This window comes from Microbacterium longlingense (assembly GCF_058349825.2).
Genome location: NZ_JBYRJA020000002.1, coordinates 338,081 through 393,982 on the forward strand (window position 1 = coordinate 338,081; position 55,902 = coordinate 393,982).

General features: G+C 69.7%; 54 protein-coding genes, 1 tRNA gene and 3 pseudogenes (2 of these 58 only partly in view). 39 read left to right on the forward strand and 19 right to left on the reverse strand.

All coding sequences use genetic code 11. The annotated features are described in order from the left end of the window. The 4 genes from smc to AC3RXY_RS04565 all read left to right on the forward strand — a co-directional run. A protein-coding gene (gene smc / locus AC3RXY_RS04550; protein WP_491509711.1) for a chromosome segregation protein SMC crosses the window boundary here: on the forward strand, positions 1–2,105 show its 3' portion. 1,456 nt of this gene lie to the left of the window's left edge; only the last 2,105 of its 3,561 coding nucleotides appear in the window; its start codon lies beyond the left edge, outside the window; its stop codon occupies positions 2,103–2,105. Between the two features lie 222 nt (positions 2,106–2,327). After that, the gene (locus AC3RXY_RS04555; RefSeq protein ID WP_491509712.1) at positions 2,328–2,921 is read left to right on the forward strand and encodes a GNAT family N-acetyltransferase; all 594 of its coding nucleotides are present in this window, start codon (positions 2,328–2,330) and stop codon (positions 2,919–2,921) included. Beyond that, complete coding sequence (locus tag AC3RXY_RS04560; protein WP_491509713.1) at positions 2,918–3,604, forward strand: response regulator transcription factor; 687 nt, start codon at positions 2,918–2,920, stop codon at positions 3,602–3,604. Before AC3RXY_RS04555 ends, AC3RXY_RS04560 begins: the two co-directional genes overlap by 4 nt. Beyond that, complete coding sequence (locus AC3RXY_RS04565; RefSeq protein ID WP_491509714.1) at positions 3,601–4,986, forward strand: HAMP domain-containing sensor histidine kinase; 1,386 nt, start codon at positions 3,601–3,603, stop codon at positions 4,984–4,986. The genes AC3RXY_RS04560 and AC3RXY_RS04565 overlap by 4 nt, the downstream gene beginning before the upstream one ends. 2 nt (positions 4,987–4,988) lie before the next feature. Here AC3RXY_RS04565 and AC3RXY_RS04570 read toward each other — a convergent pair whose 3' ends face one another. Both AC3RXY_RS04570 and AC3RXY_RS04575 read right to left on the reverse strand, forming a co-directional pair. Further along, positions 4,989–5,501, reverse strand: coding sequence for a hypothetical protein (locus AC3RXY_RS04570; RefSeq protein ID WP_491509715.1), 513 nt, complete (start codon positions 5,499–5,501; stop codon positions 4,989–4,991). Positions 5,502–5,505: 4 nt separating this feature from the next. Then, positions 5,506–5,826 (reverse strand): helix-turn-helix domain-containing protein, encoded by a 321-nt coding sequence (locus AC3RXY_RS04575; protein ID WP_491509716.1) that lies wholly within the window; start codon positions 5,824–5,826, stop codon positions 5,506–5,508. A 69-nt stretch (positions 5,827–5,895) separates the two neighbouring features. On the opposite strand from AC3RXY_RS04575, the gene ftsY reads away from it, so the two are divergent. Both ftsY and AC3RXY_RS04585 read left to right on the forward strand, forming a co-directional pair. Next, on the forward strand, positions 5,896–6,768 hold the full coding sequence (gene ftsY / locus AC3RXY_RS04580) for a signal recognition particle-docking protein FtsY (protein WP_491509717.1): 873 nt from the start codon (positions 5,896–5,898) through the stop codon (positions 6,766–6,768). 72 nt (positions 6,769–6,840) lie between these two features. Next, the gene (locus AC3RXY_RS04585; protein ID WP_491509718.1) at positions 6,841–7,341 is read left to right on the forward strand and encodes a DUF2004 domain-containing protein; all 501 of its coding nucleotides are present in this window, start codon (positions 6,841–6,843) and stop codon (positions 7,339–7,341) included. A 39-nt stretch (positions 7,342–7,380) separates the two neighbouring features. On the opposite strand, the gene lipA is transcribed toward AC3RXY_RS04585, so the two are convergent. Together lipA and lipB are read right to left on the reverse strand one after the other, a co-directional pair. Then, a complete protein-coding gene (lipA, locus tag AC3RXY_RS04590; RefSeq protein ID WP_491509719.1) occupies positions 7,381–8,373 on the reverse strand; it encodes a lipoyl synthase in 993 nt (330 codons plus the stop codon). After that, positions 8,370–9,014, reverse strand: a complete 645-nt coding sequence (gene lipB, locus AC3RXY_RS04595) for a lipoyl(octanoyl) transferase LipB (protein WP_491509720.1) — start codon at positions 9,012–9,014, stop codon at positions 8,370–8,372. Before lipB ends, lipA begins: the two co-directional genes overlap by 4 nt. 89 nt (positions 9,015–9,103) lie before the next feature. Between lipB and AC3RXY_RS04600 the strand changes: the two genes are divergently transcribed. The 5 genes from AC3RXY_RS04600 to AC3RXY_RS04620 all read left to right on the forward strand — a co-directional run bounded on the left by AC3RXY_RS04600 (position 9,104) and on the right by AC3RXY_RS04620 (position 13,903). Continuing rightward, complete coding sequence (locus AC3RXY_RS04600) at positions 9,104–9,688, forward strand: TetR/AcrR family transcriptional regulator (protein ID WP_491509721.1); 585 nt, start codon at positions 9,104–9,106, stop codon at positions 9,686–9,688. 159 nt (positions 9,689–9,847) lie between these two features. Further along, the gene (locus AC3RXY_RS04605) at positions 9,848–10,462 is read left to right on the forward strand and encodes a hypothetical protein (RefSeq protein WP_491509722.1); all 615 of its coding nucleotides are present in this window, start codon (positions 9,848–9,850) and stop codon (positions 10,460–10,462) included. A 17-nt stretch (positions 10,463–10,479) separates the two neighbouring features. Next, the gene (locus tag AC3RXY_RS04610; RefSeq protein WP_491509723.1) at positions 10,480–10,953 is read left to right on the forward strand and encodes an RNA polymerase sigma factor; all 474 of its coding nucleotides are present in this window, start codon (positions 10,480–10,482) and stop codon (positions 10,951–10,953) included. Between the two features lie 125 nt (positions 10,954–11,078). Continuing rightward, positions 11,079–12,629 (forward strand): signal recognition particle protein, encoded by a 1,551-nt coding sequence (ffh, locus tag AC3RXY_RS04615; protein WP_491509724.1) that lies wholly within the window; start codon positions 11,079–11,081, stop codon positions 12,627–12,629. 284 nt (positions 12,630–12,913) lie between these two features. Beyond that, positions 12,914–13,903, forward strand: coding sequence for a sugar-binding transcriptional regulator (locus AC3RXY_RS04620; RefSeq protein WP_491509725.1), 990 nt, complete (start codon positions 12,914–12,916; stop codon positions 13,901–13,903). Positions 13,904–13,908: 5 nt separating this feature from the next. Here AC3RXY_RS04620 and AC3RXY_RS04625 read toward each other — a convergent pair whose 3' ends face one another. Further along, positions 13,909–15,057, reverse strand: a complete 1,149-nt coding sequence (locus tag AC3RXY_RS04625; protein ID WP_491509726.1) for a glutamate--cysteine ligase — start codon at positions 15,055–15,057, stop codon at positions 13,909–13,911. Between the two features lie 246 nt (positions 15,058–15,303). Here AC3RXY_RS04625 and rpsP point away from each other — a divergent pair, with 246 nt between their 5' ends. From rpsP to era, 17 genes and pseudogenes are all read left to right on the forward strand, one after another. Then, the gene (gene rpsP, locus AC3RXY_RS04630; RefSeq protein WP_491509727.1) at positions 15,304–15,744 is read left to right on the forward strand and encodes a 30S ribosomal protein S16; all 441 of its coding nucleotides are present in this window, start codon (positions 15,304–15,306) and stop codon (positions 15,742–15,744) included. Positions 15,745–15,746: 2 nt separating this feature from the next. Beyond that, positions 15,747–15,977, forward strand: coding sequence for an RNA-binding protein (locus tag AC3RXY_RS04635; RefSeq protein ID WP_491509728.1), 231 nt, complete (start codon positions 15,747–15,749; stop codon positions 15,975–15,977). Between the two features lies 1 nt (position 15,978). Then, positions 15,979–16,590 (forward strand): ribosome maturation factor RimM, encoded by a 612-nt coding sequence (rimM, locus tag AC3RXY_RS04640; RefSeq protein WP_491509729.1) that lies wholly within the window; start codon positions 15,979–15,981, stop codon positions 16,588–16,590. A gap of 15 nt (positions 16,591–16,605) precedes the next feature. Then, on the forward strand, positions 16,606–17,298 hold the full coding sequence (trmD, locus tag AC3RXY_RS04645) for a tRNA (guanosine(37)-N1)-methyltransferase TrmD (RefSeq protein ID WP_491509730.1): 693 nt from the start codon (positions 16,606–16,608) through the stop codon (positions 17,296–17,298). Positions 17,299–17,428: 130 nt separating this feature from the next. Beyond that, positions 17,429–19,273 carry a translation elongation factor 4 gene (gene lepA, locus AC3RXY_RS04650; protein ID WP_491509731.1) on the forward strand — a complete coding sequence of 615 codons (1,845 nt, stop codon included), beginning with the start codon at positions 17,429–17,431 and terminating at the stop codon, positions 19,271–19,273. A 96-nt stretch (positions 19,274–19,369) separates the two neighbouring features. Continuing rightward, the gene (locus tag AC3RXY_RS04655) at positions 19,370–20,023 is read left to right on the forward strand and encodes a DUF1990 domain-containing protein (RefSeq protein WP_491509732.1); all 654 of its coding nucleotides are present in this window, start codon (positions 19,370–19,372) and stop codon (positions 20,021–20,023) included. Continuing rightward, a complete protein-coding gene (gene hemW, locus AC3RXY_RS04660; protein WP_491509733.1) occupies positions 20,023–21,231 on the forward strand; it encodes a radical SAM family heme chaperone HemW in 1,209 nt (402 codons plus the stop codon). The genes AC3RXY_RS04655 and hemW overlap by 1 nt, the downstream gene beginning before the upstream one ends. 126 nt (positions 21,232–21,357) lie before the next feature. After that, a complete protein-coding gene (hrcA, locus tag AC3RXY_RS04665) occupies positions 21,358–22,392 on the forward strand; it encodes a heat-inducible transcriptional repressor HrcA (protein ID WP_491509734.1) in 1,035 nt (344 codons plus the stop codon). Between the two features lie 52 nt (positions 22,393–22,444). Continuing rightward, positions 22,445–23,548, forward strand: a complete 1,104-nt coding sequence (gene dnaJ, locus AC3RXY_RS04670) for a molecular chaperone DnaJ (RefSeq protein WP_491509850.1) — start codon at positions 22,445–22,447, stop codon at positions 23,546–23,548. A gap of 4 nt (positions 23,549–23,552) precedes the next feature. Continuing rightward, entirely contained in the window at positions 23,553–24,275 is a 723-nt protein-coding gene (locus AC3RXY_RS04675) for a 16S rRNA (uracil(1498)-N(3))-methyltransferase (RefSeq protein WP_491509735.1), read from the forward strand. Positions 24,276–24,351: 76 nt separating this feature from the next. Beyond that, a complete protein-coding gene (locus AC3RXY_RS04680) occupies positions 24,352–24,702 on the forward strand; it encodes an HIT domain-containing protein (protein ID WP_491509736.1) in 351 nt (116 codons plus the stop codon). Between the two features lie 94 nt (positions 24,703–24,796). Then, a pseudogene (locus AC3RXY_RS04685) lies at positions 24,797–25,426 on the forward strand (PhoH family protein); the annotation flags it as partial. A 564-nt stretch (positions 25,427–25,990) separates the two neighbouring features. Continuing rightward, positions 25,991–26,182, forward strand: a pseudogene (locus AC3RXY_RS04690) (LAGLIDADG family homing endonuclease); the annotation flags it as partial. A gap of 108 nt (positions 26,183–26,290) precedes the next feature. Then, positions 26,291–26,881, forward strand: a pseudogene (locus AC3RXY_RS04695) (PhoH family protein); the annotation flags it as partial. Further along, a complete protein-coding gene (gene ybeY / locus AC3RXY_RS04700; RefSeq protein ID WP_491509737.1) occupies positions 26,878–27,342 on the forward strand; it encodes an rRNA maturation RNase YbeY in 465 nt (154 codons plus the stop codon). The pseudogene AC3RXY_RS04695 and the gene ybeY, both read left to right, overlap by 4 nt. After that, entirely contained in the window at positions 27,339–28,664 is a 1,326-nt protein-coding gene (locus AC3RXY_RS04705) for a hemolysin family protein (RefSeq protein WP_491509738.1), read from the forward strand. The genes ybeY and AC3RXY_RS04705 overlap by 4 nt, the downstream gene beginning before the upstream one ends. A gap of 1 nt (position 28,665) precedes the next feature. Continuing rightward, positions 28,666–29,562, forward strand: a complete 897-nt coding sequence (gene era / locus AC3RXY_RS04710) for a GTPase Era (protein ID WP_491509739.1) — start codon at positions 28,666–28,668, stop codon at positions 29,560–29,562. Between the two features lie 115 nt (positions 29,563–29,677). Here the strand turns inward: era and AC3RXY_RS04715 are convergent, their stop codons facing one another. Both AC3RXY_RS04715 and AC3RXY_RS04720 read right to left on the reverse strand, forming a co-directional pair. After that, positions 29,678–30,202 (reverse strand): hypothetical protein, encoded by a 525-nt coding sequence (locus AC3RXY_RS04715; protein ID WP_491509740.1) that lies wholly within the window; start codon positions 30,200–30,202, stop codon positions 29,678–29,680. Beyond that, a complete protein-coding gene (locus tag AC3RXY_RS04720) occupies positions 30,199–30,783 on the reverse strand; it encodes a suppressor of fused domain protein (RefSeq protein ID WP_491509741.1) in 585 nt (194 codons plus the stop codon). Before AC3RXY_RS04720 ends, AC3RXY_RS04715 begins: the two co-directional genes overlap by 4 nt. Before the next feature lie 221 nt (positions 30,784–31,004). Between AC3RXY_RS04720 and leuA the strand changes: the two genes are divergently transcribed. After that, the gene (gene leuA / locus AC3RXY_RS04725; RefSeq protein WP_491509742.1) at positions 31,005–32,759 is read left to right on the forward strand and encodes a 2-isopropylmalate synthase; all 1,755 of its coding nucleotides are present in this window, start codon (positions 31,005–31,007) and stop codon (positions 32,757–32,759) included. A 98-nt stretch (positions 32,760–32,857) separates the two neighbouring features. Here leuA and AC3RXY_RS04730 read toward each other — a convergent pair whose 3' ends face one another. Next, positions 32,858–33,550: a trimeric intracellular cation channel family protein gene (locus AC3RXY_RS04730; RefSeq protein ID WP_491509743.1), complete on the reverse strand. Its 693-nt coding sequence runs from the start codon at positions 33,548–33,550 to the stop codon at positions 32,858–32,860. Positions 33,551–33,585: 35 nt separating this feature from the next. Here AC3RXY_RS04730 and recO point away from each other — a divergent pair, with 35 nt between their 5' ends. The 3 genes from recO (at position 33,586) to AC3RXY_RS04745 (ending at position 35,984) form a co-directional block, all read left to right on the forward strand. Then, positions 33,586–34,314 (forward strand): DNA repair protein RecO, encoded by a 729-nt coding sequence (recO, locus tag AC3RXY_RS04735; protein WP_491509744.1) that lies wholly within the window; start codon positions 33,586–33,588, stop codon positions 34,312–34,314. 43 nt (positions 34,315–34,357) lie between these two features. Next, positions 34,358–35,194 (forward strand): isoprenyl transferase, encoded by an 837-nt coding sequence (locus AC3RXY_RS04740; RefSeq protein ID WP_491509745.1) that lies wholly within the window; start codon positions 34,358–34,360, stop codon positions 35,192–35,194. 103 nt (positions 35,195–35,297) lie between these two features. Next, on the forward strand, positions 35,298–35,984 hold the full coding sequence (locus tag AC3RXY_RS04745) for a DsbA family oxidoreductase (RefSeq protein ID WP_491509746.1): 687 nt from the start codon (positions 35,298–35,300) through the stop codon (positions 35,982–35,984). Positions 35,985–36,041: 57 nt separating this feature from the next. Here the strand turns inward: AC3RXY_RS04745 and AC3RXY_RS04750 are convergent, their stop codons facing one another. Continuing rightward, complete coding sequence (locus tag AC3RXY_RS04750; protein ID WP_491509747.1) at positions 36,042–36,536, reverse strand: glutathione peroxidase; 495 nt, start codon at positions 36,534–36,536, stop codon at positions 36,042–36,044. Between the two features lie 62 nt (positions 36,537–36,598). Here AC3RXY_RS04750 and dusB point away from each other — a divergent pair, with 62 nt between their 5' ends. From dusB to AC3RXY_RS04770, 4 genes are all read left to right on the forward strand, one after another. Continuing rightward, positions 36,599–37,762: a tRNA dihydrouridine synthase DusB gene (dusB, locus tag AC3RXY_RS04755; protein ID WP_491509748.1), complete on the forward strand. Its 1,164-nt coding sequence runs from the start codon at positions 36,599–36,601 to the stop codon at positions 37,760–37,762. Beyond that, positions 37,755–39,185: a deoxyguanosinetriphosphate triphosphohydrolase gene (locus AC3RXY_RS04760; protein WP_491509749.1), complete on the forward strand. Its 1,431-nt coding sequence runs from the start codon at positions 37,755–37,757 to the stop codon at positions 39,183–39,185. The genes dusB and AC3RXY_RS04760 overlap by 8 nt, the downstream gene beginning before the upstream one ends. Further along, on the forward strand, positions 39,185–41,044 hold the full coding sequence (gene dnaG, locus AC3RXY_RS04765; protein WP_491509750.1) for a DNA primase: 1,860 nt from the start codon (positions 39,185–39,187) through the stop codon (positions 41,042–41,044). Before AC3RXY_RS04760 ends, dnaG begins: the two co-directional genes overlap by 1 nt. Positions 41,045–41,132: 88 nt before the next feature. After that, positions 41,133–41,894: an ATP-binding cassette domain-containing protein gene (locus tag AC3RXY_RS04770; protein ID WP_491509751.1), complete on the forward strand. Its 762-nt coding sequence runs from the start codon at positions 41,133–41,135 to the stop codon at positions 41,892–41,894. Between the two features lie 70 nt (positions 41,895–41,964). Here AC3RXY_RS04770 and AC3RXY_RS04775 read toward each other — a convergent pair. The 3 genes from AC3RXY_RS04775 to def form a co-directional block, all read right to left on the reverse strand. Beyond that, a tRNA-Asn gene (locus AC3RXY_RS04775) sits at positions 41,965–42,037 on the reverse strand. A gap of 167 nt (positions 42,038–42,204) precedes the next feature. Then, positions 42,205–42,702: a septum formation family protein gene (locus AC3RXY_RS04780; protein ID WP_491509752.1), complete on the reverse strand. Its 498-nt coding sequence runs from the start codon at positions 42,700–42,702 to the stop codon at positions 42,205–42,207. Positions 42,703–42,828: 126 nt separating this feature from the next. Continuing rightward, positions 42,829–43,395, reverse strand: coding sequence for a peptide deformylase (def, locus tag AC3RXY_RS04785; RefSeq protein WP_491509753.1), 567 nt, complete (start codon positions 43,393–43,395; stop codon positions 42,829–42,831). A 175-nt stretch (positions 43,396–43,570) separates the two neighbouring features. On the opposite strand from def, the gene AC3RXY_RS04790 reads away from it, so the two are divergent. After that, entirely contained in the window at positions 43,571–44,590 is a 1,020-nt protein-coding gene (locus AC3RXY_RS04790) for a DMT family transporter (RefSeq protein ID WP_491509851.1), read from the forward strand. Between the two features lie 5 nt (positions 44,591–44,595). After that, on the forward strand, positions 44,596–45,828 hold the full coding sequence (locus AC3RXY_RS04795) for an FAD-dependent monooxygenase (protein ID WP_491509754.1): 1,233 nt from the start codon (positions 44,596–44,598) through the stop codon (positions 45,826–45,828). Here the strand turns inward: AC3RXY_RS04795 and pgl are convergent. The 6 genes from pgl to tkt are packed head-to-tail and all read right to left on the reverse strand — an operon-like array spanning position 45,809 to position 53,914. Next, on the reverse strand, positions 45,809–46,588 hold the full coding sequence (gene pgl, locus AC3RXY_RS04800) for a 6-phosphogluconolactonase (RefSeq protein WP_491509755.1): 780 nt from the start codon (positions 46,586–46,588) through the stop codon (positions 45,809–45,811). The genes AC3RXY_RS04795 and pgl overlap by 20 nt on opposite strands. Before the next feature lie 2 nt (positions 46,589–46,590). Beyond that, positions 46,591–47,550 (reverse strand): glucose-6-phosphate dehydrogenase assembly protein OpcA, encoded by a 960-nt coding sequence (locus tag AC3RXY_RS04805; protein ID WP_491509756.1) that lies wholly within the window; start codon positions 47,548–47,550, stop codon positions 46,591–46,593. After that, positions 47,547–49,094, reverse strand: a complete 1,548-nt coding sequence (gene zwf / locus AC3RXY_RS04810; protein WP_491509757.1) for a glucose-6-phosphate dehydrogenase — start codon at positions 49,092–49,094, stop codon at positions 47,547–47,549. Before zwf ends, AC3RXY_RS04805 begins: the two co-directional genes overlap by 4 nt. Before the next feature lie 13 nt (positions 49,095–49,107). Next, positions 49,108–50,712 carry a glucose-6-phosphate isomerase gene (locus AC3RXY_RS04815; protein ID WP_491509758.1) on the reverse strand — a complete coding sequence of 535 codons (1,605 nt, stop codon included), beginning with the start codon at positions 50,710–50,712 and terminating at the stop codon, positions 49,108–49,110. Next, the gene (gene tal, locus AC3RXY_RS04820) at positions 50,709–51,821 is read right to left on the reverse strand and encodes a transaldolase (RefSeq protein WP_491509759.1); all 1,113 of its coding nucleotides are present in this window, start codon (positions 51,819–51,821) and stop codon (positions 50,709–50,711) included. The genes AC3RXY_RS04815 and tal overlap by 4 nt, the downstream gene beginning before the upstream one ends. After that, positions 51,818–53,914 (reverse strand): transketolase, encoded by a 2,097-nt coding sequence (gene tkt, locus AC3RXY_RS04825; protein ID WP_491509760.1) that lies wholly within the window; start codon positions 53,912–53,914, stop codon positions 51,818–51,820. Before tkt ends, tal begins: the two co-directional genes overlap by 4 nt. 219 nt (positions 53,915–54,133) lie before the next feature. Here tkt and AC3RXY_RS04830 point away from each other — a divergent pair, with 219 nt between their 5' ends. Continuing rightward, on the forward strand, positions 54,134–55,048 hold the full coding sequence (locus AC3RXY_RS04830) for a heme o synthase (protein ID WP_491509852.1): 915 nt from the start codon (positions 54,134–54,136) through the stop codon (positions 55,046–55,048). 106 nt (positions 55,049–55,154) lie between these two features. Here the strand turns inward: AC3RXY_RS04830 and AC3RXY_RS04835 are convergent, their stop codons facing one another. Beyond that, on the reverse strand, positions 55,155–55,902 hold the 3' portion of the coding sequence (locus AC3RXY_RS04835) for a COX15/CtaA family protein (protein ID WP_491509761.1). The gene runs 371 nt beyond the window's last position; only the last 748 of its 1,119 coding nucleotides appear in the window; its start codon lies beyond the right edge, outside the window; the stop codon is at positions 55,155–55,157.

The window sequence follows — 55,902 nt, forward strand, 5'->3', positions numbered from 1 at the left end:
CGCTCGGCAGTGCGCTTTCGGTGACCGGCGGCGCGGCGGAGATCGTCTCGGGCGGCGGTGCGGGAATCCGCGGCCTGGTGGGAGACGCCGTGCAGGTGAAGGCGGGCTACGAGGCGGCGATCGCCACGGTGCTCGGTCCTCTCACCGAGGGCGTGCTGGTGGACTCCGCCGGCGACGCCTACCGCCTGGCCGCCGAGATCTCCGGAGCGGACCGCGGCACGATCGAGATCGTGATCGCGGATGCCTTCTCCGCCGTATCCGACCGCACCGCTGCGGCGGGAACCGTGCTCGCCCGTGACGTGGTGACCGCTCCTCCCGGTGTGATGGGCGTGCTTTCGCACGTGCTGATCGCCGACGATCTCGACGCGGCCCGCGATGCGCTGCACGCGGCGGAGGCGGACGGCGCCACGATCGTCACCCGCACCGGCGAGGTCGTGACGGCCTACACCCTGCGCGCGGGCAGCGGAGGGGAGCGATCCCGCCTCGAGCTGGCCGCGGAGCGCGATGCCGCCCGCGATCGGCTCGACGAGGTCACGGTGATCGCAGACAGCGTGCGCGCGGCGCGCAGCGACGCGACGGAGCAGGTCGACAGCACCCGGCGGCGCGCACGCGAGACGCTGCAGGCGCTGCGAGAGCACGATGCGGCCCTCGCCGCGCACGCCGAGCAGCTGAACAGGGTGACGGTGCGCCACGAGTCGGCCGTCGCAGAATGCGAGCGCCTGGAGGCCGACCTCGCGCAGGCGCGTTCGGCGGTCGCAGACGCCGAGGCGAAGGCACGGGCAGCCGTCGCGGAGCACGACACCGCGCAGGAGGCACCGCGTCCGATGCTCGACGCCTCGGCCCGCGACGGCCTGCTGCAGGCACTGGAAGACGCCCGAGAAGCGGAGGTGCAGGCCCGTCTGGAGGTCGAGACGCTGCGCGAGCGGGTCCGTGCCGCACAGAACAGGGTCACGAGCCTGGAACGGCAGCGGGAGAAGGAACGGGAAGCGGCTGCGGAGGCTGCGCGCCGTGCGGTGATCCGCCGGGCGCAGCGGGAGACCGCGGCCGGGGTCGCCGGGGAGCTCCCGCGCATCCTCGACTCGATCGACCGCTCCGTCGCCGAGGCGCGTCTCGCCCTCGGCGAGGCGGAGGCCTCCCGTGCCGCCCAGAGTGAGGAGATCGTCCGGCTCCGTGCGCAGGAGACCACGCTCCGCGAACGGCTCAGCAGGCTCACCGAGAGCGTGCACGGTCTCGAACTGCAGATCCATGAGAAGAAGCTGCACCTGACGAGCCTGCTCGAGCGCGTATCGTCGGAGCTCGCGCTGGACGAGGACGTCCTCGTGGCAGAGTACGGTCCCGACCGACTGGTGCCCCGCGACCCGGGGGATGCGGGCGGCGACGGCCTGCTCAGCACGGAGGGCGATGAGATCGCCGAGCCGTCCGGGATCCCGTTCGACCGCCGCATCCAGGAGCGCCGGCTGCGAGACGCCGAGCGCAAACTCGCCCAACTGGGCAGGGTCAACCCGCTCGCGCTCGAAGAGTTCGCCGCGCTCGAGCAGCGGCATGCGTTCCTGACAGAACAGCTCGCTGACCTGCAGCGCACCCGCGAGGATCTGCGCACCATCATCTCCGAGATCGACGAGCGGATGCAGACGATCTTCGCGAGCGCATTCGAAGACACCCGTCAGGCGTTCGGCGAGGTCTTCCCGGTTCTGTTCCCCGGAGGGGCCGGCAGCATCTCGCTCACCGACCCCGATGACATGCTGAACACCGGCATCGAGGTCGCTGTGCGGCCGGTCGGCAAGAAGATCGAACGTCTCTCCCTCCTCTCCGGCGGCGAGCGGTCGCTCGCGGCGGTCGCCCTGCTGGTGGCGATCTTCAAAGCCCGCCCGAGTCCGTTCTACATCCTGGACGAGGTGGAGGCAGCGCTGGACGATGCGAATCTGGGCCGCCTGCTCAGCGTCTTCGAGCAGCTGCGTGAGAGCAGTCAGCTGCTGGTGATCACGCACCAAAAGCGCACCATGGAGATCGCGGACGCCCTTTACGGCGTCTCGATGCGGCAGGACGGCGTCTCCGCGGTGGTCGGCCAGCGGGTCGGCGATCGGGCGGCAGAGCGCGCCTCCTGAGCGGGCCCCGGGGTCTGCCGCCGTCGTTCGGGAGATCCTGCCCGATCGACCCGGCACCGAACTCAGGAAAGAACGGGCGCGGAGGCCCCGAAATAGGAGTTTCGAGGGTGTGGCGCGGAGTCTGCCTGAGTTAGGAACGACGCGGGGGACCGGACTCGTCGGCAGCGGCTCTTATCCGCGTCTCACGATGCGGGAGAAGGATGACGGCATGGAGGTCGTCCCGTGTCCCATTTCCTGACCGTCGTGGGGCGTCCGACCCCGCGGCTCCCGGCCGGCGAGGAGTTTCACGCCCGCCCGATCGCCACGTCGCGCCTGCTGCTGCGCCCGCATCGCATGGACGACGCGGATGCCTGGTACCGCATCCAGTCCGACCCCGAGGTGATCCGGTATCTCCCGTGGCGGCTCCGCGACCGGCGTGAGTCGCGTCATCATCTCCGGCTCCGCACCCGCCAGACGGTGCTGCGGCGTCCCGGGGACTTCCTGGCGATGGGGGTCGAGCACGACGGAGCGCTCATCGGCGACGTCTCGGCGCACCTGCGTATCGTCAGCCGCGAGATCCGCACGGTCGAGGTGGGATGGATCATCGCATCCGACGTCACGGGGCACGGTTATGGCCGTGAGGCCGCTCAGGCGCTGCTGAACACGGTGTTCACCGAGCTTCGTGCCAAGCTGGTGCTCGCGGTGATCGACCGGCGAAACGGAGCGTCGCTCGCCCTCGCGCGGCGCCTCGGCTTCGAGGTCGTCGGCCGGGAGGGCGCGCTCGTGGTCACCCAGCTCCGGGCGGAGCAGACCGAGGCCGTGAGGAGGGCCGGATGATCGGGGCGGAAGGTGCGGAGGTGCTCGTCGTCGACGACGACGACGGCGTGCGTCGTGCCCTCGTCCGTGCTCTGACGCTCGAGGGTCTCCACGTGCGCGAGGCCGCCGACGGCGAGAGCGCGCTGCGCGAGGTCGGCACCCGGGCACCGGACGTGGTGCTCCTCGATGTCGGCCTCCCCGGCATCAGCGGCATCGACGTGGTGCGCCGTCTCCGGCTCGATGCCCGCACCCTCCCGGTGTGCATCCTCTCCGCCCGCGACGAGGTGGACGATCGCGTCGCGGGCCTCGCCGCTGGCGCAGACGACTACGTCGTCAAACCCGTCGCGGTGGGGGAGCTGTCGGCGCGGCTGAAGGCGCTCGTCGCGCTGCACAGGGCGCGCTACGAGCGCGCCCTGCAGGTGGGTGAGCTCACCGTCGACTTCGAGAGCCGCACCGTCATCCGCGGGGGTCGTGATCTGGAGGCCACCACCCGGGAGTTCGACCTGGCCGCGGCCTTCGCCCGGCATCCGCACCAGGTGCTCAGCCGGAGCCAGCTGCTCGAGCAGGTGTGGGGCTACGACTGGGAGACGGAGAGCAACGTGGTCGATGTGTTCGTCGGCTACCTCCGCCGTAAGCTCGAGGCCGGTGGCGAGCCGCGCATTCTGCACACGGTGCGCGGGGTCGGGTTCGTGTTGCGACCATGAGGGTCTTTCGAAGTCTGCGCAGCCAGCTCGCCGCGAGCGCGGCCGTGCTCGTGCTGCTCATCGTCGCCGCATCGGGGCTCATCATCGTGCTGCAGCAGGACGCCGCGGCGCGCGCCGACGTCGACGAGCGCCTTCACGGGCGCCTGATGAAGGTCATCGGCGACGACAAGAAGCATGATGACAAGAGGCCGCCCGCCCCGGCCGGGGAGGCTCCCGGAGACGCCCTCGGGAAGCGGTTGCTCGCGGGCAGCGACTCCATCGTGCGCGCGATCGTCGACGGGGAGGTGCTTGCTCAGCGCGGCGAGACGGTGGAGGACCCGATTCCGGTGCCGACCGAGCTCGGTTACGCGACAATCGACGTGGGCGGCGAGCAGTGGCGCTCCCTGGTCGGTGAGGACGAGGACGGCATCCGCTTCCAGGTGTTGCAGCGGCTGACGCCGATCCAGGAGGAGCTGCGTGCCAACACGCTGCTCGTGATCGTCGTGACCGCGATCGCCACGGTTCTCGCGGCCACCGGCGGATGGCTCGTGGGACGCCTCGTTCTGCGGCCCCTCGAGAGGCTTGCGACCGCGGCCTCCGCGATCCGCGTGGAGCACGACGTGGCCTCCCGGCTGCCCGAGGTGGTCTCGCCACGCGAGGTCGCCGAGCTCTCCGAGACGCTGCGCGAGATGCTCGAGCGCATCCAGAGCGGGATGCTGGCGACCCGCCGCTTCACCGCCGACGCCGGACACGAGCTGCGCACCCCGCTCGCGAGCCTCGGCACCTACCTGGACATGCTCGAGCGCAACCCCGGCCTCTCCGCGCCGGAGCGCGGCGAGATCGTGACGGCGGCCGCCGTGGAGCATCACCGCATGGTCGCGCTGCTGGAGGGGCTGCAGATGCTCGCCCGGGGCGATGCCGAGGCGCTTCCCGAGCGCGAGCCGGTGGATCTGCTCGATCTTGCGACCGATGCGATCGCCCGGGCCCGACGCACCCATCCGTCGATCTCGTTCACGTTGCACGACGCTCTCCCCGAGGACGCCGCGCTGGTGCGGGGCTGGCCGACGGGGCTCCGGCTCGCGGTCGACAACCTGCTCGACAACGCGGCACGGCACGGCAGGGCCGCCGGCGGGGTGCGCCTGGACCTCGGCCTCGACGGTGATGCCGTCCGCATCCGCGTGTGCGATGACGGCCCCGGTATCCCACAGGAGCGCCGCGACGCGCTCAAGGAGCGATTCGCGCGCGGGCCCGACGCGCGCGGCGACGGCTCTGGTCTCGGGCTCGCCCTCGTCGAGCAGCAGGCCTCCTTGCATGACGGGCGTCTCGAGCTCGGTGGGAGCGAGGAAGGCGGTCTGGCCGCCACGATCGTGCTGCCGCGGCGGGGGCCCGGCGCGGCGCGCTGAGCTCAGGCCGGCCGGTTCCTCCCGTGGCGGCTCGCGAGGACCTCACGCAGCGTTGGCAGTACCCGTTGGTCCTTCGGGCGGTTGGCGGCCTGCTTGGAGCGGATGATGTCGGCGAGCGACGCGATGCGGATCTCGCTGCCGTGGATGCTGGCGATGCTGGCGTCCTGCACGAGGTCGGCGTACCCGTCGGTGCCGCTCGGGCTGAAGCAGACGCCGAGGTCGCCGTGCGGTGTGCGCAGATCCCGGATCGTCTCGGCCGCCACCGATCCGGCGTCGTGTCGGACGGGCGGCTCATCGCAGCCCTCGGGTGTGCGTGTTCGGGCGCCGAGCTCTGTCAGAGCGGCCGAGAGGCGTCCCCTGTTGCCTTCGGAGGCCTCCGGCGTGATGTCGACACCGTGCGTCAAAAAGGGCGCCGCCTGCAGGAAAGCCGCGTAGCCTCCGATCACGACGAAGCGCACGCCGTGCGCACGGAGAGTCTCGAGAATCGGCAGGGGATCGAAGTCCGGCTCGGCCATGGAGTCAGGCGACAGACGTCACGAGACCGCCCCGGAGCGTGTTCGCAGATCTCATGAGCTGGTCGTGTCGTTGCTCCGGAGTCTCGTCGAGGGCCCGGCGCGCCTGCAGCCACTCGGAGTCGTCGCGCTCGACGAGCGTGACGAGAAGATCCATGCCCATCAGGCGCAGGTAGCGGATGACGTCGTCGAAGCTCGGCGAGGTCCGGCCGGACTCCAGCCGGGCGATGGCCGACTGCGTCGTGCCGGCGAGCTCGGCGAGCTGCTGCTGCGTGAGCCGGCAGCGCTTGCGCGCTTCGCGGATGAGATCATTGCCGATGCCTTTCATATCGCGAGCATAGCGAACGTGCAATATAGCGGAAGTGCTGTATGCCGCCGGTGTACGTAGGATTGACCCATGGCGGAGAAACCCTGGTCCCTCGGTCGCGCGCTGCGTGGCCTGTTCGTCAAACCCACGATCGACGAGACCACGTGGGAAGACCTCGAGACGGCCCTCATCACCGCCGACTTCGGCCCCGATATCACCGAGCGGATCGTGGACGAGCTGCGCGAGAAGGTGGACCGGTACCGCACCACTGATCCGGCCGATCTCCAGCGGATGCTCAAGGAGACCCTCGAGGAGCACTTCGCCCGTTTCGACACCACCCTCAAGCTCACCGAGCGCCCGGCCGTGGTGCTCGTGGTCGGCGTCAACGGCGTCGGGAAGACCACGACGATCGGGAAGTTCGCGAAGTTCCTGCGCACCTACGGCCGCTCGGTCGTGGTGGGCGCGGCCGACACCTTCCGCGCTGCCGCCGTCGACCAGCTCGCGACGTGGGCGGAACGCGGGGGAGCGGCGATCGTGCGCCCGCAGCACGAGGGGCAGGATCCGGCATCCGTCGCGTTCCAGACCGTGGCCCATGCGCAGAGCACCGGCACCGAGATCGTCGTGATCGACACCGCCGGCCGTCTCCACACCAAGGGGGGGCTGATGGACGAGCTGAGCAAGATCCGCCGCGTGATCGAGAAGCAGGCGCCCATCAGCGAGGTCCTGCTCGTGCTCGACGCCACCACGGGCCAGAACGGCGTGATGCAGGCTGAGGCGTTCCTGCAGCACGCCGGCGTGACGGGGCTGGTGATCACCAAGCTGGACGGCTCAGCGAAGGGCGGTTTCGTCCTCGCCGTTCAAGAGCGCACCGGTATCCCGGTCAAGCTCCTGGGGCAGGGAGAGGGCATCGACGACCTCACCGGCTTCACTCCGCATCTCTTTGCCGCGTCGCTGGTCGAATGATCGGCGCTGTTCGCCTCCGCGCCTCGGCGATGCGGGGTTCCGGTCCTCGCCAGAGCCTGGTTTCATAGCGTCATGGCCATCGAACACGACTTCTTCGGCGTCCTGTCCACCGGATCGGACGGAGCGGTGTTCTGGTCCGAGACCGTCGAGTACGCCGATCAGGCGGTCCGCGTCGACCTCACCGCGAGCGATCAGGCCGGCGTCACCCGCAATGCGCTCGACATGGCGGCCGCTCTGATCGTCGGCCTGGAGCAGATCGACGCCACCGTGCGACGGGCGATGCTCGCGGAGGTGGACGATCGCACGAGTGAGGTCACCGAATACATCCTGCAGCGTCAGGAGCTGCACGGCGCGGCGCTGGCAGACATCGTGGTCGACTTCTCCGGCGATGCCGCCGTCGACATCATCCGCTCATTGCTGCTGATCGGCATGACGGTGCTGCCGGACGAGTTCGGCGGACCTGGCCCGTTCGCGGTGCTCGAGTACGCCCTCGATGCCGATGGCGACGAGGACGCTCTGCTGGTGAATGTCGGCTCAGACGGCGTCGTGCAGTCGGTGATGAGCGCCGGCTGATCCGGCACGGAGTGCGCGGCGCGCACCCCGTGCCGGCGGTCACACGGCCTGGGCGAACCCCTGTTCGACGCCGTCGGCGATGTGCGCGAGATGCGCCGGGATCGGGCGGCCCTGGGAGAGCATCGACGTCGCCCACAGCCGGCCGGCACGGTAGGAGGAACGCACGAGCGGTCCGGCGAGGACGCCCAGGAAGCCGATGCGCTCCGCCTCCTCCTTGAAGCCGATGAACTCGGTGGGCTTCACCCAGCGCGCCACCGGGAGGTGGCGCGGCGACGGTCGCAGATACTGCGTGATGGTGATGATGTCGCACCCGGCGTCGTGCAGGTCGTGCAGCGCCTGCACGACCTCTTCCGGCTCTTCTCCCATCCCCAGGATGAGGTTGGACTTCGTGATGAGCCCGTCCTCACGGGCGCGCGTGAGGACGCCGAGCGAACGCTCGTAGCGGAACGCCGGGCGGATGCGCTTGAAGATCCGGGGGACCGTCTCGACGTTGTGGGCGAACACCTCGGGACGGCTGTCGAACACCGTCTGCAGCTGCTCCGGATCGCCGTTGAAGTCTGTAGCGAGCAGTTCGACGCCCGTGTTGGGGTTCAGCTCGTGGATCTTGCGCACGGTCTCGGCGTTGAGCCACGCCCCTCCGTCGGGGAGGTCGTCGCGGGCGACGCATGTGACCGTCGCGTACCGCAGCTGCATGCGCTGCACGCTCTCGGCCACCCGTCGTGGCTCGTCGGTGTCGTAGTCCGCGGGCTTCCCGGTGTCGATCTGGCAGAAGTCGCACCGCCGCGTGCACTGCGACCCGCCGATCAGGAAGGTCGCCTCCCGGTCTTCCCAGCACTCGTAGATGTTCGGGCACCCGGCCTCCTGGCAGACGGTATGCAGCTCCTCGGTCTTGACCAGGGTGCGTAGCGCGGTGTATTCGGGGCCGGTCTTCGCCTTCGTGCGAATCCACTCCGGCTTGCGCTCGATCGGCGTCTCGGCGTTGCGCACCTCGAGGCGCAGGAGCTTGCGTCCGTCCGGTGCGGTGCTGGTCATGCGGCGGCCTCCCCGTCGGCGTAGACGGCGGCGAGAGCGTCGGCGACGGCGTCGACGACGTCTGCGGGCGCGACCCTGTTCCCGGTGACCTCGTAGATCGATGTCACGCCGGCGTCGCTGATGCCGCAGGGGACGATGCGCGAGAACGCGGTGAGGGCGTTGTCGCAGTTGATCGCGAAGCCGTGCATCGTCACGCCCTGCTGCACCCGCACGCCGATGGCGGCGATCTTGTCCTCCGAGAGCGGGCGGCGCACCCAGACGCCGCTGCGGCCATCCACACGGTAGCCGTCGATGCCGAAGGGGCGGAGCACGTCGATGAGGATCCCCTCGAGACGGCGCACGTGGCCGACGACATCCATCGGCTCGTGCAGCCGGACGATCGGGTAGCCGACGAGCTGGCCGGGGCCGTGCCAGGTGATCTTGCCGCCGCGATCGACGTCGATCACCGGCGTGCCGTCCACCGGTCGCTCATGCGGCTCGGTGCGGCGTCCGGCGGTGTAGACCGCTTCGTGTTCGAGCAGGAGCAGCGTGTCCGGTCGCTCGCCGGCGACCACCCCCGCATGCACCCGGCGTTGGAGGTCCCAGCCGTCCTGATAGGGGACGAGGTCGGGGGACAGGCCGACCCGGTCGATCTCGAGCATCATGCTCCTTCGCGTGTTCCCGGATGTTCGCCGGATTGATGGATCGGGTCTAATAATAGCGTTAACCTCCTCGGGGTAGCGTGGGGCGCATGACCGGCGAGCATCGAGCGGGACGCCCGCGGGCGTCCTCCCGTGAAGTTCTGGCCGAGGCGGCGTGTGAGCTGTTCCTCGAACAGGGATACGAGGCGACCTCCGTCGCCGACATCACTCGCCGGGCCGGGGTGAGCCGGTCGAGCTTCTTCAACTACTTCTCTTCCAAGGGCGACGTGCTCTGGTCGGGCCTGGATGCCCGCATCTCCGACGCATCGGATGCTCTGGCGGTGCTCGGGGCAGACGCCGACGGGGCGTCTGTTCGCGCGGTGCTGCGTGCTGTGGTGCATGCCTTCGCGCCCGATCCGCTTGCGCTCGCGATCCGGCATGCCGCCGCGATGGGTCTCGACGACGAGCTCGTGCGAGAGACCGGCGTGCGGCACGCGCGGCTCAGCGCGGCGATCGCGACGGCGGCCGAAGCCGCCGGGATCGATGCGCTCCGCGCCGAGCTGCTGGGGGCTGTGCACGCTGCCGCTGTGCTCTCGGCGCTGCGGGTGTGGGCTGAGCGCGGTGCGGGCACCGGCAGCCCCGAGGGCGTGCTCGACGAGGCGCTGGTCGCCATTCGCGATCTGCCTTGGGGCTGATCGCGGTCTTTCCGCATCGCCTCGACGGCGGCCGTGGGCCGACCCTGCGGGCGCCGTGCGGGGGCATGGCCCCCAGCGGGGGATGAACCCGCGGGGTCGGCGTGGACGAAACGTGTCGATCCGGACAGGTCATGAGCAGGACCAGACCCAGGAGGACCCATGCCAGACTCCGATGACCTGCTCGACCGTTCGGCACCGCCGCTTCGGGCGACGCCCGACCCTCGGGCGATCTCGCGGATGGTGGCGGAGGCCGCTGCCGCCGAGCGTGCGCCGCGGCGGCGCCGAGCGTTGCTGACCACCGCAAGCATCGTGGGGATCCTCGCGCTCGGCGGCGGGGTCGCCGTCGCCAGCGATGCATTCGACTGGTCGCCCTGGGCGCGCGAGCCGGACACCGCCTTCGCGTATGAGCTCCCCAGCGGTCGGGAATGCGAGGTGCGCCTGGTGGCGAAAGAGGTGTCCGGTGCCACCGGCGCGCCGACGCTGGACCCCGCGTTCCGGCGCTGGCTGTCGTCCACGGACCTGCTGGGCGTCGTCGATCTCGACGCGGCGTCCGCAAGCCTCACGGCCACCGGGAGCGAGGAGTGGATGTCGGTGATCGACGAGGACGGTGCTGTCATCTCGGTCCCACGCACGCCGGAGGGACCGAGCGAGGACGACCGTTACGCCGAGACGCTGATGCGGGCGGTGGTCCTGGAGATCTCCGCATGGCACCAGGAGAACTCCGACGACCCGGCATGGGCGGTCGGCGTCGAGCAGCACTGCGAGCAACGGTGAGGCCCCGACAGCGGATCGTGTCCGCTCTCGAGGCGCATGCCGCAGACATCCTCGCCTACCTCGAACGGCGCGTCGGCCCGGACGAGGCGCCCGACCTGCTGGGCGAGACCATGGTCGTCGCCTGGCGTCGAGTCGACGAGCTGCCGGCCGACGATGAGCGCGCCCGGATGTGGCTCTTCGGCATCGCCCGCGGAACCCTGCGCAATCACGCGCGGGGCGAGCGCCGGCGCTGGGCGCTCGCCGACCGTATTCGTGCCACCGCGCGCGACACCGTGGTGGCGCCGGCCTCCGACGAGGGCATCGAGGTGCGTGATGCCATCGCCCGGCTCGACCAGGACCTCGCCGAGCTCGTGCGGCTCGTGCACTGGGAGCGCATGACGCTGGTGCAGGCCGCAGAGCTCCTCGGCATTCCGGCGTCCACGGCCCGCTCGCGCTACGCGCGTGCCCGAGAGCAGCTGCGCACGCTGCTCGGCGCTGTGGGTGCGGGGTGATCCGCCGGCCGGTCTCGTGCTCTGCCGGCGGCGGCGCTGCGGGTTCTCAGCCGAGCGTGCGACGCGTGCTCGCGGGAGAGCGCACGTGAGAAGAGTGGGCGGGGCTCTCGTAGACTGGGGGGATCATGGCTACTTTCGGCACGCTCTCCGACCGGCTCACTGAGACCTTCCGGAACCTCCGCACCAAGGGCAAGCTCACCGCCGCCGATGTCGACGGCACGGTGCGCGAGATCCGTCGCGCTCTGCTGGACGCCGACGTCGCGCTTCCGGTGGTCAAGGAGTTCACCGCCAAGGTGCGCGAGCGCGCCCTCGGAGACGAGGTCAACCGCGCACTCAACCCCGCGCAGCAGGTGGTCCAGGTCGTGAACGAGGAGCTCGTCGCGATCCTCGGCGGGCAGCAGCGCCGTCTGGAGTTCGCCAAGAACCCTCCCACCGTCATCATGCTCGCGGGCCTGCAGGGGTCGGGAAAGACGACCTTCGCCGGCAAGCTCGCCAAGCAGCTCTCGGCCGATGGACACACGCCTCTTCTCGTGGCGTGCGACCTCCAGCGCCCGAACGCGGTCAACCAGCTGCAGGTGGTCGGCGAGCAGGCCGGAGCGACGGTCTACGCCCCGCAGCCGGGCAACGGCGTCGGTGATCCGGTGCAGGTCGCCCGTGACGGGGTCGAGCACGCTCGGCGCCAGTTGCACGATGTGGTGATCATCGACACCGCTGGTCGGCTGGGCGTCGACGCCGAGCTGATGAAGCAGGCCTCGGACATCCGCCGCGCCACCACGCCGGACGAAGTGCTGTTCGTCATCGACGCGATGATCGGGCAGGATGCGGTCAACACCGCCAAGGCCTTCCAGGAGGGCGTCGATTTCACGGGCGTGGTGCTGAGCAAGCTCGACGGCGACGCCCGCGGTGGCGCTGCGCTGTCTGTCGCGTCGGTCACCGGGCGCCCGATCATGTTCGCTTCGACGGGGGAGCGTCTGGACGATCTCGAGGTCTTCCACCCCGACCGCATGGCGAGCCGCATTCTCGACCTCGGTGACATCCTCACCCTGATCGAGCAGGCGCAGCAGGCGTTCGACGAGGCAGAAGCCCTCAAGGTCGCCGAGAAACTGGCGACAGAGACATTCACGCTCGAGGACTTCCTGGAGCAGATGCAGCAGCTCAAGAAGATGGGCTCGATGAAGAAGATGCTCGGGATGCTGCCGGGCATGGGCCAGATGAAGCAGCAGCTCGAGGACTTCGACGAGCGGGAGATCGACCGCACGGAGGCGATCATCCGGTCGATGACCCCGGGCGAGCGTCGTAACCCGAAGATCCTCAACGGCTCGCGTCGTCAGCGCATCGCGCGCGGTTCCGGCATGACCGTGACGGATGTGAACCAGCTCGTCAATCGTTTCGAGCAGGCCGCCAAGATGATGAAGACCGTTGCGCGCGGCGGCACGCCCAACATCCCCGGGATGGGTCCGATGCCCGGCATGGGGCGTCCCGGCGCGTCGGCCAAGCGTGGCAAGAAGGGCAAGGGCGCTGCGGGATCTCGATCGGGGAACCCGGCCAAGCGGGCTGCGGAGAACGCGGGCATCGCGGCGGCGGAGCCCACCGGCTCCGGCTTCGGCCTGGGCGGTGCGAAGGCCCCGACCGAGAGTGATCTGGCCGAGATCCAGAAGCTCTTCGGCAAGGGGTGACGACGCGGCGCGACGAAGCGGCATGACGACACGGCGTGACGAAGCGGCGCGCTCCATGCCCCGCCGTGCACCGTGCCCGCGGCGGTCCGCCGCCGCATGCCGCACCGCCGGCGACGACCGCGCCCGCGGCGCGCGCCCGGATACGGTCGTGCAGCGGCGAGACACGGCCCGGTGAGGGCACGAATGCCGGGAGATCGTGATATCTATAGGCTGAGTGGTTTCGCACGATCGCGCAACCTGAATGCAGAAGTGTGCACATACGTGCCGAAGACGCAAGGATGACGATGACGGGTCCGGACAGCGGGGTTGACGCGCGCGAGGATCGGCGGATGCTGTCTGCGCTCAAAGCGGCCCAGCTCTATTACATGCAGGACCGGACGATGGAGACCATCGCCCGCGAGCTCGGGACATCGCGGTCGTCTGTGTCCCGTCTGCTGAGCCACGCCAGGGAGACCGGTCTGGTGGAGATCCGCATCCACTCGCCGCGGGAGCACGGCGCGAGCCTCGAGGAGGCACTGCACGACCGGTACGGGGTACGCGCAGACGTCGTGCCCGTGCCGCCCGCCGCCAGCCACGTCGATCGGCTCGATCGGGTCGCGATGACCGCGGCTCGTGTGCTGGCGGGATTCATCGAGTCCGAGATGACGGTGGGCGTGGCGTGGGGCTCGACCGTGAGCGCGATCAGCAGACATCTGCCGCGCAAGGAGACCCACAACACCACGATCCTCCAGCTCGCGGGCGCCGGCAACGTCGAGAGCAGCGGCATCGACTACGCCAGTGAGATCCTGTCCCGCTTCGGCCGGGCCTTCTCCGCCCAGGTTCAGCAGTTCCCGGTCCCTGCGCTGTTCGACGACGCGGAGACAAAGAACGGCATGTGGCGCGAGCGCAGCATCCGCCGGGTGCTGGATCTCCAGAAGCGCATGGACATGGTCATCTTCGGCCTCGGCTCTCCGTTCGCCGAGGTGCGCAGTCGCCTCTACATCGGCGGGTATCTCGGGCCGGAAGACCAGCGGATCCTCCTGGAGGATCGGGTGGTCGGCGACCTGGCCACGGTGTTCTACCGTGCCGACGGCTCCTGGCGCGACGTACGCCTCAACGCACGTGCCACCGGACCGAGCCTGGAGCGTCTGCGCAAGGTCGCCCGGCGCATCTGCGTGGTCTCGGGCGTGCCCAAGGCGGCGAGCCTGCGCGGGGCGCTGGCCGCCGGGATGATCACCGACCTGGTGATCGATGAGGACCTCGCGCGACGTCTGCTCGAGAGCAAGGAACGCTGACCGCGTCATTCGTCGTCGACGGGAGACGCCGGTCCGGCGCGGAATTCGCGGATGAGATGCTGCACGACCTCGCGCAGATCCCCTCCCGAAGCATCCGCGACCGCGAGCTGGCGGGCGAAGCTCGGTCCGTTCTCGGAGATGCCCCGCACGCGCGCGAACTCGCGGGCGCAGCCGAGTTCGACGGCGATCGGCTGAAGCCGGTCCAGGGTCTCGCCGAGGTGGTCACGCAGATTGCGCTGATGACCCAGGGAGTCCACGATCACGTCGGTGTCCAGCCCGTAGCGCGCGGTGCGCCACTTGTTCTCCCGATGGAACCACGGCGAGAGCGCCGGAAGGGCACGTCCCTCGTCCCATTCCCGGGAGAAGTGCTCGGTGAGCACCTGGATGAGGGCGGCGAGGGCGGCCAGCTCCGGCAGCGTCGACATCCCGTCGCAGGCCCGCACCTCGATCGTGCCCCACCGGGGAGCGGGGCGGATGTCCCACCGGATCTCGGTCGCATCGGCGATGACCCCCGCGCGGACCATCCCGTCCAGATACTCCTCGAACTCCGCCCAGTCGGCGAGGGGCCAGGGCAGCCCGGCCGTCGGCAGCTGCTGGAAGACGAGCGCCCTGTTCGACGCGTACCCGGTGCGCTCGCCCGCCCAGAACGGGCTCGACGCCGACAGTGCCTGCAGGTGCGGCAGATAGCAGGACAGTGCGGCGATGATCGGGAGCACCTTGTCGCGGTTCTCCACTCCGATGTGCACGTGCACGCCCCAGATCATCATGTTGCGCCCCCACCACTGGGTACGCTCGATGAGCGAGTGGTACCGGGTCTTCTCGGTGATGCTCTGGTCGTACCACTGCGCGAACGGGTGGCTCCCGGCAGACAAGAGGGTAAGACCGGCCGGATCGGTGACCGCGCGCACGCTCGTGACGGCCTCCGCGATATCGGCGATCGCATCGGCGACCGAACCGCCGATGCCGCTGGTGACCTCGATCGTGTTCGTCAGCAGCTCGCCGGTGACCGTGTACCGGGCATCCTCGGTGTCGCCGAGGGCGTCCAGCACCTCGGGCGCGCGCCCCGCGAGATCACCGGTCTGCGGGTCCGCGAGCATGATCTCCCACTCCAACCCGACGGTGGAGCGTCTCGACAGCGCGAATTCCTGGGCCACGGGGCAAGTCTGACACCCGGCGGTGCGTGAGGACAGTGGGGACCCCCCGCATGTCGCAGCGTGTCGCGCGGCGGCGTGTCTGCGGCGCCCCTGTTCGCCCCTTCCCCGGGGATCTGGCAGAATGGGATGTCGGATGTCGCGCTCGACCCTCTATCCAGCGTCGGCGTCCACCCATTGAGCTTCCGCCGGATGTGCACCCCACGCTCCAGGCGACGTTCGTTCCCTTCCACACCATTCAGGAGAATCGTGGCTGTCAAGATCCGTCTCAAGCGCCTGGGCAAGATCCGTGCGCCGTACTACCGCATCGTCGTCGCCGACTCGCGCACCAAGCGCGACGGTCGTGTGATCGAGGAGATCGGCAAGTACCACCCCACCGAGGAGCCCTCCTTCATCGAGGTCGACTCCGAGCGCGCGCAGTACTGGCTCTCCGTCGGCGCCCAGCCGACCGAGCAGGTCGCCGCCATCCTCAAGATCACGGGCGACTGGGGCATCTTCAAGGGCGACAAGGACGCCAAGTCCACCCTGAAGACCGCCGAGCCGAAGGCGGCCTTCGAGGTCGATGGCGCGAAGAAGTCGGTCATCAAGCCCAAGGCCGAGAAGAAGGCTCAGGAGGCCCCCGCCGAGGAGGCTCCGGCCGCCGAGGTCGTCGACGAGGCCGCTGAGGCCGTCGCCGAGGCCGCAGAGTAATCGTGCTCGCCGCCGCGCTCGACCACATCGTCCGGGGGATCGTCGATCACCCGGACGACGTCCGCATCGATTCGTCCTCGTCTCCGCGTGGAGACCTGCTGGAGGTGCACGTGCACCCTGACGACCGCGGACGCGTGATCGGGCGCGGTGGACGCACCGCCAAGGCCCTGCGCACCGTCATCGATGCTCTCGCCGACGGGCGCCGCGTGCGCGTCGACGTCGCGGACGACTGACGTGTCTCAGGACGCACCGGCCAAGAACCAGTTGCGCGTCGGACGCCTGCTCAAGGCGCACGGCCTCAAGGGCGCGCTCAAGGTGGAGCTGTACACCGACGATCCGGAGCGCCGGTTCGTCCCGGGGGCGGAGTTCACCCTCCAGGTCCCCGAGTCCTCCCCGTGGCACGGGAAGAGCGTCGTCGTTCGCGACTTCCGCATGATGAACGGCAGCGCCGTACTGTTCCTCGACGGCGTGGAGGACCGCAACGCGGCCGAGGAGCTCGTCCGGGCGATCCTCTGGTTCGATCAGGACGCCGCGGTGGAGGAGCCAGAGGACGACGCCTGGTACGACCATCAGCTCGTGGGCCTGGACGTCTACCGTGACGACGCCAGAGTGGGCCGTGTCATCCGCGTCGACCACCTCCCCGCGCAGGACCTGCTGATCGTCTCGGTCTCCGGCGGTGGCGAGGTGATGGTGCCCTTCGTCTCGGCGATCGTGCCGGAGGTCGATATCGCCGCCGGCCGCGTGATCGTGACCCCGCCCCCCGGCCTCTTCGACGAGGAGGCCGCTGAGGTGGTCATTCCCGCTCCCGGATCCGCGCAGGCGGACGGCGAGGCCGCGGCCGACTGAGGGGGCGGAGCCATCGTGCGCATCGATATCGTCTCGATCTTCCCGTCGTTCTTCGACACTCTCGCGCTCTCGCTCCTGGGCAAGGCGCGCGACAACGGTCTGCTCGACATCCGGGTGCATGATCTGCGGCAGTGGACCAGCGACCGCCACCGCACCGTGGACGACACCCCGTACGGCGGCGGCGCCGGCATGGTCATGAAGCCGGAGCCCTGGGGCCGCGCGCTCGACGACCTCATCGCGCCTGGGGAGCGTCCGGTCATCATCTTCCCCTCGCCGGCGGGCGAGGTCTTCACCCAGCGCACGGCGCGCGCCCTTTCCGGACGGGAGCACCTCATCTTCGGGTGCGGTCGCTACGAGGGGATCGACGAGCGTGTCTTCGACGAGTCGGCGGAGCGCGGCGAGGTGCGCCTGATCAGCCTCGGCGACTACGTCCTCAACGGGGGAGAGGTCGCGGCGATGGCGATGATCGAGGCGGTCGGCCGGCTGATCCCCGGTGTCGTCGGAAACCCGGAGAGCCTGGTCGAGGAGTCGCACGAGGACGGCCTGCTCGAGTATCCGTCGTACACGAAGCCGGCTCTGTGGCGCGGTCGCGAGGTCCCGGACGTGCTCCTCAGCGGCAATCACGGGCGTATCGCGGCCTGGCGCCGTGAACAGCAGATCGAGAGAACCCGCACGCGCCGTCCCGACCTGCTCCCGCCCGGAGCCTGAACGCCGCCGAGCCTGCCCGCCCGGCGGCGCCCGGTACGCGACGCCGCAGCAAGGCGATGCGAGCACGAGCGGCACGGCGGAGAGCCGCGATCCCGCTGGATCGTCCCGGTCCCGGTAGAATCGCCGGGACATGTCACCACGCGCCTCTTCTCCTCTGCAGCCCGCCGCGACGCCGCCCGCGCAGATCCGCAACTTCTGCATCATCGCCCACATCGACCACGGCAAGTCCACCCTGGCCGACCGGATGCTGCAGATCACCGGCGTCGTCGCCGACCGGGACATGCGGGCGCAGTATCTCGACCGCATGGACATCGAGCGTGAGCGTGGCATCACCATCAAGAGCCAGGCCGTGCGCATGCCCTGGCAGCGCGACGGGGAGACCTTCGCGCTCAATATGATCGACACCCCTGGTCACGTCGACTTCACCTACGAGGTCTCCCGCTCCCTTGCCGCCTGCGAGGGAGCTGTGCTCCTCGTCGACGCCGCCCAGGGCATCGAGGCGCAGACGCTGGCCAACCTCTATCTCGCGCTCGAGAACGATCTGCAGATCATCCCGGTGCTCAACAAGATCGATCTCCCCGCCGCGGACCCGGACAAGTTCGCCAAGGAGCTCGCCGACCTCATCGGCGGCAGCCCCGACGACGTGCTGCGGGTCTCTGGCAAGACCGGCGTCGGCGTCGAGGATCTTCTCGACCGCATCGTCGACGGCATCCCCGCGCCGACCGGTGACGCCGATGCGCCGGCGCGCGCGATGATCTTCGACTCCGTCTACGACTCCTACCGCGGCGTCGTGACCTATGTGCGCATGGTGGACGGGGAGCTGAAGCCCCGTGAGCGCATTCAGATGATGTCGACCAAGGCCACCCACGAGCTCCTCGAGATCGGTGTGTCCAGCCCCGAGCCGGTGCCCACCAAGGGTCTCGGCGTCGGGGAGGTGGGCTATCTCATCACGGGTGTGAAGGATGTCCGCCAGTCGAAGGTCGGTGACACTGTCACAGACTCCCGCAAGCCGGCGACCGAGGCACTGCCCGGATACACCGACCCCAAGCCGATGGTGTTCAGCGGCATCTACCCGATCGACGGCAGCGACTACGCAGAGCTGCGCGAGGCGCTGGACAAGCTCAAGCTCTCCGATGCCTCGCTGCAGTACGAGCCGGAGACCTCTGTCGCCCTGGGCTTCGGCTTCCGATGCGGCTTCCTGGGCCTGCTGCACCTGGAGATCATCACGGAACGGCTCTCGCGCGAGTTCGGCCTGGATCTCATCACCACAGCTCCGAGCGTGATCTACCAGGTCACGACGGACACCGGCGATGTGGTGACGGTGACGAACCCGAGCGAGTACCCGGACGGCCGGGTGGCTTCGGTGTCTGAGCCGATGGTGAAGGCGGCGATCCTGCTGCCCAAGGACTATGTCGGCACCGTGATGGAGCTGTGTCAGTCCCGGCGCGGTGCCCTGCTGGGAATGGAGTACTTCTCCGAGGAGCGCGTCGAGCTGCGGTACAACATCCCTCTCGGCGAGATCGTCTTCGACTTCTTCGACCAGCTGAAGTCGCGTACCCAGGGCTACGCGAGCCTCGATTACGAGCCGTCCGGAGAGCAGGAGGCCGACCTCGTCAAGGTCGACATCCTGCTGCAGGGCGAGAAGGTCGACGCGTTCAGCTCGATCGTCCACCGCGACAAGGCCTACGGCTACGGCACGATGATGGCCGAGCGGCTGCGCAAGCTCATCCCTCGCCAGCAGTTCGAGGTGCCGATCCAGGCCGCGATCGGCGCGCGGGTGATCGCCCGCGAGAACATTCGCGCGATCCGCAAGGACGTTCTGGCCAAGTGCTACGGCGGTGACATCAGCCGGAAGCGCAAGCTCCTCGAAAAGCAGAAGGAGGGCAAGAAGCGCATGAAGATGGTCGGTCGCGTCGAGGTTCCCCAGGAGGCGTTCATCGCCGCGCTCTCCGGGGACGTCGAGGGCAAGAAGTAGGCCGCGCGCACCGTCGCGGTGTCTGTCGGGAGTTTCTTGACGTGACACCGCGACACGTGACAGACGGCGTCCAGGAACCCCCAGTAGGCTGAGAACATGCGGCGCGGAACGTTCACGGACGACAGAGTCGACTACGCGGCCGTCGGGGCGAGTCAGGCACCGGACCTCATGCGCTACCCGCCGGAGCGCAGCATTCCCGCCGAGGCGTCCTGGCGGATCGGCAGCGGTGAGGACCGTTTCCGGTCCTCGGCAGACTCTCTGCTGGCATGGACGGCGCAGAAGGCCGCGGGCCTGTCCGTCGACAACATCCGTCCGGCGTCCGGGCCGGCGTACTCCGGTGTCAGTTTCGACGCCGAGGGCGCGCCGATCGCCCCGTCGCGGCGGGAGATCGACCAGCGGTTCGATCCCGAGGGCACGCCCTACGTCGCGTCCGGCACGACCGTGCACCTGCACGGCAGGGTCGCGGGCATGAATGCCGACGCCGAACTGCGCGTCGTGTCCGTCTTCGAGGAGCGTCGTCGCGTGGGGTTCATCCTGGGCACCGTCGGCGGCTCCGCGGTCAGCGGCGAGGAGTCCTTCGAGATCGACTGGCGCGAGGACAGCGACGAGGTGTGGTTCACCGTGCGTGCGTTCGACGCCCCGGTCGGCCTGCTGTACCGACTCGTGCCGTATCTGGTCAAGCGTCGTCGCCGTGAGCTGTTCACGCTGTACCTGCGGGCGATCTCTCCGTTGTACGCCACCCCGGCCTGATGGCCCCCGCGCTTCCGCAGGGGGATCCGGCGCCGCGTGACGGCCTGCTCCCCGCCGATGTCCGCGTCGAGGCGGATACGCCGCTGTCCGCCTATGTGCACGTGCCGTTCTGCACGGTCCGGTGCGGCTACTGCGACTTCAACACCTACACGTCGGATCAGCTGCGCGGCGTGAGCCGATCGGACTACGCCGGCACCGTTGTGGCAGAGATCGCGCTGGCCCGCACCGTGCTCTCCGTGGAGCGACCGCTGTCGACCGTGTTCTTCGGCGGCGGTACTCCCACGCTGCTGCCGCCCGGTGATCTGGCCCGGATGCTGCACGGCCTGGTCGACACGTTCGGTCTCGTCCCGGATGCCGAGGTCACGGTCGAGGCGAATCCGGACACGGTCACCCCCGCGGTCGCCGATGCGCTGCGCGCCGCTGGCGTGACCCGGTTGTCGATCGGGATGCAGTCGGCGGTGCCGCACGTCCTCGCCGCGCTGGACCGGACGCACGATCCGGAGAACGTCGCCACCGCGGTTGCGGCGGCCACGGCCGCGGGCCTCGCGGTCAGCCTCGACCTCATCTACGGTGCGCCAGGGGAGAGCCTCGCCGACTGGGAGCGTTCCCTCGACGCCGCCCTCGCCCTGGAACCCGGCCACATGTCGGCCTACGCGCTGATCGTCGAAGAGGGCACCGCGCTGCATCGCCGGATCCGCCGGGGCGAGCTCGCCGCACCGGACGACGATCTGCAGGCCGACATGTACGAGCTGGTCGACGAGCGGCTCAGCGCCGCCGGTCTGCACTGGTACGAGGTGAGCAACTGGGCGCGCAGCGAGCGCGAGCGTTCCCAGCACAATCTCGCCTACTGGCGCGGCCACGACTGGTGGGGGTTCGGTCCCGGCGCCCACAGCCATGTCGCCGGAGTGCGCTGGTGGAACGTGAAGCACCCGGCCGCGTACGCCGGCCGCCTCGCCGATGGGTCCTCTCCGGCGGCGGGCCGGGAACGGCCGGATGCCGATGCGCTGCTCCTCGAGCGCATCATGCTGGGGACCCGCCTGTCGGAGGGCATGGCGGTGAGCGATCTGCCCGCGGAGAGCAGATCCCGGGTGGCCGCGCTCATCGCGGATGGCCTGGCGGATGCCGGATCCGCCCTGCGCGGACGCGTACGACTGACCCGGCGCGGACGGCTGCTCGCAGACGCCGTGGTGCGCGAGCTGCTGGACTGACCGGCGCGAAAGGCCGCGCCCCGGCGGCGGAACCGGTAGAATTGGCACTCGCCGACGCGGAGTGCCAGAAATTCCGCGTCATGGACGCAAAAACAACCACATTGACTATCAGGCAGGAGGGCTCGCATGGTCACCGAGAGAAGCCTTCGCGTCCTCCGAGCGATCGTCGAGGACTATGTCGCCTCCAACGAGCCCGTTGGCAGCAAGTCGCTCGTCGAGCGACACGCGTTCGGTGTGTCCGCAGCGACGATCCGCAACGACATGGCGCAGCTCGAGGAGGAGGAGCTGATCGCGGCCCCGCACACCTCGTCCGGTCGGGTGCCGACCGACAAGGGCTACCGCGTCTTCGTCGATCATCTGGCCCGTTTGCGCCCGCTCAGCAGCGCGCAGCGGACCGCCATCGAGAGTTTCCTGAGTGAGCCGACGGACCTCGACGACATCATGGCCCGTTCCGTGCGGGTGCTCACGCAGCTCACCGGGCAGGTGGCGCTCGCCCAGTACCCGACGTTCGCCCAGGCGCACGTGACGCACATCGAGATGGTGGCCCTCAGCTCCCGGCGGATGCTGGTGATCCTCGTCACGGATGCGGGCGGGGTGTCCCAGCGCATCGTGCAGCTGCCGGTGGAGATCGAGCAGACCGCGGTTCCCGCGCTGCGCGTGCGTCTCGCCGCTCAGCTCACCGGCCGCTCCGTGCGCGAGGCGTCGGACGGCGTGCGGATCGCCCTCGCCGAGGACGATCCGTCGCCGCTCGGGCTGGTGCGCGCTGCGCTGCTGCGGGTGGTGGCCGAGGAGCTCGAGGGGTTCCGACAGGAGCGGCTCGTGATGGCGGGGGCGGCGAACCTCGCGCGGCGCGAGCATGACTTCCGCGGCAGCATCCACCCGCTGCTGGAAGCGATCGAGGAGCAGGTGACCCTGCTGCGCCTCATGAGCGAGATGGTGGCAGACGAGCACGGCCTGGCAGCCAGCATCGGTGCCGAGAACGAGGCCTTCGGCCTGACCCAGGCCTCGGTGATCGCGAGCGACTACGCCGGGCCGGCCGGCACGGCCAGGGTGGCCGTGATGGGGCCGACGCGGATGGACTATCCGAGCAACCTCGCGGTGGCGCGGGCCGTGGCCCGCTACCTGTCGCGGTTGCTCGAAGAGGACGAGACCGGACGATGAACCCCCATACGCCAGCCGACCGGGTCGGCGCGGCCGGGGAGGAAAGGTGAAAGTGGCAGACCACTACGACGTGCTCGGGGTGTCGCGCGACGCCAGCGAGGACGAGATCAAGAAGGCCTACCGCCGGCTCGCCCGGCAGCTGCATCCGGATGTGAACCCGGGTGACGAGGCCGCGGAGCGGTTCAAGCTGGTCACCCACGCCTACGATGTCCTGAGCGACCCGGATTCGCGCCGTCGCTACGACATGGGCGGCGACGACGGCGGCTTCGGCGGCTTCGGCGGGTTCGGGGACATCTTCGAGACGTTCTTCGGTGCCGCCGGCGGCGCGCGTGCCGCCCGGCCGCGATCCCGCCGGGAGCGCGGTCAGGACTCCCTGGTGCGCGTCGACCTCGACCTCGGCGACGTCGTGTTCGGCGTGCACCGCGACATCGAGGTCGACACCGCTGTCCTGTGCGAGGAGTGCCAGGGTTCGTGCTGTCAGCCGGGCACCCAGCCGGTGCGCTGCGACATCTGTGGTGGTTCCGGCCAGGTGCGCCAGCAGGTGCGGAGCCTGCTCGGCAACGTGGTCACCAACCAGCGCTGCGGATCGTGCGAGGGGTATGGCACGACGATCCCGCATCCCTGCACCACGTGCCACGGTCGCGGGCGGGTGCGCTCCCGGCGCACCGTCTCGCTCGACATCCCGGCCGGTGTGGAGACCGGGCTGCGCCTGCAGCTCCCGGGCTCGGGAGAGATCGGCCCGGCGGGCGGCCCGAACGGCGATCTCTACGTCGAGGTCTCCGTCGCCCCGCACCCGGTCTTCAGCCGTGAGGGCGACGACCTGCTGGCGACCGTCGAGGTCGCGATGACCGACGCGGTGCTCGGCACCGCCGTGACCGTCGACGGGCTCGATGGGCCCGTCGATCTGGAGATCCGACCCGGGGTGCAGGCCGGTGACGTCCTGACGATCAAGGGGCGCGGGATCACCCCGCTCCGTGGCACGCAGCGCGGCGATCTGCGCGTGGGCGTGCAGGTGGTCACGCCGACCCGCCTCGACGCCAAGCAGCGCGCGCTCATCGAGCAGTTCGCGGCGCGGGCCAAGCCGCCCAAGCCTCGTCTGTCGGAGTTCCATCAGGGGCTGTTCTCCAAGCTCCGCGACCGTTTCCGCACCGGCTGATCCGATGGCGCTGCACTTCGTCGTCGATGCCGCCGCGCACGCCGGTCCTGGCGACCTCATCGAGCTCGTCGGGGCGGAGGCGAAGCACGCCGCCGCCGTGCGTCGTGTGCGCGAGGGCGAGGAGCTCACGGTCGGCGACGGAGCGGGGGCCTGGCTGACCGGTCGCGCGGAGGGCGTGTCGCCGGCGCGTGTCGGCGTGCGGATCACCGCCCGCCAGGATGTGCCGCCCGTGAGCCAGCGCGTTGTGCTCGCCCAGGCGCTCGCGAAGGGCGACCGGGATGAGCTTGCGGTGCAGGCCGCGTGCGAGCTCGGTGTGGACGAGATCGTGCCGTGGCAGGCGGCGCGCAGTGTCTCGCGCTGGAGCGGGGACAAGCGTGTCAAGGGCCGCGCCCGCTGGGAGAGCATCGTGCGGGAGGCCGCGAAGCAGGCGCACCGCGCTTGGATACCCCCGGTCTCAGAGCCCGCGACGACGGAAGAACTCGCTGAGCGTGCCGAGCGCATCCTGGTGCTGGAGCCGACGGCGGAGACAGCGCTGTCGTCGATCGTGCCGGACGGGCGCGACGTGCTGCTGGTCGTGGGCCCGGAGGGCGGGATATCCCCGGACGAGATCGCCGCCCTCGCGGACGCGGGAGCGGAGACGGTCCGACTCGGAGACACCGTGTTGCGCACGTCGACAGCGGGCCCTGCGGCGATCGCCGTCCTGTCGACGGCGCTCCGGCGCTGGTAGCGGGTGCCGGCGGAGGTTCTCGCCACCGGGCGCGCGCGGCCGCCGCGATGACGGAGGCTCCCCGTAGACTTGTGGCATGAGCGAACCCTCGATCTTCACCCGGATCCTGAACGGCGAGATCCCCGGCGAGATCCTCGCGAGCACCGACCGCGTCTTCGCGTTGCGAGACATCGCACCGCAGGCGCCCCTGCACGTGCTCGTGATCCCGAAGACCGAGGAGTACCGCACCGTCGCGGAGCTTGCGGCGGGCGATCCCGGCCTCATGGCCGAGATGGTGGCGCTGGCCGCTCAGATCGCCGCGGAGCACGCCGACGGCGACTTCCGCCTCCTGTTCAACAACGGCCCCGGCGTCGGGCAGACCGTGCCCCATGTGCACGGCCATGTCCTCGCTGGCGCCCTCGGCGAAAAGAGTCTTGTCGGTGCCTGACACCCCGGACAATCCCTCCGCGGCCTCGGCCGCACGTCCCGAAGACGCGTCTGCGCGCGCCGTGACAGAACGCATTCAGGTCGACGGCGTCGCGATGGTCCAGCTTCTGGGGCCGCAAGACCGCCTGCTGCGCGTGCTGGAGGCGCAGCATCCGGAGGTCGACGTGCACGTGCGGGGGAACACCGTCACCCTGTCCGGAGAGCCGGGCAGGGTGAGCGCGGCACAGGACCTCGTCCAGGAGCTGATCACGATGACGCGCTCGGGGCACGATCTCACGCCCGGCGACGTCACGACCTCGGCCCGTATCCTCGATCGCGGCGCCGGCCCCCGTCCGAGCGAGGTGCTCGGCGAGGCGATCCTCTCCACCCGCGGTCGGGTCATCCGGCCCAAGACAGCGGGCCAGAAGGCCTATGTCGACGCGATCGATGAGAGCACGATCGTGTTCGGAATCGGCCCGGCCGGAACCGGCAAGACCTACCTCGCGATGGCCAAGGCCGTTCAGGCGCTCCAGCGCAAGGAGGTCGAGCGGATCATCCTCAGCCGTCCGGCGATCGAGGCGGGGGAGCGGCTGGGCTTCCTTCCCGGCACGCTCACCGACAAGATCGATCCGTATCTGCGCCCCCTCTACGATGCGCTGGGCGAGATGATGGACCCGGAGATCGTTCCCAAGCTCATCGCGACGGGGACGATCGAGGTCGCCCCGCTCGCCTACATGCGCGGGCGGGCGCAACCGCTGGACGCGCGCGTTCTGACGCCCGCGGGTTTCGTGCCGATCGGCTCCGTGCGGGTCGGTGATCTGGTGGTCGGGTCCGACGGGGAGCCGACGCCGGTGCTGGGCGTCTTCCCGCAGGGGCGCAAGCCGGTCTACCGGTTGCGCGCGCAGGACGGCGCGTCGACCCGGTGCTGCGCCGAGCACTTGTGGACCGTGACGATGCACGACGACCACGGCGACGAGACGCCGCGGGTGCTGCAGACGTCTGAGATGATCGGGCGTCTGGAGCAGGGCGACGGGCATCGCTTCGAGCTTCCCGTGGTGCGAGCGGTGCACATGCCGAGCAGATCGGTGCCGATGGACCCGTACGCGCTCGGTCTGCTCCTCGGCGGGGTCCGCCGCGCCGCGGAGACCGACACGACGTCCGCCTCTGCGGCAGACGAGACGATCGCCCACCTGCGGGCAGCGCTTCCGGGCGTCGCGGCGATGGACCAGGGTCGGACGGAGACGGGTCACGGCAGCGTCATCGTCGCGGACCCCGTGACCGCGGCCCTCCGGGAGCTCGGTCTCGGCGGCATGACCTCGACGAGCACGTTCGTGCCGCCGGAGTACCTCGTCAACACCATCGAGGTCAGGCTCGGGGTGCTCCAGGGGCTTCTGGACACCGACGGCGGATTCGTCGCGGCGCAGGGGAGCTCGTGCCGCGTGCAGTACGCCACCGCTTCCCCCAGGCTCCGGGACGACGTGGTGCATCTCGTCCGGTCGCTCGGCGGCATCGCATCATTCCCGACGGAGCCGGCGGACCGGCGCCCTCTGGGTCGGGACGAGACCAGCGAGGCGCGTCGCGCGCCCGGCGCCTTCGTCATCGACATCCGGCTTCCCGACGGGATCGAGCCGTTCCGGCTCGCCCAGAAGCGCGGGATCTACGACGCGGCTCGGCCGGCGCGTCCGCGGCGTCATGTGGATGCCATCGTGGCGGATGGCGAGGCGGAGACGGTCTGCATCCAGGTCGCGGCGCTGGACTCGCTGTACGTGACGGACGACTTCCTGGTCACCCACAACACGCTCAACGACTCCTTCGTCGTGCTCGACGAGGCGCAGAACACCACGCCCGAGCAGATGAAGATGTTCCTGACCCGGCTCGGCTTCGGCACGAAGATGGTGGTCACCGGTGACATCACGCAGATCGACCTGCCGGAGGGCGCATCGGGACTGCGACTGGTGACCCAGGTCCTGAACGATATCGACGACATCGAGTTCTGCCGTCTCACGAGCGACGATGTCGTGCGTCACACGCTTGTCGGCCGCATCGTCGACGCCTACACGGAGTACGACGAGCGGCGGCTGGCCCGCCGGACGGACGGCTCTCGTGCCGACAGCGCTGCCGAGGGAGGCAACCGCGCCGAGCGCCGTGCCCACCGGAACCAGGGCACCCGTGACCGCCAGACCCAGCGAGGACGCTCATGATCGAGATCAACAACGAGTCGGCCATCGAGGTCGATGAGACCATGCTGCTGCGGCTGACCGAGTACAACCTCGCTCAGCTCAACGTGAGCCCCGACGCCGACGTCGCCATCGTGCTCGTCGACGAGGGAGCGATGGAGGCTCTCCACGTGCAGTGGATGGACGAGCCCGGCCCCACCGACGTGCTGAGCTTCCCGATGGACGAGCTCCGCCCCGGCACCGTCGACCGCCCCACGCCGCCCGGCCTGCTCGGCGACATCGTGCTGTGCCCGCAGGTGGCGGAGACGCAGGCGGCGGCCGCGGGTCACGGGCTGCTGGATGAGCTCGTGCTGCTCACGACCCACGGCCTGCTGCACCTGCTCGGCTTCGACCACGCCGAACCGGAGGAGGAGCGCGAGATGTTCGGGCTCCAGCGCGACCTGATCGTCGGCTTCGCGCATGAGGAGCGTCGAACCAGACGATGACGACCGCGATCCTGCTGCTCCTGGCGGCTTTGCTTCTGGTCGGCTTCGGTGGCCTGATGGCGGCGATCGACGCCGCCCTCGGGGTGACCTCGCGCGCGCGCCTGACGGAGATGTCCACCGGGGGGCGTGGGGCGACGGCGCTCGGCCGGATCGCTCTCGACCCCGATGCGTACGTCAACGCCGTCTCCTTCATCCGTGTCCTCTCCGAGACCACAGCGGCTGTTCTCGTGACCGTGTCGTTCACGCTGATGCTCGGGAGCATCTGGTGGGCGATGCTGGCCGCCGCCGTGCTGATGACCGGCGTGATCTTCGTCCTCGTCGGATCGAGCCCCCGCGCCGTCGGCCGCCTTCATGCGGAACGCCTGCTGCGTGCCTTCGCTCCCGTCGTGCGCGGTGTTCGCCTGAGCCTCGGTCCGCTCGCGCACGGTCTGGTGATCCTGGGTCGCCGTGTCACTCCGGGGACCGGCCGCAGCGGCTTCGCCTCGGAGGAGCAGCTGCTCAACATGGTGGACGAGGCGGCCTCCCACGATCTGATCGAGGAGGACGACCGCGACCTGATCCACTCGGTCTTCGACTTCACCGATCAGGTCGTGCGGGCCGTGATGGTCCCGCGCACCGACATGGTCACCATCAGCGCCGACAGCACGACGGAGGAGGCGATGACGCTGTTCCTGGAGAAGGGGGTCTCGCGGGTCCCCGTCGTCGACGATGAGGCCGACGACGTGGTGGGCGTGCTGTACCTCAAAGACCTCGTGGGCTTCGCCTTCCGTGACGAGCGGATCTGGCGCAACGGCTCGGTGCGCCCGATCGCGCGGGGTGCGACCTTCGTGCCGGAGTCGATGCGGGCCGAGACGCTGCTGCAGCAGATGAAGCGGGATGCCGTGCACGTGTGCATGGTCGTCGACGAGTACGGCGGGGTCGCCGGCCTGATCACACTCGAGGATCTGATCGAAGAGCTCGTGGGCGACATCTCCGACGAGTACGACGCGCGCTCCACCGAGGTCGTCGACCTCGGTGACGGACGTTACCGGGTGAGCGCCCGCCTCGGCGTCGCCGAGGTCGGCGAGCTGTTCGGCCTGGAGCTGGAGGACGACGACGTCGACTCGGTGGGCGGCCTGCTCGGCAAGCTGCTCGGGCGCGTCCCGGTGCCCGGCGCGACCGCCAGATACGGTGGGCTGGTGCTCACCGGCGGAACCTCCCGCGGCCGCGGACGCGGGCTCGCGACGGTGTTCGTCGAGCGTGTCGAGGGATCCCCGGATGACGATGATGACGATGACGTGCGCACCCTGACCGGTCCGGTCGCGGTGCGGAAGGGGGACTGAGATGACCGATCCGCAGCGAAGCGGCTTCGTGACCTTCGTCGGACGCCCGAATGTGGGCAAGTCGACGCTCACCAATGCGCTCGTGGGGGAGAAGGTCGCGATCACCAGCGACAAGCCCCAGACCACGCGGCGCGCGATCCGCGGCATCCTGAACCGGCCGGGCGGCCAGCTGGTCATCGTCGACACGCCGGGCATCCACCGCCCGCGCACCCTGCTCGGGCAGCGGCTGAACGACCTCGTCGAGCAGGTGCTCGGCGACGTCGACGTGATCGGCTTCCTGGTGCCGGCGAACGAGAAGGTCGGCCCTGGCGACCGGCGCATCGCGGCGTCGCTTGACGGATATCCGCGCGCTCGGAAGATCGCGATCGTGACGAAGGTCGATGCCGCGGGGCGGGACGAGGTCACCGAGCGCCTGCTCGAAGTCGACGCCCTGCGCGAGGACTGGGACGCGGTCATTCCGCTCTCTGCGGTCGAGGGGGTCCAGCTGGACGTGCTCGCCGACGAGCTGCTCCGTCTCATGCCGGAGGGGTCGGCGCTCTACCCGGAGGGCGTCGTGACCGACGAATCGCTCGAGGACCGCATCGCGGAGATCATCCGTGAGGCAGCTCTCGACGGTGTTCGCGACGAACTGCCGCACTCCATCGCGGTCACCATCGACGACGTCGCGCCGCGGGAGGACAGCGACCTCACCGATATCTACGCGAACATCGTGGTGGAGCGAGACAGCCAGAAGGCGATCATCATCGGCCGCAAGGGGGCGCGGCTCAAGGACGTGGGTGCCCGGGCGCGTGCCGCGATCGAACCACTCGTCGGGTCACGCGTCTACCTCGCCCTCCATGTGCGGGTGGCCAAGGAATGGCAGCGGGACCCGAAGCAGCTCGGCCGCCTCGGGTTCTGATTCCCGCAGGACGGGGCCGCTCGCCGGGTGCGCAGCGGTGGCGGAGCCTCATCGCCTCGCCGGCAGCGGTCTCCGCTGCCGGCGAGGAGGGGTACCTCTCCCGCTCGCATCGCGGTCAGTCAGACGCGCACGTCCCATGTCGTCCCGGCTCTGCTCCGTGTCGGCACGTCACGACGCAGTCGGTCTCGCGCCGTTCGATGCGGCTCAGGAGGGCGCCGGCGAGAACCGCCGTCGTACCGGCGGAAACACCGGCGATGCCGATGAAGATGACGAGGAGACCGGGGCCACTCGTCGCGGCGGCGATGGCTCCCCACACGCTCCAGGGCAGCGCGGATCCGATGCTCGCGCCGACGGTCCCGACAGTGACCCGTGACCTCTCGGTGAGCGGCGGACTGCTTCCCCCCGGAAGGACGCGCCGGCGCAGGACGACGGCGGCGAATCCGCCCGCGATCGCCGCCAGGCCGGTTCCTGCCCCGAGAATCGCGCCCAGCGTGATGCAGGAGGCGAAACCGCCCCACCCGGATTGCGCCCGATAGTCCGGGTTACCGGCCAGATAGACCGTGAGCCCGCAGAGGACGCCGATGGCCGCAGCGATCGGGACCGCACACAGGACGGTGGAGCGGTAACGCCGCCACATCATTGCGGATCGGACTCTTCGTCCGGGACAGGTTCCGGACGCGTCACGTCCAGCAGCGCATCGAGGGAACCGACACGATCGACCAGGGCATCCCAGCCGGATGAGGCGACCAGCGCGGCCTCCGCATCGGTGAGGAGACGGAGGGTGCGCACATGGCCGATCACCGAGCCATCCGGGCTGCGGACGTCATCGAACTCCGCGCCCCAGCGGGAGCCCGTTGCGACGATCGCCGAGATCTCCGTGCCGTCCAGGAAGGGCTCGGTGTTGCGCCAGGGCGTGCCCACCGGGGGAACCCGGCGCCGCGTGGCGATGTCGTCGCAGACGATGCGCAGCGCGATCATGGCGGCGCCCTGCTGGCCGTCGATGCACTCGACGGCCAGTTCGACCCGATCACCCGAGTCGGTGGGAAGGCGAGAGACGCCGGCGGTCATGACCACGACTGTTCCGGAGGCCGGTCGCTTCTCGAGCACCATGATCGATCCGCCCAGGCGCTCCTCGAACAGCCGGGGCTCCGCGCCGAGCGCTTCGAAGACGTGCATCGGGAAGGCGTTCTCGCCGGGGGCGAGCGGGATGTCCGAGCTCATGCATCCACTCTATGCACGGGCGTGAGTGACCCGTGTTCGTGTCGCCGGAAAACCGGGTGTACGATGGCGACATGCACGCTGGTGGGCTGCTCCTCCTTAGCCGCCGCGACGAGTCCCGTTTCTGAGGGCCAACTCTCGTCGCGGAGTCCGTGCTGGCCCGTTCCTCCGAGTACCGCTCGATGCCAGAGTGTCGTGCTCAGCGAAAACGAGAGAGCCCCGTCATGCAGAACTTCCAGCAGCCGTCCGCGATGCCGATCCACAAGTATCGTCCGTTCCACGAGCAGATCGGGATCGACCTGCACGACCGCACCTGGCCGGCCCAGCGCATCACGCAGGCACCGCGGTGGTGCGCCGTCGACCTGCGCGATGGCAACCAGGCGCTGATCGACCCGATGTCGCCCGAGCGCAAGCGCGTCATGTTCGAGCTGCTCGTCCAGATGGGCTTCAAGGAGATCGAGGTCGGCTTCCCCTCCGCGAGCCAGACCGACTTCGACTTCGTGCGGCAGCTGATCGAAGAGGACCTGATCCCCGACGACGTGACGATCCAGGTGCTCACGCAGTGCCGCGACCACCTCATCGAGCGCACCTACGAGGCCATCGCCGGTGCGAAGCGCGCGATCGTGCACTTCTACAACTCCACCAGCGTGCTGCAGCGCCGGGTGGTCTTCCAGGCGGACCGCGAGGGCGTCAAGAAGATCGCTCTCGAGGGCGCCCGGCTGTGCCGTGAGTTCGAGAAGCGGATCCCCGACACCGAGGTCTTCTACGAGTACTCCCCGGAGAGCTACACCGGCACCGAACTGGAGTACGCGGTCGAGGTGTGCAACGCGGTTCTGGATGTGCTCGAGCCCACCCCGGAGCGCAAGGTCATCATCAACCTGCCCGCGACGGTGGAGATGGCCACCCCCAACGTCTACGCCGACTCGATCGAGTGGATGGGTCGCCACCTGAAGCACCGCGAGAACGTCATCCTGTCGCTGCACCCGCACAACGACCGCGGCACGGCCGTGGCAGCGGCGGAGCTGGGCTACATGGCCGGCGCCGATCGCATCGAGGGCTGTCTGTTCGGCAATGGCGAGCGCACGGGCAACGTCGACCTGGTGGCGCTGGGCATCAACATGTTCACCCAGGGCATCGATCCGCAGATCGACTTCAGCGACATCGACCAGGTCAAGCGTACGGTCGAGTACTGCAACCAGCTGCCGGTGCCGGAGCGCAGCCCCTGGGCAGGGGACCTGGTGTTCACCGCATTCAGCGGATCGCACCAGGACGCGATCAAGAAAGGCTTCGAGGCGATGGCCGCCGAAGCCGCGGAGAAGGGCGTCGCGGTCGACGACCTGGAGTGGGGCGTGCCGTACCTGCCGGTCGATCCGAAGGATCTCGGGCGGTCCTACGAGGCTGTCATCCGCGTCAACTCCCAGTCCGGCAAGGGCGGCGTCGCGTACCTGCTGAAGGCAGACCACGCGCTCGACCTGCCGCGTCGTCTGCAGATCGAGTTCTCCGGCGTCGTGCAGGCCAAGACCGACGCCGAGGGCGGCGAGGTCTCGAGCGACGAGATCTGGGCGATCTTCCAGGACGAGTACCTGCCCGCAAGCGACGAGGGCGAGCGCTGGGGGCGCTTCGAACTGCTCGCCACGGAGACGCGCAGCGACATGTCCGGCGAGGTCGCCCTCGACGTGGTGCTGCGTGACGGCGACGACCGCGTGACGACGTCGGCGCGGGGCAACGGCCCTGTCGCGGCGTTCCTCGAGGTGCTGCGCGGTCAGGGCTTCGAGGTCACCGTCTACGACTACGTCGAGCACGCGATGAGCGCGGGCGGCGACGCCCAGGCCGCCGCTTATGTGGAGCTGCAGGTCGATGGTCAGCGGTTGTGGGGCGTCGGCATCGACGGCGACATCTCCACGGCTTCGCTCAAGGCCGTGGTGTCGGGCGTCAACCGCTCCATCCGCGCGCGTGCGAGCGAGCTCGCCGCGGTCTGACTCCGCCGCAAGACAGGCAGAGAGCACCAGAACAGGCGGTTCTGAGAAGAACCGGCCTGTTCTGGTGCTCTCTGCCTGTTTTCGCGGGGCCGGGCAGGTCAGCTATCGGGGCGAATGATCGGGATGGCCTGGGTCTCGGCGGCAACGCGGCGCCGGTGCAGCATCCGCTGCTCGGGAAGCGACAGGTCGAAGACCACCGCGAGCACGCGCATCAGGGTCGTGAGAGCGATCGAGATGAGCGCCGCGAGCACGATGGGCAGGCCCAGGGCGTGGGAGACGACCAGGAACGTGCACCCCAGTGCCGCTGCGACAGCGTAGAGCGAACCGACGTGCATGATCGCCACCGGCAGCCCCATGATGACGTCGCGCAGCACGCCCCCGCCGACGGCCGCGCAGACGCCGATGAAGATCGCCGGAACAGGGGGGACGCCGTGGGCGAGGGCCTTGCTGGTTCCGAACGCGCCGAACATCCCGATGACCACCGCGTCGAGCACGACGATGATCGCATTGGCGCGGGTGAGCACGCTCGCCAGAAGCATGCCAGCAAGGGACGCCCCGGTGGCGGTCAGCAGATACGCGTTGTGCTGCAGGGTCGCGGGCGGCAGGCCGATGAGGAGGTCGCGGATGAGACCGCCGCCCATCCCGATCAGGATGCCGATGATCGCCACGCCCAGGAGGTCCAGGCGCCGCTGCCCGCGGAAACCAGACGCGAACAGCGCTCCCTGGACGCCGCCGAGACCCACGCCGAGGAGATCTGCCCACAGCGGGATGGAGAACAGGGGCTCGGTCACCCCTCCATTCTCGGCCACAGGGGGATAATCGAGGAATGGCGATCTACCGGGACGAGGCTGTCGTGCTCCGCACGCACAAGCTCGGTGAGGCCGACCGCATCCTGACGCTGCTCTCTCGCCGGCACGGCAAGATCCGCGCGGTTGCGAAGGGGGTGCGCAGAACGTCGTCGAAGTTCGGCGCCCGGCTCGAGCCGTTCATGGTTGCCGACGTGCAGCTGTACCAGGGCCGCTCGCTCGATGTGGTGCAGCAGGCGGAGTCGCTGGGTGCCTACGGTGCCGACATCGCGCCGCACTACGATCGCTACACCGTCGCCAACGCGATGGCGGAGGCCGCCGATCGCCTGGTGGATGCCGAGGTCGCGAGCGATCAGTATCTGCTTCTGGTGGGGGGCCTGCGTTCCCTCGCGCGGGGTGAGCACGCCGCGCGCAGCATCCTCGACTCGTACCTGCTGCGAGCGATGATCCTCTCCGGTTGGGCGCCGACGCTCGACGACTGCGCACGCTGCGGCGCGCCGGGGCCGCACGCGGCGTTCGTCGCGCAGCTGGGCGGGGTGGTCTGCCCGCGATGCGCCCCCGCGGGCAGCGCCCGCGCGGACGGTGCCACGCTGGAGCTGCTGCGCGCCCTCATCGCCGGTCACTGGGAGACGATCGACGGTGCCGCCGCCGGAACCTCCGCCGCGGCGTCCGGTCTCACCGCGGCGTTCGCGCAGTACCATCTGGAGCGCGGCATTCGGTCTCTCGCCCAGGCGGAACCCGTCCGCTGACCGGTCGATCTGCCCCCTCCCGCCCGACAAAGGACAACGCCGCATGAGAGCATCCCGCAGCAGCCGTCTCCGCGCGGAGCGACGTATCGCTCCGCATCGGGATGCGGCCCCGTTCCGGCCGCTGGACTGGCGGGGCCCCGAGCCACCCGCCTTCCCGGCCGGCGCTGTGCCGGGACACGTGGCTGTCGTCATGGACGGCAACGGCCGCTGGGCGAACCGGCGGGGGCTGACGCGCATCGAGGGACATCGCGCGGGGGAGGAGGTGCTGCTCGATGTCGTCGCCGGGGCGCTCCAGGTCGGTGTCAAGCACCTCTCCGTCTACGCCTTCTCGACGGAGAACTGGGTGCGTTCGCCCGAGGAGGTGCGCTTCCTGATGGGCTTCAACCGGGATGTGCTCCACCGTCGACGCGATCAGCTCAACGAGTGGGGGGTGCGGGTGCGCTGGGCGGGACGTGAACCGCGGCTGTGGAAGTCGGTGATCACGGAGCTGCGGATCGCCGAGGAGCTCACCGCTGATAACGACGTGATGACCCTCACGATGTGCGTCAACTACGGCGGGCGCGTCGAGATCATCGACGCGGTGCGGCGGATGGGCGCGGAGATCGAGGCGGGCCGCCTGCGGTCGGAGGGAATCACGGAACGCACCCTGCGACGCCATCTGTACGTGCCGGACATGCCGGACGTCGACCTGTTCCTGCGCAGCTCCGGCGAGCAGCGCACCTCCAACTTCCTGCTCTGGCAGTCCGCCTATGCCGAGATGGTGTTCCTGGACACCCTCTGGCCCGACTTCACGCGGGAGGAGCTGTGGCGGGCGATCCAGATCTACCTCGACCGTGATCGGCGCTTCGGCGGCGCGGTGGACACACCGACGAGCAGCTGAGCGGGTACGCGAGGGCGTTGCCGCGAGCACTCGCAGCCGATGGGCCAGCACCAGAACGCCGCTGTCCGGGAATAGCATCCCGACCAGCGGCGTTGGGTCCGGTGTGAGCACGCCTATCTCGATCGACATCTGGTCCGACATCGCCTGCCCGTGGTGCTACATCGGCAAGCGCAATCTGGAGAAGGGGCTCGCGGAGATCGCTGACGATCCTGCGGTTCCCGATGTGGAGGTCACCTACCACTCCTTCGAGTTGGCGCCGGAGACGCCGGTGGACTTCGATGGGGATGAGATCGACTTCCTCGCCGACCACAAGGGCCTGGATCGTGCCCAGGTCGAGCAGATGCTGGCGAATGTCACTGACAGGGCGAAGGAGGCGGGGCTGGAGTACCGCTTCGACATCCTCCGGCACACCAACACCGTCAAAGCGCATGAGCTGCTGCACTTCGCCCGGGAGAAGGGCCGCCAGATCGACATGGAGGAGCGCCTGATGGCGGCGTACTTCACCGAGGGCGCCCATGTCGGCCGGGTCGACAGCCTGGTCGAACTCGCTGCGTCGATCGGCCTCGACGCCGATGAGGCACGGGAGGCGCTGGAGTCCTCCGCCTACCGCGCACTGGTCAAGCAGGACCAGGCGCAGGCACGGGCCTTCGGCATCCAGGGGGTGCCCTTCTTCGTCCTCGACGGCAAGTACGGTCTGAGCGGAGCGCAGCCGGCAGAGGCCTTCGCGCAGGCACTTCGGGAGATCGCCGCGAAGCGCGAGGAGTCACCGGCAGAACCGTCCGAGGCCTGAGCGGTCTCGGGGACGGAGCCTGCCGTCTTGCGCGCTGTCGGGGGCAGGACGGGCGGCTCAGCGAGTCAGGGCCGCTTCGATCGCGTCGGTGATCTCCGGCGCGTCCGGGGCGACGCGGGGGCGGAAGCGCCGCACCTCGCCGGAGGGCAGCACGAGGAACTTCTCGAAGTTCCACTCCACCCGCTTCGCTTTGCCGTGGGCGTCCGGCGCCTCCTTGAGCGCCTGGAACAGGGGATGGGCGCTTCTGCCGTTCACCTTGACCTTGGCGTTGATGGGGAAGGTCACGCCGTACGTCGCCGAGCAGAAGTCGAGGATCTGCTCCATGGAACCGGGCTCCTGACCGAGGAACTGGTTGCACGGGAATCCCACCACCTGGAGGCCACGCGGGCCGTACCGGCGCTGGAGATCTTCGAGCTGGGCGTACTGCGGGGTGAGACCGCAGCGCGATGCGACATTGACGACCAGGAGGACATCGGCGTCGTAGCCGGCGAGGGTGCGTTCGGCGCCTTCTGCGTCGAGGAACGGGATCTCGCGAAGGGTGCTCTCTGGCATGTCCACAGCCTAAACCCGCGGGGGAGAACAGCGGCCGGAGGTCTGGGAGAATGGAACACGATATGACTCTCGCATCCGTCTCTGCCGCCCCCGTGATGATCGGTCCGCACCGTCTCGACGTTCCCGTTGTCCTGGCGCCCATGGCCGGCATCACCAACACGGCCTTCCGCCGGCTGTGCCGCGAGTACGGTGCCGGGCTGTATGTGAGCGAGATGATCACGTCGCGCGCACTCGTGGAGCGCAACGCGGTGACGATGCGCCTCATCCAGCACCATGAGTCAGAGACACTGCGTTCGATCCAGCTCTACGGCGTCGATCCGGCGACCATCGCCGAGGCGGTGCGCATCCTCGTCGCGGAGGATCGCGCTGACCACATCGACCTGAACTTCGGTTGCCCGGTGCCCAAGGTCACGCGCAAGGGCGGCGGGTCAGCCCTGCCGTGGAAGATCGGCCACTTCGCGGAGATCGTACGGCGCGCTGTGGCAGCGGCGGGAGACGTCCCGCTGACCGTGAAGATGCGCAAGGGCATCGACGCCGACCACCTCACCTTCCTCGACGCCGGGCGCGCCGCCGAGGACGCCGGCGTCGCGGCGATCGCGCTGCACGCCAGGACGGCCGCGGAGTTCTACTCCGGGCACGCGGACTGGACGGCGATCGCCGAGCTCAAGCAGGCGGTCACGAGCGTGCCGGTGCTCGGCAACGGAGACATCTGGTCGGCGGATGATGCGGTGCGCATGATGGCAGAGACCGGCTGCGACGGGGTGGTCGTGGGGCGCGGGTGCCTGGGGCGACCCTGGTTGTTCGGGGATCTGGCCGCCGCTCTCGGTCCGGCCGATCTGGCGCCGCCGCCGGTCGACGCAACGCTCGGCTTCGTGGCACGGGCCGTGCGGCGTCACGCGGAGCTTCTCACCGAGTTCTACGAGGACGAGGATCGTGGCTGCCGCGACATCCGCAAGCACATCGCCTGGTACTTCAAGGGCTACCCCGTGGGCGGCGACATCCGCACGCGCTTGGCGACCGTGTCGAGCCTGACGGAGATGGACGAGCTGCTCGCCCTGCTCGACCAGGATGCACCGTATCCCGGCGCTGATGCGGAAGGCCAGCGTGGTAGGGCCGGCCATCCGAAGCGGCCGGCGCTGCCGGATGGCTGGCTCGCGTCGCGCGAGGTGGAGGGCGCGGCGGCCGAGCTGCTGCGCGCGGCGGAGATCGAGAATAGCGGTGGCTGAGGTCTCGGTCGCCGCGGCCGGGCGGAACGACGGCTACGACGCGCGTGACGCCGAACGCTTCTTTCGCGAGCACCACCGTTCGGAGCGGGATGATTTCGCCCGGGATCGGGCACGCGTGCTGCACTCAGCGGCGCTGCGGCGCCTCGCCGCGAAGACGCAGGTGCTGAGCCCGGCGAGCACCGCCGACTTCGCGCGCAATCGCCTGACGCACTCCCTCGAGGTCGCGCAGGTCGGACGGGAACTGGCCGTCGCGCTGGGGGTCTCCGCAGACGTGGTGGACACCGCGTGCCTCAGCCATGATCTCGGCCACCCGCCGTTCGGTCACAACGGCGAACGCGCCCTCAACGAATGGGCCGAGGACATCGGCGGCTTCGAGGGCAACGCCCAGAGCCTGCGCATCCTCACCCGGCTCGAGGCGAAGGTGCTCGACGACCGCGACCACTCGGTGGGACTCAACCTCACCCGGGCGAGCCTCGACGCCACGTGCAAGTATCCCTGGACCGTGGACTCGCCGGTGCCAGATCCGGGTGGCCGACTGAAGTTCGGCGTCTATCCGGACGATGAAGAGGTCTTTCGATGGATGCGCGAGGGGGCTCCGGGGAGGCTCCGCTGCGTCGAGGCCGAGATCATGGACCTGTCCGACGACATCGCCTATTCCGTGCACGACCTCGAGGACGCCATCGTCAACGGCTATCTCGACATGGCCGGGCTCGCCGATCCGAGCGATCACCACGCTCTCGTCGGACGGATCCAGCAGTGGGTCGGATATGACTTCACGCGCGACGAGCTCGCCGATGCGCTGTACCGTCTCACCCGGCAGCCGATGTGGCCGACGTCCTTCGACCGGTCGCGCCAGGACCTGGCGCGGCTGAAGAACCTGACGAGCGACCTCATCGGCCGCTTCGCACGCGCCGCTGTCTCTGCCACCCGAGACGCGTACGGGGGTGACAACCTGGCGCGCTACAACGCACGGGTGGTGGTCCCGCGCGTGGTGGAGACGGAGATCGCGGTGCTCAAGGGGATCATGGGTCAGGCGATCGTGACCATCGACGCGCGCAGAGGCGTCTACCGTGAGCAGCGACGCGTGCTCAAGCGTCTTGCCGACGCGCTGTGGTCCACCGACGCGCTGTGGAGTGCGGGTGCCGATGTGCTGGAGCCGGCTTTCGCTGCCGACTTCCTCGCCGCTTCGTCCGATGCGGCGCGGGCGCGGGTGGTGGTCGACCAGATCGCGAGCCTGACAGACCAGACGGCGCTGGACTGGCACAACCGTCTGGTCGGCGACATCGACCCGGCCGAAGTGGGCATCTGGACGCCGCGCCATGCCAAGCCGCACGCGGTGGGTCATGCCGCCCCCCGGCCTCCGATCACGGCCACCGCTCCCCACGGGCCAGAACGATCGGCATCAGACCGCAGGGAGCGCTGATGCCCCGCATCCGTCAGGCCGACGTGGAGGAGGTCAAGGCGCGCACCAATATCGCCGACATCATCGGTGAGCGGGTGGCGCTGCGCTCGGCGGGGATCGGCTCTCTCAAGGGGCTGTGTCCGTTCCACGACGAGAAGAGCCCGAGCTTCCACGTGCGTCCGCAGGTGGGCTACTACCACTGCTTCGGATGCGGTGTCGGGGGAGACGTCTACCGGTTCCTGCAGGAGTCCGATCATGTCTCGTTCACCGAGGCGGTCGAGCGGCTTGCGTCGCGCATCGGCTACACGCTTCACTACGAGGACGGTGGTCCGGCGCCGGAAACCAGCGGACGCAGCCGCCTGCTGGCAGCGAACACAGCCGCGGCGGAGTTCTTCCGTGCCCAGCTGCGCAGCCCAGAGGCGGTCGCCGGACGGAGGTTCCTCGGCGAGCGGGGGTTCGACGCCGGAGCCGCCGCCCACTTCGGTGTGGGGTACGCCCCGCGCGGCTGGGAGGCCATGCTGAAGGCGCTCACCGCGCAGGGCTTCACCCGGGAGGAACTGAGCACGGCCGGGCTGGTCTCCACCGGACAGCGGGGCGTCTACGACCGATTCCGGGGCCGCCTGGTGTGGCCGATCCGCGATGTCACCGGGCAGACCATCGGTTTCGGCGCCCGCAAGCTCTATGACGACGACCCCGGCCCCAAATACCTCAACACCCCCGAGACGCCGATCTACAAGAAGGCGCAGGTGCTGTACGGACTGGACCTCGCCAAACGCGACATCGTCCGGGGAGAACCGCGCCGCGTCGTGGTGGTCGAGGGGTACACCGACGTCATGGCGTGCCACCTGGCGGGTGTCACGACCGCCGTCGCCACCTGCGGCACCGCTTTCGGGGCAGAGCACATCACCGTGCTCCGCCGGGTGATGGGCGATGAGACATCGGCCGGGGAGGTGGTCTTCACCTTCGACCCGGACGCCGCCGGGCAGAAAGCCGCGATGCGTGCCTTCGCCGAGGAGAAGCGCTTCAACGCGCAGACCTTCGTCGCCACCGGGGTCGCGGGGCTTGACCCGTGCGATCTCCGGCTGCAGCGCGGCGATGCCGCCGTCCGGGAGATGATCCAGCATCGGATGCCGATGTTCGAGTTCGTGATCGATCGCCGTCTCGACGGATACGACCTCGCATCTGTCGAGGGCAGGGTCGGTGCGCTGCGCGCGGCGGCCCCCGTCGTCGCCGACATCCGTGATCGGCTGCTGCGCCCGGAGTACGTCCGCGTTCTGGCGCGCCGACTCGGCATGGACCCGCGCGAGGTGCAGTCCGAGGTGGCGCGGGCGGAGCGCGGGGATGATCGCCGTGAGGACCGGCGGCGCACGGAGCAGCGCGGCATCGCGGACGCCGAGGGTGCTCCCGTCGTGGTGCCGACGCTCGCGTCGTTGCCGCGAGACGGGGCGATGATCCTCGAGCGCGACGCGCTCACCGGTTTCCTGCAGTACGGACATCAGCTCGATACCGCCCTGCTCGCACGGGCGCTGTCCGGACAGTTCCGCACACCGGCGCTGGAGGCGGTCCGGGAGGCCGTCGCCCAGGCGAGCGACCGCAACCGGCCAGGGTGGGCGCTGAATGCTATCGCAGCGGTGCGTGAGCCGTATCGCTCGATCGCGGGGGAGCTGCTGATGCGCGCCTTCCCCGCGCGCGATGAGGAGAGCGCGATCGAGTCCGCCACGGATCTCGCTCGGCATCTCGTGATGCGCGACCTCGATCGTGAGAAGACCGAGCTGCTCGGCGCTGTCCAGCGGGTTGCGCCGGACTCCGACGGCGGGCGTGCTCTGCGCCTGCGGCTGCGCGATCTCGATCAGGAGCGCCAGCGCTTCGCGCTGGGCTGAGCAGGCCGGGCGGCTCCACGGAGGCTGCCGGGATCGCCGTGCGCCGGCCGGACGTGCGCCCGCGGGATCGAACGGGCAGGATGGGGACATGCGCGCGACGTCGACGGATACCCCGAACGCCATCGACTGCGTGGACCTGGTGGTCGACCGCCTCGGGCAGGGCGCGCAGGTGCGTGCGATCGACGGTGTCACGTTCCGGCTCGATCCCGGGGGGCTGCTGTGCGTGGCCGGTCCGACCGGCTCCGGCAAGTCGACACTGGCCGGAGCGCTCGCGGGCATCGACGACTCCAGCATCCGCGTCGTCGGCGGCGACGCGGAGGTGTGCGGCATCTCGGTCCGCCGTCCCGGCCGCCGGCGGCGGGTGCTGACCTACGTCACGGGCTACCTCGCACAGCGAGCGGGTGCCGACCTCCCCCCGCGCCTCACCGTCCAGGAGATCATCGCAGAGCCGATCCTGCAGCGGGAGCGGCGGGTGAACACGCGCGCCCTCTCGATTCGCGCGGCGCAACTGCTCGATGAGCTCCACCTGTCGCTCGGCACCGCGGAGCGGTTTCCGTACGAGCTCAGCGCCGGCATGCGACAGCGTGTGGCGATCGCCCGGGCTCTCGTGCTCGATCCGCGCGTCCTCGTCGCCGACGAGCCGCTCGCCAATCTCGACCATGAGGTTCGCCCCGTCGTCTTCGCGGCGCTCGACCGGCGCCGCCGTGACCGGGGCATGAGCGCGCTCCTGCTCACCAACGACCCAGAGACCAGCCGCGAGCTGGGTGCAGACACGCTGTTGCTGCGGAGCGGGCATGTGATCGCCCGGGGCGCCGGTGACGACCTCGCCTGGTCGCCGGGCGCGCGCTGACGCGCCGCATCGGGAAAAGGGAGAAGCCCCGACCCAGGACCATGATGGTCCCGGATCGGGGCTTCGTACGCTCCCCGGCTTGGACTCGAACCAAGAACCTGCCGGTTAACAGCCGGCTGCTCTGCCAATTGAGCTACCGAGGATCATGTTGCCCGTGTGGTCTCCCGCGCGGGCAACTCGAATATCGTATCAAACTCCGAGCCCCCGCGAAGACACGGCCGGAAAGCCGCGCGTGTCGCGCTTCCCGAGACGGCAGGCCCCGGCACGAACGCGTCGTGCCGGGGCCTGCCGTCGTCACAGCGGCGGAATGTTACTTCGCCGACCCCTTGAGGGAACCGGTGACCGGCCCGGCGGGGTCGTAGATCACGCACTGCACGAGGCGGTCGTTCATCTGGTCCCAGGTCTGCTGCGTCGGGGTGTACCAGAAGTAGTCGAGCGTCGACTCCTCGTAGGCGACGCCGACGAACGTGGTGAACTCCGGGTGGCAGGCCTCAACGGCGGCGTCGCCGATGGCGTCCTGACCGGGGAAGTCGCCCTCCGGGAGGCTGAACTCGAAGAACACCTCCTCGTCGTGCGGCTCGGTGCAGGGGACGACGTTGGTGTCGGAGACCTCGGTGGCCGAGTCCTCCATCTTGCAGTCGCCGACCTTGAGGCTGAAGATGTCGATGTTCGCTTCTTCGACGACCTCGCCGGTGGCGTCGTCGCGCTTGGCATCATTGCCTCCGAGCACGCTCTGAAGAACGCTACATCCGGTCAGGCTCGCGATGATCGCGGTCGCGCCGACGGCAAGGGCCAGACGGCGACGCATCCCATTTCTCATTTCTTCTTCTTTCCTTCCTGCCGGCGGGCCGGGCCGCCGGGGTGATCTTTCTTCTGGGTAGGGGGCAGGTCTGTGGTGAGGACGGGCTCCCGCGGAGCCGTGCGGATGATCCGCTCAGCCCTCGAGGTCGTCGATCCCGGGAGTCCATCGGCACCCGGGCCGGCCCCAGCCGCGCTTCCGGGTGATCTTCTGGACGGTCTTGCTGTCGCCGTCGCCGAGGCGGTCCACGTAGAGGATCCCATCGAGATGATCGAACTCGTGCTGCATGATCCGCGCTCGCCAGCCGTCCACGTCGATCGCGACCGGCCGGCCCTCCAGATCCGTGCCGGTCACGCGGACGCGATCGGAGCGCCGCAGCGGGAACCGCTCGCCCGGGAAGGAGAGGCACCCCTCGGACTCGAGATCCGGATCCGGGTTGCCGGGTTCCACCGGAGTGATCCACAGCTCGGGGTTGATGATTTCCCCACGCCAGGGCTCGTCGTCATCGTCGACATAGGAGTACGTGAAGATGCGCAGCGCGACGCCGACCTGCGGCGCTGCGAGACCGACGCCCGGAGCGAGGTCCATGGTCTCGTACATATCGGCCACGAGCGTCCGGATCTCCTCGGTGATCTCTGTCACCTCGGCAGCGCGCGAGTGCAGGACGGGATCACCGATGATGCGGATGGGGAGGACGCTCACCGTAAGACTCTATCGCTGCCTGGGAGGAACCTGTGTTTCGGCGTTCCGTTTCCGAGGGACCACGGCCAGGGAACGGTAGGGTCAGAGGGTGAATGGGAACGCGTGGAGCTTCGCCACGGACGTGGGTGATGTCGGAGACCAACTGGTCGGCGCGTTCCAGAACCCCGGTCTGCTCATGGGCATCCCGCTGGCTCTGGCCGGAGCGGTGTTCATGTCCCTCGGCGCGCAGTATCAGCACCGCGGTGTCGAGAAGGTCGAGCGGCTCAGCGGCGCCGGAGCGCGGCAGGGGCTTTCCGTCGCACACCTGCTGCGGCTGCTGCGCCGGCCGTCCTGGATCATCGGCACGCTCATGCTCGGACTCGCCGTGGTCTGTCAGCTCGGTGCGATCTCGGTGGCCCCCCTGATCGTGGTGCAGCCGCTCGGCGCGATCGCGCTGGTGATCACGACGCTGCTGAACGCCCGCTTCTCCGGCCACGCGCCCACGAAGCGTTCGCTCGTGTCGATCGGCCTGTGCGTCGGAGGGATCTTCCTGTTCGTGATGGTGGCGGCGCTGTTCGCCACGGAGCACGACGTGACCGAGCGCGAGCTGTTCATCATTCTCGCGATCCTGCTGCTCATGATCATCGTGCTCGGCGCGCTGTGGGTGCTGCTGCGCAACAGGATGGGAGCGTTCTTCTACATCTCGGCGGCGGGGATCCTCTACGGCTTCGTCGCCACGCTCGCGAAGGTCATCATCAGCCGGATCCAGGCGGGCGAGTTCGAGTGGATCACGCTCATCTGCGTGATCGCCCTGGTCGCGGCGTCCGCGGTCGGAGCCTACTTCGTGCAGACCGCCTACAGCTCAGGTCCACCGGACCTGGTGATCGCCGGCCTGACCGTGATCGATCCGATCGTGGCGGTGGTGATCGGGCTCACGGTGCTGCAGGAGGCGGCCGGAGCGCCGCTGGCGGTCTTCGTCTCGTTCGGCGTGTTCGGCGCGATCGCTGTGGTCGGCGTCATCAGCCTCGCCCGCTACCATCCTCAGGTCCTGAGCGAGAGCCAGGGCCTCGGTCTCCAGCGCGGCAGCAGCGGGGACGGCCCCCGGCCCTACGCCGCGGACAGCCCGATCGTGCGCTCCGCGTCCGAACCGACGCCAGTGGCACCACGCGAGGCGTCGCGGCCGACGCCTCCGGCCAACAGCACCGATCCGCTCTGACGCCGATGAGGGTCGCTGTGGTCGGCTCCGGCATCGGCGGTCTTGCCGCGGCCGCCGGTCTGCACCGTGCCGGTGCAGACGTCGTCGTGCATGAGCGCGCCGCCGATCTGCGGCCGGGCGGATCTGGCCTGTCCCTGTTCGGAAACGCCGTGCGAGCTCTCGATCATCTCGGTTTCGCCGACGCGCTGCGGCAGATCGGCGGCTCCGGCACCGGCCTGTTCCGCAGCGGTCAGAGACGCCCGGATGGTCGCTGGCTCACCACGTCACCGGCGGAGGCGCTGACAGACCTCCGCGTGGTCGATCGCGCCGACCTGCATGCGCTCCTGCTCGGCGGAATCGGCGACACGGAGCTGCGTCCCGGCAGCAGGGTGATCCACGTCACCCCGGAGGGCGGCGTCGGTGCGATCCGGTCCGACGGAACCGAGACGGCATCCTCGTTCGACCTCATCGTGGCCGCAGACGGTCTGCGCAGCACGGCGCGCCGCCGGGAGCGGCCGGAGGATCCCGGCGTCGTCCATGCGGGCTATGCCGTGTGGCGCGGCATCACAGACACGGCGGTCGACCTCCACGGCGAGGCGGGGGAGACGTGGGGCGTCGGGAAGCGCTTCGGCATCGCTCCGCTGGCGAGCGGCCGGGTCTACTGGTTCGCGGTGGTCACGGCCGACCCGGCGAAGCCAGGCGTCCCCGACCCGGACGAGCGCGACCACGCCGCAGAGCTGATCCGGCTCTTCGGCGACTGGCACACGCCTGTTCCGGAACTGATCGAGGCCACGACCCCCGAGGCGATCCAGTGTCTTCCGGTGGAGGAGCTCGGCGGGCGGCTGCGCTCCTTCGTGCACGATCGCATCGTCCTCCTCGGCGACGCCGCCCACGCCATGACCCCGAACCTCGGTCAGGGCGGGGGACAAGCCCTCGAAGACGCCGCGACGCTCGCCACGCTCCTGGCGCCCCTGGCCGTGGACACCGCCCCCGATCACGCAGCGCTGCGTGCGGCGCTGCGCACCTACGACCGGCTGCGGCGGCCGCGGAGCCAAGCGATCGCCCAGCGCTCGCGAATGATCGGGACGCTCGCGCACACCGGCGGTGCGGGATTCGCGCGCGTGCGAGACACACTGCTGCGCGCGACCCCGCCAGGGGTGCTGCACCGTCAGCTGCGCGGCGTGCAGAACTGGGAGCCGCCGACGCGCACCGGGTCGTCGCCCGGTGCGCAGGAGGGCATCACTGATCCCGGTCGATGAGATCCGCTGGGACACCCGCGGCAGCCGGGGCGTCCACGAAGAACACCGTCTGTCGGGTGCCGCGTACGCCCGCTGCGGGAACGTGCGCGTAGTCGGCCCCGGCGAGGGCGAGACCGAGTGCTGACGCCTTCTCGGCCCCCGTCAGCACGAGCCACACGCGCTTGGACGCGTTCAGCACCGGCCGGGTGAGCGTCACGCGCTCCGGCGGCGGCTTGGGGGAGTCGCGCACGGGGAGCGCTGCCGCGTCGGTGCGTGTCGCCTCCGGCCGCTCGGGGAAGAGCGACGCGACGTGCCCGTCCGGCCCGACCCCCAGGAAGCACACCGTCATCTCCGGCCACGCCCGGTCGCCGTCTCCGAAACCGGCGAGCTCCGCGGCGTAGGCGGTTGCGGCGTCGTCGAGGCTCACGCCGTCATCGGAAGCGGCGATCTCATGAATGTTCTCCGCGGGCACCGCGATGTGGTCGAGCAGTGCCTCGCGCGCCTGCCGGGCATTGCGGTCGGGGTCGTCGCGCGGCACGAACCGCTCATCGCCCCACCAGAAATGCACGCGGCTCCAGTCGATCCCGGCCACATCGGGATGCGCGGCGACCGCGCGCAGCACCGCCCCGCCCATCGAGCCGCCGGTGAGGCAGATGTGGGCTGTCTTGCCGTTCGCCAAGCGACGCCCGACCCGGTCGAGGAGACGCTTGGCGACCTTCGGCGGCAAGGAACCGGCGTCCTCGACGACGAAGACCCGTTTGGCGGCGGGCGCGCTGGGCATGCTCAGGACTCCGATCTCACCGGCGATGCAGGCGATTCGACGGCGGGCGGCAAAGCAGGCCAGCCCTCGGTGATGACACGACCGTAGAGCGGATCGGCGTCGAGGCGCCGTAGCTCCTCCGCCAGACACTCGCGCAGGGTGCGGCGGGGGAGATGCAGCTCATGGTCCGGCTGACCTGGCTGGGTGAGCACGGCGACTTCGGGCGAGCGCCGCTCCAGCAGAATCGCGCCGGAGGGGCGGACCAGCCGGACGCTGCGGATGCCGTGCGACCACTCGTCGGGACCTTCGGCCACCCACTCCACCGGGACATCGAGAGCCATGCCGAGCCAGGCCGCCAGCAGCGCGGTGGACGGCGACTCAGCGGAACCGCGTACCTCGACGGCTGTGACCTCCTCGAAGGGCGGCTGATCGAGCACGGCGGCGAGCTGTTCACGCCACCGGGTCAGACGGGTCCATGCCAGATCGGTGTCGCCGGGAGCGTGATGCGCCGCAAGCTCGCTGAGCTCTGTCCGAACGTCGTCGGCCGAGGCGGCATCGGTGATCCGGCGTTGCGCGATCCGTCCGAGCGGTTCGGCCGACGGGTTCTCCGGGGTCGCCTCCGGCCACCACGCCACGACGGGGGCGTCGGGCAGCAGAAGACCGGTGACCAGGCTTTCCTCATTCTGCGCAGCCTCACCGTAGGCGTGCAGCACGATCACTTCGCTGGCGCCGGCGTCGCCGCCGACGCGGATCTGGGCGTCGAGCCGCGCGTCGCCCGGGCCCGTCGTCAGCACGATCACGCGCATCGGATGCTCGCGTGAGGCATCGTTCGCCGCGTCGATCGCCGCTTCAGCCACGCCGTTGCGCGCTGCGATCACGAGCGTCAGGACGCGGCCGAGAGCGACAGCGCCGCCGTCCTCGCGCACGGTGACGAGCTTGCGGGCCACGGCACCGATGGTGGTGTCGGGAAGGTCGATGATCACGGGCGCCTCCACACACGGCCGTCGCGGGCGAGGAGGTCGTCGGCGGATGCCGGCCCCCAGGATCCGGGAGCGTACTGCTCGAGCGGACCGCTCTGCGCGGCCCAGTACTCCTCGATGGGGTCGAGGATCTTCCACGAGAGCTCGACTTCCTCGTGCCGGGGGAACAGCGGCGGGTCGCCCAGGAGCACGTCGAGGATGAGTCGCTCGTAGGCTTCCGGGCTGGCCTCGGTGAACGCATGCCCGTAGCCGAAGTCCATCGTCACGTCGCGCACGTTGGTGCCCGTTCCGGGGATCTTCGAGCCGAACCGCAGCGTCACACCCTCATCGGGCTGAACACGGATCACGAGCGCGTTCTGACCGAACTCGGTCGACCGGCCGCGACCGAACAGGTTCTCGGGGGCGCGATTGAAGACCACCGCGATCTCGGTGACACGGCGTCCGAGCCGCTTCCCGGTGCGCAGGTAGAACGGCACGCCGGCCCACCGTCGCGTTGCGATCTCGAGCTTGATCGCCGCGTAGGTCTCGGTGGCGGACTCCGGGTTCATGCCGTCCTCCGCGAGGAAGCCGGCGACCTTCTCCCCGCCCTGCCATCCGCCGGCGTACTGCCCGCGCGCGGTCGCGAGGGAGAGGTCCTCGGGGAGCCGGACGGCTGCGAGCACCTTCTCCTTCTCGGCGCGGAGGTGCTCGGCCGAGAGGCTGATCGGCTCCTCCATCGCGGTGAGCGCCAGCAGCTGCAGCAGGTGGTTCTGGATGACGTCGCGCGCAGCGCCGATGCCGTCGTAGTACCCGGCACGGCCGCCGACACCGATGTCCTCCGCCATCGTGATCTGCACGTGGTCGACGTAGTTGCGATTCCACAGCGGCTCGTAGAGCTCATTCGCGAAGCGCAGCGCCAGGATGTTCTGCACCGTCTCCTTGCCGAGGTAGTGATCGATCCGGAAGATCGAGTCGGCGGGGAAGGTGCCCTCCAGTGCACGGTTCAGCGTGCGGGCGGAAGCGAGGTCGTGCCCGAAAGGCTTCTCGATCACGACACGACGCCAGCGGTCCTCGTCCTGCGTCTCATCGACCAGACCGGAGTCCCGCAGCTGCTTGGCCACGACGGGGAAGGCCTTCGGCGGGATCGACAGATAGAAGGCGTGGTTGCCCATCGTGCCGCGTTCGACGTCCAGACGCTCGACCGTCTCGCGCAGCCGCCGGAAGGCATCGGGGTCGTCGAACTCTCCTGAGACGAACCGGATGCCCTGGAGCAGCTGCTGCCACGTCTCCTCCTGGAAGGGAGTGCGGGCGTGCTCCTTGACGGCTTCGAGCACGACCTGCGCGAAGTCCTGGTCGTCCCAGTCGCGACGGGCGAAGCCGACCAGGGCGAAGCCGGGGGGCAGCAGGCCACGGTTGGCGAGGTCGTAGACGGCCGGCAGGAGCTTCTTGCGGGAGAGGTCGCCGGTGACGCCGAAGATGACCAGTGCGCTGGGGCCGGCGATGCGGTTCAGGCGGAGGTCGTCCGGGTCACGGAGGGGGTTGACACCACGAGTGATGGGGGAGGGCATCCGTGCTGAAGCCTTACTGAGCCGCCTCGAACAACGCGAGCACGTCGTCCGGGGAATCGGTGATGGTGAGGGTGACGACCGGGCATCCGCGTGCGGCGAGCACCGCAGCGTCTCCCGAGGCCTGCGCGGCGATCAGGCCGCCGAACGTGAAGGGACGCTCGGGGATCTCCACGTCGACGTCGGAGTCCTGCAGAATCTGCAGGAACACGCCTGTCGCCGGACCGCCCTTATGGTACTGGCCCGTCGAGTGCAGGAACCGCGGTCCCCACCCGAAGGTCGTGGGGCGTGCGGAGTCCGCCGCCACCATCTCGCGGATGCCGGAGAGCTGCGGCATCTCGATGCGGTCGACGTAAGCCTGCACCGCGACGTATCCGTCCTCCGGGATCCGAGCCCACAGGGCATCGAGGACACCGGCGAGCGTTCCATCGGCGGCCAAGGACGGATCGGAGACGCGCACCTCGATCGAGCCCTCGACGAACGCCGGAGCGACCGGCTCTGGCTGAGCCTCGAGCAGCCCGCGGGCGGCGGCCTTGGCGGATTCGACATCCGGCTGGTCGAAGGGGTCGATGCCGAGGATGCGGCCCGCGATCGCGGTGGCGTACTCCCACACCACGAACTGTGCCCCGAGCGTGCCGCTGACGAGGATCTCGCCAGGGTGGCGCTCGATGAGGCGGAAGTGTTCCGCGTCGTCGACGATACGCACGATCTGGACATCGGGCTGGTGGGCGTCGATCTCGGGGGAGACCGGCAGGATCACGACCGGGAGGATGCCGGTGCCCTGTTTGCCCGTCGACTCCGCGACGAGCTGCTCGATCCAGGCCGGGAGGCCGTCGATGTGGGTGCCGTCGGAGATCAGCGCCAGCTTGTCGCGCCGCGGGTCGGTGCCGGCGATCGCCGCGGCCAGACGCAGACCGGGGTTGTCCGCGCTGTCGACCGCGAGCGAGAGCGCCATGGCCTCGGCCTCGTCGAGGAGCTCCCCGATGTCGGCCCCGGCGAGCCCGGAGGGCACGAGGCCGAAAGCGGTGAGAGCGGAGTAGCGGCCGCCCACGGTGGGATCGGCGAGGAACACGCGGTGACCCGCCTCGCGAGCCTGCTGCTCCAGCGGGGAGCCGGGGTCCGTCACCACGATGATCCGGTCGGCGGGATCGATGCCGAGATCGCGGAACGCCGCCGCGAAGGCGCGGCGCTGAGAATCGGTCTCGACCGTGGACCCCGACTTCGATGACACGATGAGGGCGGTGCGGCTGAGGTCGCCGTCGAGGGCCGCGAGCACCTGACCGGGGGCGGTCGAGTCCAGGATGGTGAGCTCGACGCCGGCCGTGGCCGTGATGACCTCCGGAGCGAGGGATGAGCCGCCCATGCCGGCGAGCACGAAGCGGTCGACGCCTCGCTCGCGCAGCTCTTCGCGCAGGGCGAGGATCTCCGGCACCAGCGGACGTGACACCGACACGGCGTCGACCCAGCCGAGGCGCCGCGCGGCCTCGTCTTCGGCGTCCGGCCCCCAGAGGGTGGCGTCTCCGGCGGTGAGACGGGAGGCCACCATGTCGTCGACCAGGGTCGGCACGATCCGGTCGATGGCGTCCTGCGGTGCGCCGGTGGCGTGCAGCTCGAAGCTCATCGGAGGCCCTCCATCGTCTCGGACACCTGGCCGAGGAGGTCGTGCCAGGAGTCGATGAACTTCGCCACGCCCTCCTCTTCCAGCACCCGGGTCACATCGTCGAAGTCGATGCCCGCAGCAGCGAGCCCGGCGAAGACGGCGTGCGCATCCTCATAGCCACCGGTGATGGTGTCCCCGGTGACCACGCCGTGGTCGGCCAGGGCCTCAAGGGTCTTCTCCGGCATCGTGTTGACGACGTTCGGCGCCACCAGCTCGGTCACGTAGAGCGTGTCGGGCAGGGCAGGGTCCTTGACGCCGGTCGATGCCCACAGCGGGCGCTGAGCGTTCGCGCCTGCGGCGAGAAGGGCCAGCGCACGATCCGAGGTGAAGGCGCGCTCGTACAGCTCGTAGGCGAGTCGTGCGTTCGCCAGCCCCGCCTTGCCGCGCAGGGCCGCCGCGGCCTCTGTGCCGATCGCATCGAGGCGCTTGTCGGTCTCGGTGTCGACGCGGGAGACGAAGAACGACGCGACCGAATGGATGGTCGACAGGTCGATGCCGGCCTCCTTCGCGCGTTCGAGGCCCGTCAGATAGGCATCGATGACGGCGGCATACCGGTCGAGGCTGAAGATGAGCGTGACGTTCACGCTGATTCCGGCGGCGATCGTGTCCGCGATCGCTGGAAGGCCCGCCTCGGTCGCCGGGATCTTGATCAGCAGGTTGGGTCGGTCGATCTTCTCCCACAGCTCCTTCGCCTGAGCGACCGTGCCGGCCGCATCATGCGCGAGGTCGGGGGAGACTTCGATCGAGACGCGCCCGTCGACGTGCGACGTGGCCTCCCAGGTCGGGCGGAACACGTCCAGAGCGTCTGCCACGTCCTGGGTGGTCGCCTCGAAGACAGCCTGTTCCGCGGTCGCGCCGTTCTTGGCGAGCTCTGCGACCTGCGCGTCGTAGGAGGTGTCGTCCGGGTTGGTGAGCGCGGCGGCGAAGATCGACGGGTTCGTCGTCACACCGCTGATGTCGCGGGTGCGGATGAGGTCGGCGATGTTTCCGGAAGCGATGCGGGCGCGCGAGAGGTCGTCCAGCCAGATGCTGACGCCGGCGGCCGTGAGGTCGGAGGTGGGGGTGGTCATCGGTTCTCCTCGATGCTCTCCTGGGCTGCGGCCACCACGGCCGCAGCGGTGATGCCGAACTTCTCGTACAGGGTCTCGTAGCTGGCCGATGCTCCGAAATGATCGATGCCGACCGAGCGACCGTGGTCGCCCACGATCCCACGCCAGGTCAGCGGGCTGCCGGCCTCAACGGAGACGCGTGCCGTCACGGCGGACGGCAGCACGTGCTCGCGGTACGCCTCGTCCTGCTCGGCGAACCACTCGAGGGACGGGGCCGAGACGACGCGAGCGTTCACGCCTTCGCCGCGCAGGATCTCGCGTGCCTCGAGGGCCAGGTGAACCTCGGAGCCGGTGGCGATGATGATGACGTCGGGGGAGCCGTTGGGCGCCTCGGCGAGCACATAGGCGCCGCGCGCGACGTCGGCCGCGGAGGCCAGCGTGTCGCCGCTGGCCTCGCCGTCTCCGCGTGCCAGGACCGGCAGGTTCTGCCGGGTCAGCGCGATGCCGGCGGGGCCCGCATGGCGCCGCAGCAGCTCGAGCCACGCCACCGCGGTCTCATTCGCGTCCGCGGGGCGCACGATGGTCATGTTGGGGATCGCACGCAGCGTCGCCAGCTGTTCGATGGGCTGGTGCGTCGGGCCGTCCTCGCCGAGCGCGATCGAGTCGTGGGTCCAGACGAAGATGCTCGGCACGTTCATCAGCGCCGCCAACCGCACGGCCGGCCGCATGTAGTCGCTGAAGATCAGGAACGTGCCGCCGTAGGCGCGGGTCGGTCCGTGCAGGACGATGCCGTTGACGATCGCCCCCATCGCGTGCTCGCGGACGCCGAAGTGCAGCACCCGGCCGTATCGGTCGCCCTGCCACGAGGAGGTGGACCACTCTGGCGGCACGAAGGATGCAGCGCCCTCGATCGTGGTGTTGTTGGAGCCGGCGAGGTCGGCGGAGCCGCCCCAGAGCTCTGGCAGCTGCGCTGCGAGGGCGTTGATGACCTTGCCGGATGCCGCACGCGTCGCGATCGACGTGCCGGCCTCGAACACCGGGAGGGCGTCCGCGATGTCCTCGGGCAGCTCATGGGCCTCAAGCCGGTCCAGCAGCGCCTTGCGCTCCGGGTTGGCGGCAGCCCAGGCATCGAAGTCGCGCTGCCACGCGGCGCGGGACTCCGCGGCGCGTGCGGCCAGACCGCGGGTGTGGGCGATCACGTCGTCGGCGACGGCGAAGCTCTGCTCGGGGTCGAACCCGAGAACGCGCTTCGTGGCGGCGAGCTCCTCGGCACCGAGCTTGGACCCGTGGATCCCGCCGGTGTTCTGCTTGCCGGGAGCCGGCCAGCCGATGATCGTCTTCAGGATGATCAGCGAGGGGCGGTCGGTGTCGGCCTGGGCTGCTGCGATCGCGTCGTTGAGCGCGGCGACGTCTTCGACATACTCTCCGGTGCTCTTCCAATCGACCGTCTGCACCTGCCACCCGTACGCCTCGTAGCGTGCGGCGACATCCTCGCTGAAAGCGATGTCGGTGTCGTCCTCGATCGAGATCTGGTTCGAGTCGTAGATCGCGATCAGGTTGCCGAGCTTCTGGTGGCCCGCGAGGGACGCGGCCTCGCTCGTCACGCCCTCCTGCAGATCGCCGTCGCCGGCGATCACGTAGATGAAGTGGTCGAACGGGCTGGTGCCGGGTGCGGCCTCCGGGTCGAACAGGCCGCGCTCGTAGCGGGCCGCGTAGGCGAAGCCCACGGCGGAGGCCAGACCCTGTCCGAGCGGACCCGTCGTGATCTCGACGCCCCGGGTGTGGCCGTACTCCGGGTGACCGGGGGTCTTCGAGCCCCAGGTGCGCAGCGCCTTGAGGTCGTCGAGCTCGAGGCCGAACCCGCCCAGGTACAGCTGCACGTACTGCGTCAGCGAGCTGTGGCCGGCGGAGAGGATGAAGCGGTCGCGGCCGAGCCAGTCGGTGTCGGTCGGATCATGCCGCATCACCCGCTGGTAGAGGAGATAGGCGGCCGGGGCCAGGCTCATCGCGGTGCCGGGGTGGCCGTTGCCGACCTTCTCCACCGCATCGGCGGCCAGCACTCGGGCGGTGTCCACCGCGCGCCGATCGATCTCGTCCCAGTCCAGTTGCGTCACTGTGCGCCCTCTCTGTCGGTGTGGTTGCGCGGGACCTGACAGGCTCGGCCCAGCCCGGCGTGCACGCGGTTCCAGCATAGTGTGACGGGTCTGCGCCGAGCCGAGGGATTCGCGGTCGCCGAGGCCGGCCCCGCGGGCGGTCACGATAGACTACGGAAAGGTGCGCACGACGGTTTCCGTCGGGGTGCACAGCTTTCATGCCTGGAGGAGGCGATCGACATCTCGACCGTGACCCGACCGACCGCGGCACAGCGCTCGTTCCGACGGACCCTCAGCGCCTATGTCGCGCTCACCAAGCCCCGCGTCCTGGAGCTCCTGCTGGTCTCGACCGTGCCGGTGATGTTCCTGGCGCAGGGTGGCGTGCCGAACCTCTGGCTCATGATCAACACCGTGATCGGCGGATCGCTGAGTGCATCCTCTGCCGCGGTCTTCAACATGTACCTCGACCGTGACATCGACGCCAAGATGCACCGGACCGAGGGGCGTCCGCTCGTGACCGGCGAGATCACCCCCCGCGCAGCGCTGGTGTTCGCATGGGTGCTCGCGGTCGCGTCCACGGCGTGGCTCGCCCTCACCACCAACGCGCTGACGACGGCGCTGTCGGTCGCGGCGATCTTCTTCTACGTCGTGATCTACACGATGATCCTCAAGCGCCGCACCGAGCAGAACATCGTCTGGGGCGGAATCGCGGGGTGCTTCCCTGTGCTGATCGGCTGGGCGGCCGTGACGGGCTCGGTCGGCTGGCCGGCCTGGATCCTCTTCGTCCTGGTGTTCCTGTGGACGCCGCCGCACTACTGGCCCCTGTCGATGAAGTACGCCGACGACTACGAAGACGTCGACGTGCCGATGCTCGGCGTGACCCGGAGCGCCGCGCAGGTGGGGCTGCAGGTCATCCTGTATGCCTGGGCGACCGTCGCGTGCTCTCTTCTGCTCATCCCGGTCGCCGGGATGGGGATCGTCTACTCGGCCTCCGCCCTCGTGTTCGGGGGCTGGTTCATCTATGAGTCCCACGTGCTCTACAACAGAGCGGTCACGGGCAGCGGCGCGAAGCCGATGCGCGTCTTCCACGCCTCGATCACCTATCTGACGCTGGTGTTCGTCGCGGTGGCCGTGGACCCGCTCCTGCCGTTCTGATTCCTGCGCCGTCGGGCGCGGGGCGGGCTCGCTTCGTCGGCCTAGCCGAATCCTCAGGATGTTCAGGCCCCCGGGCCTGAACATCCTGAGGATTCGGCGCGGGCGCTCAGCGCTCGATCGGGCGCTTGAGCTTCAGCACCGCCGCGGTGTAGGCGGCGGCCGCGAGCGCGGCGAGAACCATGTGCACGCCGACGAGAACCGGCGGCAGCGACGTCCTGGCCTGCCAGACGCCCACGACGATCTGCACCACGACCAGGAGCGTCAGGGCCACCAGCCACGGCGCCGGAGGAAGACGCAGCACGAGGGCGGCGACCAGTGCGGTCGCCAGCAGGACGGCCAGGATGTACCCCGGCCAGGAGTGCACGTGCGCGAGCACGCTGGCATCGAAACCGGTGCGGACGATGTCTGCGTCGCCGGAGTGGGGCCCGTTCGCCGTGGTCAGGACGCCGAAGAAGATCGTCACGGCCAGGGCGAGCCCTGTGATGTGCATGAGGATCGCGAACCACAGCGGAACGGTGCGCTCGCGAGCGCCGTCCGGCTGGTTCATGCGCACCAGGAACGCTGCGGTGACGCAGACCAGCAGGAGAGAGGCGGTGTAATGGAACCCGACGATGAACGGGTTCAGATCGGTCTTGACGGTGATGCCGCCGACGAGGGCTTGGGCTACGACGCCGACGAGCACGACCGCGGCGAGGGCCACCAGATCCTTGCGACGCGGTGCGGCCGCGGTGACGTGGACGGCGGCGACGATGCAGATCAGCGTCAGCGCGGACGAGCCGATGACGAACCCGAACGGCACCCCGATGCGCTCGAGGACCGAGCCGGCGACGAGAGCGACGACGCCACCGGCCCCG

Excerpts from the sequence above, each read along its gene's own strand:
- AC3RXY_RS04560 (WP_491509713.1), top strand. The coding sequence starts at position 2,918 with ATGATCGGGGCGGAAGGTGCGGAGGTGCTCGTCGTCGACGACGACGAC.
- AC3RXY_RS04565 (WP_491509714.1), top strand. The coding sequence starts at position 3,601 with ATGAGGGTCTTTCGAAGTCTGCGCAGCCAGCTCGCCGCGAGCGCGGCC.
- AC3RXY_RS04570 (WP_491509715.1), bottom strand. The coding sequence starts at position 5,501 with ATGGCCGAGCCGGACTTCGATCCCCTGCCGATTCTCGAGACTCTCCGT.
- AC3RXY_RS04575 (WP_491509716.1), bottom strand. The coding sequence starts at position 5,826 with ATGAAAGGCATCGGCAATGATCTCATCCGCGAAGCGCGCAAGCGCTGC.
- ftsY (WP_491509717.1), top strand. The coding sequence starts at position 5,896 with ATGGCGGAGAAACCCTGGTCCCTCGGTCGCGCGCTGCGTGGCCTGTTC.
- AC3RXY_RS04585 (WP_491509718.1), top strand. The coding sequence starts at position 6,841 with ATGGCCATCGAACACGACTTCTTCGGCGTCCTGTCCACCGGATCGGAC.
- lipA (WP_491509719.1), bottom strand. The coding sequence starts at position 8,373 with ATGACCAGCACCGCACCGGACGGACGCAAGCTCCTGCGCCTCGAGGTG.
- lipB (WP_491509720.1), bottom strand. The coding sequence starts at position 9,014 with ATGCTCGAGATCGACCGGGTCGGCCTGTCCCCCGACCTCGTCCCCTAT.
- AC3RXY_RS04600 (WP_491509721.1), top strand. The coding sequence starts at position 9,104 with ATGACCGGCGAGCATCGAGCGGGACGCCCGCGGGCGTCCTCCCGTGAA.
- AC3RXY_RS04605 (WP_491509722.1), top strand. The coding sequence starts at position 9,848 with ATGCCAGACTCCGATGACCTGCTCGACCGTTCGGCACCGCCGCTTCGG.
- ffh (WP_491509724.1), top strand. The coding sequence starts at position 11,079 with ATGGCTACTTTCGGCACGCTCTCCGACCGGCTCACTGAGACCTTCCGG.
- AC3RXY_RS04620 (WP_491509725.1), top strand. The coding sequence starts at position 12,914 with ATGACGGGTCCGGACAGCGGGGTTGACGCGCGCGAGGATCGGCGGATG.
- lepA (WP_491509731.1), top strand. The coding sequence starts at position 17,429 with ATGTCACCACGCGCCTCTTCTCCTCTGCAGCCCGCCGCGACGCCGCCC.
- AC3RXY_RS04655 (WP_491509732.1), top strand. The coding sequence starts at position 19,370 with ATGCGGCGCGGAACGTTCACGGACGACAGAGTCGACTACGCGGCCGTC.
- hemW (WP_491509733.1), top strand. The coding sequence starts at position 20,023 with ATGGCCCCCGCGCTTCCGCAGGGGGATCCGGCGCCGCGTGACGGCCTG.
- hrcA (WP_491509734.1), top strand. The coding sequence starts at position 21,358 with ATGGTCACCGAGAGAAGCCTTCGCGTCCTCCGAGCGATCGTCGAGGAC.
- AC3RXY_RS04675 (WP_491509735.1), top strand. The coding sequence starts at position 23,553 with ATGGCGCTGCACTTCGTCGTCGATGCCGCCGCGCACGCCGGTCCTGGC.
- AC3RXY_RS04680 (WP_491509736.1), top strand. The coding sequence starts at position 24,352 with ATGAGCGAACCCTCGATCTTCACCCGGATCCTGAACGGCGAGATCCCC.
- ybeY (WP_491509737.1), top strand. The coding sequence starts at position 26,878 with ATGATCGAGATCAACAACGAGTCGGCCATCGAGGTCGATGAGACCATG.
- AC3RXY_RS04705 (WP_491509738.1), top strand. The coding sequence starts at position 27,339 with ATGACGACCGCGATCCTGCTGCTCCTGGCGGCTTTGCTTCTGGTCGGC.
- era (WP_491509739.1), top strand. The coding sequence starts at position 28,666 with ATGACCGATCCGCAGCGAAGCGGCTTCGTGACCTTCGTCGGACGCCCG.
- AC3RXY_RS04715 (WP_491509740.1), bottom strand. The coding sequence starts at position 30,202 with ATGATGTGGCGGCGTTACCGCTCCACCGTCCTGTGTGCGGTCCCGATC.
- AC3RXY_RS04720 (WP_491509741.1), bottom strand. The coding sequence starts at position 30,783 with ATGAGCTCGGACATCCCGCTCGCCCCCGGCGAGAACGCCTTCCCGATG.
- leuA (WP_491509742.1), top strand. The coding sequence starts at position 31,005 with ATGCAGAACTTCCAGCAGCCGTCCGCGATGCCGATCCACAAGTATCGT.
- recO (WP_491509744.1), top strand. The coding sequence starts at position 33,586 with ATGGCGATCTACCGGGACGAGGCTGTCGTGCTCCGCACGCACAAGCTC.
- AC3RXY_RS04740 (WP_491509745.1), top strand. The coding sequence starts at position 34,358 with ATGAGAGCATCCCGCAGCAGCCGTCTCCGCGCGGAGCGACGTATCGCT.
- AC3RXY_RS04750 (WP_491509747.1), bottom strand. The coding sequence starts at position 36,536 with ATGCCAGAGAGCACCCTTCGCGAGATCCCGTTCCTCGACGCAGAAGGC.
- dusB (WP_491509748.1), top strand. The coding sequence starts at position 36,599 with ATGACTCTCGCATCCGTCTCTGCCGCCCCCGTGATGATCGGTCCGCAC.
- dnaG (WP_491509750.1), top strand. The coding sequence starts at position 39,185 with ATGCCCCGCATCCGTCAGGCCGACGTGGAGGAGGTCAAGGCGCGCACC.
- AC3RXY_RS04770 (WP_491509751.1), top strand. The coding sequence starts at position 41,133 with ATGCGCGCGACGTCGACGGATACCCCGAACGCCATCGACTGCGTGGAC.
- AC3RXY_RS04780 (WP_491509752.1), bottom strand. The coding sequence starts at position 42,702 with ATGCGTCGCCGTCTGGCCCTTGCCGTCGGCGCGACCGCGATCATCGCG.
- AC3RXY_RS04790 (WP_491509851.1), top strand. The coding sequence starts at position 43,571 with ATGGGCATCCCGCTGGCTCTGGCCGGAGCGGTGTTCATGTCCCTCGGC.
- AC3RXY_RS04795 (WP_491509754.1), top strand. The coding sequence starts at position 44,596 with ATGAGGGTCGCTGTGGTCGGCTCCGGCATCGGCGGTCTTGCCGCGGCC.
- pgl (WP_491509755.1), bottom strand. The coding sequence starts at position 46,588 with ATGCCCAGCGCGCCCGCCGCCAAACGGGTCTTCGTCGTCGAGGACGCC.
- zwf (WP_491509757.1), bottom strand. The coding sequence starts at position 49,094 with ATGCCCTCCCCCATCACTCGTGGTGTCAACCCCCTCCGTGACCCGGAC.
- AC3RXY_RS04815 (WP_491509758.1), bottom strand. The coding sequence starts at position 50,712 with ATGAGCTTCGAGCTGCACGCCACCGGCGCACCGCAGGACGCCATCGAC.
- tal (WP_491509759.1), bottom strand. The coding sequence starts at position 51,821 with ATGACCACCCCCACCTCCGACCTCACGGCCGCCGGCGTCAGCATCTGG.